The 44,755-nt window shown below is 36.5% G+C and carries 36 protein-coding genes and 1 pseudogene; 20 read left to right on the top strand and 17 right to left on the bottom strand.

What is annotated here, in order from left to right; translation table 11 throughout:
• Window positions 1-227 precede the first annotated feature (227 nt).
• Window positions 228-1,445, bottom strand: coding sequence for a tyrosine--tRNA ligase (gene tyrS / locus F6K18_RS08445; RefSeq protein ID WP_287520064.1), 1,218 nt, complete (start codon window positions 1,443-1,445; stop codon window positions 228-230).
• A gap of 1,539 nt (window positions 1,446-2,984) precedes the next feature.
• Here tyrS and F6K18_RS08440 point away from each other — a divergent pair.
• Window positions 2,985-4,799 carry a penicillin-binding protein 1A gene (locus F6K18_RS08440; RefSeq protein WP_353735036.1) on the top strand — a complete coding sequence of 605 codons (1,815 nt, stop codon included), beginning with the start codon at window positions 2,985-2,987 and terminating at the stop codon, window positions 4,797-4,799.
• 1,787 nt (window positions 4,800-6,586) lie between these two features.
• Here F6K18_RS08440 and F6K18_RS08435 read toward each other — a convergent pair.
• Complete coding sequence (locus F6K18_RS08435) at window positions 6,587-6,910, bottom strand: DUF1825 family protein (RefSeq protein WP_287520061.1); 324 nt, start codon at window positions 6,908-6,910, stop codon at window positions 6,587-6,589.
• A 796-nt stretch (window positions 6,911-7,706) separates the two neighbouring features.
• The gene (gene dtd / locus F6K18_RS08430; protein WP_287520060.1) at window positions 7,707-8,177 is read right to left on the bottom strand and encodes a D-aminoacyl-tRNA deacylase; all 471 of its coding nucleotides are present in this window, start codon (window positions 8,175-8,177) and stop codon (window positions 7,707-7,709) included.
• A 386-nt stretch (window positions 8,178-8,563) separates the two neighbouring features.
• On the opposite strand from dtd, the gene F6K18_RS08425 reads away from it, so the two are divergent.
• Entirely contained in the window at window positions 8,564-8,776 is a 213-nt protein-coding gene (locus F6K18_RS08425; protein ID WP_287520058.1) for a hypothetical protein, read from the top strand.
• A 710-nt stretch (window positions 8,777-9,486) separates the two neighbouring features.
• On the opposite strand, the gene F6K18_RS08420 is transcribed toward F6K18_RS08425, so the two are convergent.
• Together F6K18_RS08420 and F6K18_RS08415 are read right to left on the bottom strand one after the other, a co-directional pair.
• The gene (locus F6K18_RS08420; RefSeq protein WP_287520057.1) at window positions 9,487-10,617 is read right to left on the bottom strand and encodes a GTP-binding protein; all 1,131 of its coding nucleotides are present in this window, start codon (window positions 10,615-10,617) and stop codon (window positions 9,487-9,489) included.
• Window positions 10,618-12,121: 1,504 nt separating this feature from the next.
• Window positions 12,122-13,342 carry a glycosyltransferase family 4 protein gene (locus F6K18_RS08415; protein ID WP_287520056.1) on the bottom strand — a complete coding sequence of 407 codons (1,221 nt, stop codon included), beginning with the start codon at window positions 13,340-13,342 and terminating at the stop codon, window positions 12,122-12,124.
• Window positions 13,343-14,486: 1,144 nt separating this feature from the next.
• Here F6K18_RS08415 and F6K18_RS08410 point away from each other — a divergent pair.
• Together F6K18_RS08410 and F6K18_RS08405 are read left to right on the top strand one after the other, a co-directional pair.
• Window positions 14,487-14,711, top strand: coding sequence for a response regulator (locus F6K18_RS08410; protein WP_287520055.1), 225 nt, complete (start codon window positions 14,487-14,489; stop codon window positions 14,709-14,711).
• A gap of 306 nt (window positions 14,712-15,017) precedes the next feature.
• A complete protein-coding gene (locus tag F6K18_RS08405; RefSeq protein ID WP_287520054.1) occupies window positions 15,018-15,551 on the top strand; it encodes a sensor histidine kinase in 534 nt (177 codons plus the stop codon).
• A 203-nt stretch (window positions 15,552-15,754) separates the two neighbouring features.
• On the opposite strand, the gene F6K18_RS08400 is transcribed toward F6K18_RS08405, so the two are convergent.
• The gene (locus F6K18_RS08400) at window positions 15,755-15,904 is read right to left on the bottom strand and encodes a hypothetical protein (RefSeq protein ID WP_287520053.1); all 150 of its coding nucleotides are present in this window, start codon (window positions 15,902-15,904) and stop codon (window positions 15,755-15,757) included.
• A gap of 725 nt (window positions 15,905-16,629) precedes the next feature.
• Here F6K18_RS08400 and F6K18_RS08395 point away from each other — a divergent pair.
• From F6K18_RS08395 to F6K18_RS08380, 4 genes are all read left to right on the top strand, one after another.
• Window positions 16,630-17,397, top strand: coding sequence for an isochorismatase family cysteine hydrolase (locus tag F6K18_RS08395; RefSeq protein WP_287520052.1), 768 nt, complete (start codon window positions 16,630-16,632; stop codon window positions 17,395-17,397).
• Window positions 17,398-17,801: 404 nt separating this feature from the next.
• Window positions 17,802-18,245 (top strand): cupin domain-containing protein, encoded by a 444-nt coding sequence (locus tag F6K18_RS08390; RefSeq protein ID WP_287520051.1) that lies wholly within the window; start codon window positions 17,802-17,804, stop codon window positions 18,243-18,245.
• Window positions 18,246-19,186: 941 nt separating this feature from the next.
• The gene (locus F6K18_RS08385; RefSeq protein WP_287520050.1) at window positions 19,187-20,881 is read left to right on the top strand and encodes a CocE/NonD family hydrolase; all 1,695 of its coding nucleotides are present in this window, start codon (window positions 19,187-19,189) and stop codon (window positions 20,879-20,881) included.
• 326 nt (window positions 20,882-21,207) lie between these two features.
• Window positions 21,208-21,888: a hypothetical protein gene (locus F6K18_RS08380; RefSeq protein ID WP_287520049.1), complete on the top strand. Its 681-nt coding sequence runs from the start codon at window positions 21,208-21,210 to the stop codon at window positions 21,886-21,888.
• 158 nt (window positions 21,889-22,046) lie between these two features.
• Here the strand turns inward: F6K18_RS08380 and F6K18_RS08375 are convergent, their stop codons facing one another.
• Complete coding sequence (locus F6K18_RS08375) at window positions 22,047-22,967, bottom strand: Hpt domain-containing protein (protein ID WP_287520047.1); 921 nt, start codon at window positions 22,965-22,967, stop codon at window positions 22,047-22,049.
• Between the two features lie 306 nt (window positions 22,968-23,273).
• Here F6K18_RS08375 and F6K18_RS08370 point away from each other — a divergent pair, with 306 nt between their 5' ends.
• Complete coding sequence (locus tag F6K18_RS08370) at window positions 23,274-23,432, top strand: hypothetical protein (protein ID WP_287520046.1); 159 nt, start codon at window positions 23,274-23,276, stop codon at window positions 23,430-23,432.
• Window positions 23,433-23,536: 104 nt separating this feature from the next.
• On the opposite strand, the gene F6K18_RS08365 is transcribed toward F6K18_RS08370, so the two are convergent.
• Window positions 23,537-24,724 carry a M20 family metallopeptidase gene (locus F6K18_RS08365; protein ID WP_287520044.1) on the bottom strand — a complete coding sequence of 396 codons (1,188 nt, stop codon included), beginning with the start codon at window positions 24,722-24,724 and terminating at the stop codon, window positions 23,537-23,539.
• A gap of 310 nt (window positions 24,725-25,034) precedes the next feature.
• Between F6K18_RS08365 and F6K18_RS08360 the strand changes: the two genes are divergently transcribed.
• From F6K18_RS08360 to F6K18_RS08350, 3 genes are all read left to right on the top strand, one after another.
• Window positions 25,035-26,189 carry a mechanosensitive ion channel family protein gene (locus F6K18_RS08360; protein WP_287520043.1) on the top strand — a complete coding sequence of 385 codons (1,155 nt, stop codon included), beginning with the start codon at window positions 25,035-25,037 and terminating at the stop codon, window positions 26,187-26,189.
• A 414-nt stretch (window positions 26,190-26,603) separates the two neighbouring features.
• Window positions 26,604-27,071 carry a pentapeptide repeat-containing protein gene (locus F6K18_RS08355; RefSeq protein ID WP_124155212.1) on the top strand — a complete coding sequence of 156 codons (468 nt, stop codon included), beginning with the start codon at window positions 26,604-26,606 and terminating at the stop codon, window positions 27,069-27,071.
• Window positions 27,068-27,289 (top strand): hypothetical protein, encoded by a 222-nt coding sequence (locus F6K18_RS08350; RefSeq protein ID WP_124145791.1) that lies wholly within the window; start codon window positions 27,068-27,070, stop codon window positions 27,287-27,289. Before F6K18_RS08355 ends, F6K18_RS08350 begins: the two co-directional genes overlap by 4 nt.
• 100 nt (window positions 27,290-27,389) lie before the next feature.
• Here F6K18_RS08350 and F6K18_RS08345 read toward each other — a convergent pair whose 3' ends face one another.
• Window positions 27,390-27,521 carry a hypothetical protein gene (locus F6K18_RS08345; RefSeq protein WP_287276293.1) on the bottom strand — a complete coding sequence of 44 codons (132 nt, stop codon included), beginning with the start codon at window positions 27,519-27,521 and terminating at the stop codon, window positions 27,390-27,392.
• Between F6K18_RS08345 and F6K18_RS08340 the strand changes: the two genes are divergently transcribed.
• On the top strand, window positions 27,515-28,243 hold the full coding sequence (locus F6K18_RS08340; RefSeq protein WP_287520042.1) for a hypothetical protein: 729 nt from the start codon (window positions 27,515-27,517) through the stop codon (window positions 28,241-28,243). The genes F6K18_RS08345 and F6K18_RS08340 overlap by 7 nt on opposite strands.
• Before the next feature lie 13 nt (window positions 28,244-28,256).
• On the opposite strand, the gene coaBC is transcribed toward F6K18_RS08340, so the two are convergent.
• The 3 genes from coaBC to F6K18_RS08325 form a co-directional block, all read right to left on the bottom strand.
• On the bottom strand, window positions 28,257-29,483 hold the full coding sequence (gene coaBC / locus F6K18_RS08335; RefSeq protein WP_353735029.1) for a bifunctional phosphopantothenoylcysteine decarboxylase/phosphopantothenate--cysteine ligase CoaBC: 1,227 nt from the start codon (window positions 29,481-29,483) through the stop codon (window positions 28,257-28,259).
• A gap of 660 nt (window positions 29,484-30,143) precedes the next feature.
• Window positions 30,144-30,356, bottom strand: coding sequence for a DUF2555 domain-containing protein (locus F6K18_RS08330; RefSeq protein ID WP_124145794.1), 213 nt, complete (start codon window positions 30,354-30,356; stop codon window positions 30,144-30,146).
• Window positions 30,357-30,444: 88 nt separating this feature from the next.
• Window positions 30,445-31,062 carry an alpha/beta hydrolase gene (locus F6K18_RS08325; protein ID WP_287520040.1) on the bottom strand — a complete coding sequence of 206 codons (618 nt, stop codon included), beginning with the start codon at window positions 31,060-31,062 and terminating at the stop codon, window positions 30,445-30,447.
• A 167-nt stretch (window positions 31,063-31,229) separates the two neighbouring features.
• Between F6K18_RS08325 and F6K18_RS08320 the strand changes: the two genes are divergently transcribed.
• The 5 genes and pseudogenes from F6K18_RS08320 (at window position 31,230) to F6K18_RS08300 (ending at window position 35,633) form a co-directional block, all read left to right on the top strand.
• On the top strand, window positions 31,230-31,415 hold the full coding sequence (locus F6K18_RS08320) for a hypothetical protein (protein ID WP_287520039.1): 186 nt from the start codon (window positions 31,230-31,232) through the stop codon (window positions 31,413-31,415).
• A 224-nt stretch (window positions 31,416-31,639) separates the two neighbouring features.
• Window positions 31,640-31,777 (top strand): hypothetical protein, encoded by a 138-nt coding sequence (locus F6K18_RS08315; protein ID WP_161564600.1) that lies wholly within the window; start codon window positions 31,640-31,642, stop codon window positions 31,775-31,777.
• A gap of 516 nt (window positions 31,778-32,293) precedes the next feature.
• Window positions 32,294-32,917: pseudogene (gene cysE, locus F6K18_RS08310) on the top strand (serine O-acetyltransferase); the annotation flags it as partial.
• 239 nt (window positions 32,918-33,156) lie between these two features.
• Complete coding sequence (locus tag F6K18_RS08305) at window positions 33,157-33,726, top strand: PEP-CTERM sorting domain-containing protein (RefSeq protein WP_287520038.1); 570 nt, start codon at window positions 33,157-33,159, stop codon at window positions 33,724-33,726.
• Between the two features lie 305 nt (window positions 33,727-34,031).
• Window positions 34,032-35,633 carry an FAD-binding oxidoreductase gene (locus F6K18_RS08300; RefSeq protein WP_287520036.1) on the top strand — a complete coding sequence of 534 codons (1,602 nt, stop codon included), beginning with the start codon at window positions 34,032-34,034 and terminating at the stop codon, window positions 35,631-35,633.
• 50 nt (window positions 35,634-35,683) lie between these two features.
• Here the strand turns inward: F6K18_RS08300 and F6K18_RS08295 are convergent, their stop codons facing one another.
• From F6K18_RS08295 to F6K18_RS08285, 3 genes are read right to left on the bottom strand one after another with little or no spacing between them, the layout of a single operon-like run.
• Window positions 35,684-35,908 (bottom strand): hypothetical protein, encoded by a 225-nt coding sequence (locus F6K18_RS08295; RefSeq protein WP_287520034.1) that lies wholly within the window; start codon window positions 35,906-35,908, stop codon window positions 35,684-35,686.
• Entirely contained in the window at window positions 35,866-35,994 is a 129-nt protein-coding gene (locus F6K18_RS08290; protein WP_287520032.1) for a hypothetical protein, read from the bottom strand. The genes F6K18_RS08295 and F6K18_RS08290 overlap by 43 nt, the downstream gene beginning before the upstream one ends.
• A complete protein-coding gene (locus F6K18_RS08285) occupies window positions 35,994-36,164 on the bottom strand; it encodes a hypothetical protein (protein WP_287520031.1) in 171 nt (56 codons plus the stop codon). Before F6K18_RS08285 ends, F6K18_RS08290 begins: the two co-directional genes overlap by 1 nt.
• Window positions 36,165-36,355: 191 nt before the next feature.
• Here F6K18_RS08285 and F6K18_RS08280 point away from each other — a divergent pair, with 191 nt between their 5' ends.
• Window positions 36,356-38,380, top strand: a complete 2,025-nt coding sequence (locus tag F6K18_RS08280; protein ID WP_287520029.1) for a DUF6851 domain-containing protein — start codon at window positions 36,356-36,358, stop codon at window positions 38,378-38,380.
• A 16-nt stretch (window positions 38,381-38,396) separates the two neighbouring features.
• Here the strand turns inward: F6K18_RS08280 and F6K18_RS08275 are convergent, their stop codons facing one another.
• The gene (locus tag F6K18_RS08275; RefSeq protein ID WP_287520028.1) at window positions 38,397-39,089 is read right to left on the bottom strand and encodes a hypothetical protein; all 693 of its coding nucleotides are present in this window, start codon (window positions 39,087-39,089) and stop codon (window positions 38,397-38,399) included.
• Window positions 39,090-39,243: 154 nt separating this feature from the next.
• Window positions 39,244-40,980, bottom strand: coding sequence for an iron uptake porin (locus F6K18_RS08270; RefSeq protein WP_287520026.1), 1,737 nt, complete (start codon window positions 40,978-40,980; stop codon window positions 39,244-39,246).
• A 552-nt stretch (window positions 40,981-41,532) separates the two neighbouring features.
• Here F6K18_RS08270 and F6K18_RS08265 point away from each other — a divergent pair.
• A partial coding sequence (locus F6K18_RS08265; protein WP_287520024.1) for a DUF4347 domain-containing protein occupies window positions 41,533-44,755 on the top strand: 3,223 nt, incomplete at its 3' end.

The raw sequence follows: 44,755 nt of genomic DNA, 5'->3' as shown, positions 1-44,755 counted from the left end.
ATTTTCCTTCGGTCTGAGCCAGAATTTTTGCCTATTAAATTTTTCCGGCTGTGAGTCTCAGCAAAAGTATTGATTAATTTTCAGTAGTTTATATTCTGGGTATTCAAACAAAAAAACTAAGACGTTGTAGTTTTGAGTCATTTCTACCTTGAGATTTTCTCCTCTCTCTGAGTCAGAAATTTTATCTACTGAATTTTTCCGACTGGGAGTTTTAGCAAAAGTATTAATTAATCCTTCATCAAGCGGACAAAATTTTTCTTACCCACCCGTAGAACCTTACCATCAAGGTCTGCCGGGGAGTCAAAAGTCAAATTCTGGTCTGAAATACGGTCGTCATCCAAACGTACAGCTCCCCCGGCAATTTTTTTCCTAGCTTCAGAGCTACTCTTACACAAACCACTAGCACTAACAACATAAAACAACTTTGCTGGAAACTCCACAGTAGCCAAAGAAAACTCTGGCACTGCTTGAGCTTGACTCATATCTCCCTCAAGCACTATTTCCATAGCCGTTTTTTGAGCCAACAAAGCAGTTTCCCTACCGTGGTACTGAGATGCAATATCCAAGGCCAACAACTTTTGTCTTTCGCGGGGATTTTCCGGCAATTCATCCAGAGATAAATCAGTCAATAATTCAAAATACTGTTCTATCTGGTCATCAGGAATTTTTTCCAACTTAGAATACATACTAAGAGGGTCTTCCGACAAACCCACATAATTTCCCAGAGACTTAGACATTTTCTGTACCCCATCAGTCCCCAACAAAATCGGCATCAACAGACCAAACTGAGTTTTTTTACCAAAATGCCGTTGTAAATCTCGTCCCACAGCAATATTAAACTTTTGGTCAGTACCCCCTAACTCCACATCAGCATCTACAGCCACAGAATCATAACCTTGCATCAAAGGATAAAGAAACTCATGGATATAGATTGGGTTTTCCTGCTGATAACGAAGAGCAAAACCCTCCTTCGCCAACATCTGCCCCACCGTCATTGTTGCCAAAAGCTCCAGAATATTTGCCAAGTCTAATTTAGAAAGCCATTCTGAGTTGTAGCGAATTTCTAAGCGCCCTGGCGTGTCAAAATCTAATATAGGCCGGACCTGCTCTAAATAAGTTTTAGCATTTTCCCGCACCTGTTCGGAAGTTAACTGTTTTCGGACTTCAGATTTCCCTGTAGGGTCGCCAATTCTTGCCGTAAAATCTCCTATGATTAATACTGCTGTATGTCCAGCATCCTGAAATGCTCGGAGTTTACGAACCGGAATACTATGACCTAAATGGATATCTGCTCCTGTGGGGTCAATTCCTAATTTAACTCGCAAAGGTCGGTCTGAATTGGCCAATCTCTGAAGTAAATTTTCATCAGGGTTTGTAGAATCTGGTCTATCTGGAAAAATTTCGCTGATGCCACGACGCAGCCATGTAAATTTATCAGTCATCATTTAGTTTTAGTTATATTGATATAGCTTTAGTTTGGGGGGTTAAATTAAATCTAGAGTAACTATGGTTTAAGTTATCCAGCAATCCTATATTTAGGGCTTGCTGAATAAATATCAAAGCATTTACAAGTAAAGGTTTGAGACTTTTTAGGTCTTGAAAAAGTACCTGGTTTTCAGCATGAAGGGCTGAAAAAGTTAGTATTTTGGGCGAGAGTTGGGCTAAAAAAATCTCCCCTACTCCCCTACTCCCCTACTCCCCTACTCCCCTACTCCCCTACTCCCCTACTCCCCTACTCCCCTACTCCCCTACTCCCCTACTCCCCCGCTCCCCTACTCCTTAAAAAAGACTTTTTCAGCAAACCCTATTTAGTCTTTAGTCATCTAAGATGCATTGAGATTTCATATTCTATATTCCCTTTCACAAAAAAAATTGGACTATATAGTTTAAACGCTGAACAGTTTACAAAGTCAACTGCTTAATGGCATCTAAGTAAAATATTATAGAAAAGTTCAGTAGATGTAAAAATTATTGTGTTTAAGCCTTCTTAATAATTAAGAGTGCTAAAGTAACATAAATTATTTATGAATATAATTCAACCTTATTCTTTCATCTTTTTCCCTATGGGTTTAAGATCCCACCGTCACCCCTGGTATCTACAATTGGTTGGTTCGTAGGTGCAGAGTGACAACTTTTCAGTATCCCATCCATTTTTCCAGTCCTTCAGTCCTTACTTGTTCCTTCTTCAAATATTTAATATACTTTGTAAGCTGAATAAATTAAGAAACCCTCGACTATCGCTGCTAGCTGACCAAGTAATTCACTTAAGAGATTATCAGCTATGAGCAGTAGAATTACAGAATATAAATCAATTAACCTCTCAAAATATATCTAACACCTAAACAATTTCTAAGTAGAACATGGTAAATTTTGGGCGCTATGTATCTATCAAATTGTAAATTAGCTCAAAAGTTTATATTCATTGCTTTTAGGGGTTTTTTGATTGAAAAATGCAACGTCTTTTTTCTAGTTTGCTCTACTTAGCTCTGCTCTAAAAATTGAAATTTAGTTTTGTAAGCTGAATAAATATAAGAGACGACCGTCTCTCACTGCTAACTAAGCAAATAATTCCGTCGAGAGGTTACCAGCTATTAACAGTAAAATCCCTTAATATAATCGGTTAATCTCTCAAAATATATTATCTAATACTAAATACGGTTATGAAAAGGTACTTGTCTTATGCTCAAATCCTAATGTATAGCAAAGAGTTCAACTTTTTGGAACATCCTTTACTAAAGTGGATTTGGTACAACACCGAACAGCAAAATTCCCTAATATAATCAGTTAATCTCTCAAAATATATCTAACACCTAAACAATTACTAGCTGTAAAATTTGAAATTTCGTCAAGGAAGTTAAATCAAAGTGTCCACCAACGCCCTCCCACATAAGCAAACTACAAAATCTCAGTCTGAAATTTCACCAGTCTTCGGATTTGTTCAATCTGTCAGTAAGGTAACAGCAGGTACCGTACTAGGCATTACTATGCTGACTAGCTCATTAGTTGCTGGTGGACTGGTAGGTTTAGCAATTAGCTTCCGTAATCTACCGGATGTTCGAGTGCTAAAAAATTACACACCTTCAGAAACAACTCACATATATGATGTCAAAGGCAGACCATTGGCCAGTCTCCACGATGAGGCCAACCGAGAAGTCATATCCCTAAACCAAATTTCTCCAGACTTAAAACGAGCAGTTCTAGCGATCGAGGATAGTAACTTCTATAATCACTACGGGATCTATCCTATCGGAATTATGCGTGCTTTTGTCGCCAACTTAGAACGGGGTAGAACTGTGGAAGGTGGTTCTACCGTAACTATGCAGTTGGTGAAAAATTTGTTTCTCTCCCCAACAGCCAAACTCAGTAGGAAAGTGGCTGAAGCAGTTTTGGCAATTAGGATGGAACAAATTCTCGATAAAAACGAAATTTTAGAATTATACCTCAACCAAATTTACTGGGGTCATAATCTCTATGGAGTTGAGACTGCAGCGAAAAGCTATTTTAATAAATCCTCCAAGGATTTAACTTTGGCTGAAGCTGCCTTGATGGCAGGTATGATTCCTGCCCCAGAAGAATATAGTCCATTTATCAATTACCAAAAATCCAAGCAACGCCAGGCCACTGTTTTAGCAAGACTGCGTGAACTGAATTGGATTACTGCTGAAGAGGAAGCTGAGGCTCTCAAGCAGCCATTGTTAGTGGGTAAAGTTACCTCTTTTCGTCAGAGTGAACTTCCTTATATTACTAATGCAGTTGTTCAGGAGTTAACTGAGAGGTTTGGTAAAGATGCTGTTCTTAAGGGAGGAATGCGGATACAAACGACCATTGATATGAATTTCCAACGGATGGCTGAAAGAACTGTGACTGAATGGCATGAAATCTTATATTACCGTCGGGTTTATCGGAGTTGGGACAAAGGTCAAATGGCATTAGTGGCAGTTGATCCACGCACCCACTTTGTGCGAGCAATGGTTGGTGGGGCAGATTTTAAGAGTAGTCAATATAATCGTGCTGTTCAAGCTCGCAGGCAACCAGGTTCTGCTTTTAAGCCTTTTGTTTATTACACTGCTTTTGCTTCGGGTAGATATTCCCCATATTCGGTTGTGTCTGATACTCGAGTTAGTTATCCAGATGGTAATGGTTATTACACTCCTCGAAATTATGGCGGTGGATATTCTGGCTCTGTTAGTATTCGTAAGGCTTTGGAGTCTTCTTTGAATATACCAGCGGTGAAAATTGGTCAATATGTTGGACTTAATAAGGTAATTGAGGTTTGTCGCATTTTAGGGATTAAGAGTCCGATGGAACCTGTTATTTCTTTACCACTTGGTTCGGTTGATTTGACACCTCTGGAGATGGCTGGTGCTTATGCGACTTTTGCTAATAATGGTTGGCATTCTGATACTACTTTTATTGTACAGGTTACAGATACCAGTGGGAATGTCTTATTGGATAATACTCCCAAACCTAAGTTGGTTCTCAATCAGTGGGCTGTAGCGTCACTTAATAGTGTATTGGTGGGAGTAATTGAACGAGGTACTGCTACTAGAGCTAAGATTGGCCGTCAGGCCGCTGGAAAAACTGGTACGACTTCTTCTGAACGAGATGTTTGGTTTGTAGGTTATACACCTCAGTTGGCAACGGCTGTTTGGGTGGGCAATGATGATTATCGGCCTCTAAATTATGGTGCTACTGGTGGTACTACTGTTGCACCGATCTGGCGTAATTTTATGAACCAAGCCTTGAGAGGCCAGCGTCGCGAATATTTTCCCCCAGCATATAAATTTGAGAGGCCATAAATTAGTGTCTAATAAGATTAAGAAGGAAGAGCGAATTTGAAAGTTGGGAACCCCCTAAATTGATTTATTGGGCATTGCTGAATTAAGGTATGAAAGTAGGTTTATAGGGAATAGGGAATAGGGAACACCGGATCTGGGAATATAAAGTTAATATTAATAAGTAGTTCAAACCATCCAAAATAAAAAAATCCCAAATACAAAATTATCAAATCATACCCAGAATCAGCAACGCCATTTATTGTTTATGGGGATTCATCAATTGACATCCTTCCGACGTTGCCCTTGGGCGACAATGCATGATTCCTAACCATCACTGATTAGGGGTTTCTTTGACATCTCCAGGGGTTGAAACACCCTGGATTCTGTGGCAAATCCACCGCAAATGGGACGGGGCGTTTAAAGTGCGGAAGTAAATTCCGCACGCAGCCCCTCATAAATCCACATTTGCTTAAAGCCTGAAGGGCAGACTTCTAAACTCCTCGGCATAGATCATTGTCTAGCTGTGAGCTGACTTTTTTTGTCGCTTTCACGAGTGGTTTGACTCTAGATATTGGAGCTATAAATCGCTGCTCTAGCTGCGTTACTTGCTTTTCCTACGGAATGCGGAGCTAACAGCCGTCGTAGGAAGCATCGTCCCCGTCTCCTGTCCGCCGGAATTTCACCGCACTAGCGGTCTTGTCATGGCGACAAACCTTGTTCTTACTCACTACTTCTAGTATAGCATACTTTTACTCCGGGTTAAAACCCGCGCGTCGTTATTCAACCAGGGGATAAATCTCCCTGGCTAACTTTCTCCCGTCAGTTTTTATATTTCCTCTTGCCTCCGGAGGAGGAGCTGCGCTAACATAGCACCTGCCTCCGAGGTCAATCCTCTTTTTGGTGTTAAGGTAGCTCCACAGTACGTCGCCAACCCGACGGCTTCCCTAGACACTAATAGCCCAGAAGGCTTAACTTAACTATCATAGCACACAATCTGTGAAAACCTCAACATTGATTGGTTTTTCCATCCCTCTGCTCCTCTTCGGAAGAACGCAGGTTTTCAAGTAACGTTGAGATAAATAAACAAAAGAACACTATAAGTTTGTATCTCTAAGATAGGTTCTATTTTGAATTTTCCTGATTTGAGTCAAGGCTTAAATAGCATTTTTTTTGTTGCTATAGCAGAAGGAAGAAGCAAGAAAGAAAAATCTTGCGTTCTTTGAATTTTAAGCTTTTGATATGTAAAATACAGTAATGGAGAATGCTATAAATAAAAATAAATTAAAAACCAAGTAGTACAACAATAAATTCTAAATTATTCTTGTTTTCTAGTATAGTGCGAAGTTCTTGGAATAACTATTACTAGCTAAGGCTTTCAGCGGTCTAAAGGTTAAAAACTCTTTATTCAGAGTTGTAGGTACTGTAAGCCTTTTCCAGTAATACTTTCAGTCTGGAAAGTAAATCGTTTTTTTGCATAACTTTGTACTCTCCAGTTGTTTTGAGATTTTTGATAATTTGAAAAAAATGTATCTACATAAATAGCTAAAAATAACAAAATTCAAGATAATTGTTTTTATTAATTCCTAGAATCAACAGTTTGGGTTAAAGAAAATAACTTTGTTAATGGGTAATATTGGTAAGTATAATTATAGATTGAAAGTGAGTTAATGATGGGTTCAAATCATACCGTCATTTGGAAAAGCAAAAAACTGTTTATTTCTATAATTTCTATAACTTCAAAAATTTTCCCAAAAAACTGTTTGAAATAATGTGGTTAATATATTAAATCGTTATTGATCTTGATTCAATTAGGACTGTTTTTCTAATTCTGACTTCATTCTTTCTAAAGTTGTGTGCATTTGATCGAACATTTGTTGAGGACTAATGCCAAATTGATTTAACTGAGTTTTAAGTTGTTCCATAGTCATTTGAGCCATAAAATCTTCTGATAATTCAAAACGCTTCATAAAAATTTTGTAGCGCTCCATAATTGATTCCATCTTTTCAATATAAATTTTTTTACCTTCTCGGTCGAATTTACCATAATCACTTCCTACCTTAATTAAGGATTGATAATCCTCAAATAATTGTTTAGCTTCCTGTTGAACTACTTCTGAATCAAAAAATCCCATAGCTTTCCTTATTTAAAATCTAAAATTATATTAACTAAATTTTTAAGTTTAGAAATACCCTAATTTAACAATTGTGATATTAACATGATACCTGTTTGTTAGGTAACTCTATTACTTATATAGCGTTTTCAAATGAGATGTCAAACAAGATTTGGTTATTTACTAACAGTAAAAAGTCCGGTAAACCTTCTTATCTATTACCTGTTGCCAGATGAGCTGTTGCCTAAAAGCGACCAGGTTTTTTACGCAACTCAAATGAAATTACTATAGTAGTATAACATTAATTTGGTCTCGACCATTGAAAAAAAATGGTGTGGAAATACCCCTATCTTGGTTCGTCAACCCGAAATTTTATTTATCGCATTTATATAGAGTTTACCTTTAAGTTATGAAAATCCTTTTGAGAAAAAGTAAATAGGTAACAGATAATAGAGAATTACGTATAAAGATATTTTTTGTGGTGGAAAAAATAGCTTAATTCATAGATGTTTTATTAAATATTGTGATAATTAGGGTTTGCTTATGGAAGTTTTTTGGTATGAAGTAGGAGTCAACCCACCTCCAGACCATCCCAGGAGGGGAAGTCAGGAGGAATGGGAAATTTAGAGGAGTTAGTCGGATATTTTATCCCTTGATTTTTCTGCAATTATTCTACTTTTTATCCTAACTTTTTGGTCGCTCAAGCTTAAAAAGTTGCACTTTTTTTCGTTCTAAAAAGGCACTTACCTTTATCTGTAAATACTTTTAGATTTATTCAACAAACCCTAATTAATTATTAATTATTCATTATTCATTATTAATTATTCATTATTGAAGTAGCTTCTCTTTCTAACAATAGAGTTACCGGACCGTCATTATCAATTTCAACTTCCATCATTGCTCCAAATATACCAGTTTCTACCTTTAAGCAACTCAATTTTAATCGATCTACAAATAACTGGTAAAGTTGTTTAGCAACTTCAGGAGATGCCGCATTATCAAAAGATGGACGACGACCTTTGCGACAGTCTCCATAAAGAGTAAATTGACTAATGATTAACAATTCACCATTTATATCTTTTACTGATTTTTCCCAACGGTTATTATTACTATCTAGGTCAGGAAATAAACGAATCTCTAAACATTTACGCACCATCCAATCTATTTCTACTTCCGTATCAGTAGTTGCAATACCTACAAGTAAATTTAATCCTTTACCAATTTTACCAACAATTTTTCCATTTACTTTGACTTGAGAAAAATTCACTCTTTGGATAATAACTCGCATAACAAAAAAAGTTAAAGGTTAAAAATAATTTTTTCTTTTGACAAAGAAGAAACTAGAGAACAATAATAAATCGAAATTAGTATCATTCTCTAACTAGAGGACAATTACTATGGTGAATTCTTATTTCTATAAGCTTTCTACTTTCTGGATTTAAATCTAAACATGAATCTCATAACGTTATAAATCTATATTTGCTTTTTATCGCATATATTCCTTTGTCAAATATGTGCAATTAATTTGGCACTACCACTTATAACATTTATCCATAAATTTGCACTTAATATAAAGATGAGAATAGTTAGTGTAATCAGGTTTGAGCAACAATTATTAAGCGCATTTTTACAGATAAATTATATTAATTAGGGTTTGCTGAAAAAGTCTTATGGGTGAGGGTAGGAGTCAGGAGTCAGGAGTCAGGAGTCAGGAGTCAGGAGTTACGAGTTAGGGGAATTATAGAGGAGATAGTAGGAAGAATAGTCCCTTCATTTTTTTGCCCCTATCTTGACCAAAATCCGCTCCTAATTGAACCATTACTACCTAAAACCTCGCACTTTTTGATACTTAAAAAGGCACTTACCTTTATCTGCAAAGACTTTTAGATTTATTCAGCAAGCCCTAATTAATCTTCAATGGAAAGGAGTCAGGAGTAGATAATACTTACTTTTGTCTACCACTTCCCTTGTTTAATAGACTAAACCTTACTTGCATTGCCTCAATTGTGATGGGGGTGAATATTGAGTCATAATTTTTCCGATTCCTAATTCTTTTCTTTAAGCATAATCAATGTCTAGAACCAATTTGGAATCTTTTAGGTATCTCCAAATAAAGAGGGAGTGGGCGATAGGGAAGTTGCATGCAACGTCCGTAGGTCATAGAGGCAAAGAATTGATCAATAAGAGTGCAATAATTGATTTAATTTTTTATTATTATGAGATTTATATTAGACATCTCCAGAAAAGAGGGAATAGGGAATAGGTATGGAGGGGGAAATAATTGATAATTTTTGTACGATAATTGATTTAATTTCTTATTATTGGAGATGTCTATTTATGTACTTTATGTACTTAAATATAGGGAGATAGGTAGATGGTGAATATAGTGGCACATTTCCACCTTTTCCCCCTATTCTATTTCTCTAGCTCCTGATTCCTAATGTTTAAACATTGCTTTTAACCTCCATCTAATCATTTTTATACATAGAAAAAATCCAATGTACAGCACTTCCTAGAAAGAGAAGAAAAAAGAGATTTTGGTTTGTAGGAAATTTCAATAATTCCAACCTATTACCTTATTCCTTATTCCTAACTTTTCAAGAAATAACACAGTCCTCTAATTGCGATCGCAACTTATCATGTTCTAAATTTTGACCAATCAAAACTAGCTGATTTTTTGGAGTACCTTTCCACTCATCATCATTAATAGTAAACCGCTTACCACTCAAATGAAAAATATGTCGTAGAGGACTTTCTTCAAACCACAAAATTCCCTTTGCTCGGAAAATATTTGCAGGCATTTTATTATCCAAAAAATCTTGGAATTTTTTAAGAGAAAGAGGTTGATCACTTTGAAAAGAAATAGAAGTAAAACCATCATTTTCTAAGTGGTTGGAATGATGATGATGTTCATGGTCATGGTCATGGTCGTGATGATGATGTTCATGGTCGTGGTCATGGTCGTGATGATGATGTTCATGGTCATGGTCATGGTCGTGATGATGATGTTCATGGTCATGGTCATGGTCGTGGTCATGGCTATGAGCTTCTTCTTTTATTTCAAAATACTTCTCCGACTCAAACAAACCCACACTGAGAATCAACGGCAAAGCCACTTGTGATTGGCTAGTCCTCATAATTCTCGCATCTTCTTTAACATCTCTAATCTTCACTTCTAATAAGTCTAAATTTTTCTCCTCAACTAGGTCAGTTTTATTTAACAAAATAATATCGCTATAAGCTATTTGACTATGTGCTGCCTGACTGTCAAACAAATCAAGACTGTAGTTAGCAGCATCGACCAAAGTAATAATTGAATCTAGGCGAGTCATATCTCGTAACTCAGTACCTAAAAAAGTTAAAGCTACTGGCAACGGGTCCGCTAAACCAGTAGTTTCTACTACCATATAATCAATTTTGTCTGGTCTTTCTAAAATTTTATAAACAGCATTAACTAAATCTTCATTAATAGTGCAGCAAACACAACCATTACTAAGTTCTACCATTGTGTCATCTCCATCGGTAGAAACAATTAATTCATTATCAATACCAATTTCTCCAAATTCATTTACTAAAACGGCAGTTTTTACTCCCTGTTGATTTTGCAATATATGGTTAAGTAAAGTAGTTTTACCACTACCAAGAAAACCTGTAATTACTGTCACTGGTAAACCATATTTTGGCATATCCATATTTGAGGTATTTGATTGGGTTGTTGTTGATTGCATAATTGTCCTGTTAAGTTACTTTAATGTTTATTGTTGAGCAGAAGTACAATTATTATAGTATCAATTTTCATGTTCTAAAATTGAGGGTATCTTTAACGAAGTCAGAAGTCAGAAGTTAACCCACCCCTCGCCCCTCCCCCTCCCAACCCACCCCTAACCCCTCCCAGGAGGGGAGGGGTTAGGGGATTTGAGCAACTCTCCAAAAATATTTCGCCTTAAAAGGCGGGGTTTTAGACCCAATCCTGTTTGATAATAAAAAATTAAATATAAAGTTATCAGCTTAACAAGTGCAACTTGATTAGACATCTCCAATAATAAAAAATAAAATTAATTCTCGTACATAAATCATTAATTATTTCCGCCTACTCTCTACTCCCTACTCCCTATTTTCTAGAGATGTCTATTAATTATGAGTTTCTATGATTGAAGATTTATCTACTGGTAAAAATCATCATTCTGTGAAGCACCAAAAAAACCCTGGATGGAATCCTATTGCCTTCCCACAATCAAAAAAAATGTGGTAGTATTATGTTATTGGGGTGAGTTCGCCCCTACGCATGACTTTTTATTCAACGCAAAAAAGTTGTCTAGGGAAGAAGTATTGAAAAATAGGAGTTTGGTTTTAGACTGAGTTGCACAGTAAAGCTAGTGGATAAACTGAAGATTTATCTACTGGCAAAAATCATCATTCTGTGAAGCACCAAAAAAACCTGGATGGAATCCTATTGCCTTCCCACAATCAAAAAAAATGTGGTAGTATTATGTTATTGGGGTGAATTCGCCCCTACGCATGACTTTTTATTCAACGCAAAAAAGTTGTCTAGGGAAGAAGTATTGAGAAATAGGAGTTTGGTTTTAGACTTAGTTGGGGCAAAAGCTAGTGGTTCAATAATTGATAATTGATAATTGATAATTACCTGTCCCTAAAAGGAAGAGGATTGAATAAAAGGAAAATTAATTCATTGTTTCTCCTTTAAAGGAGAGGGTTTAAACCTTAATTATTCGGTAAACCGAAGATTTATCCGACTGATAGAAATTATCATCCTGTGAAGCACCCAGAAAAACCCCAGGATGGAAGCAAATAGGATTCTCACAGTCAAAAAAAATGTGGTAGTATTATGTTATTGGGGTGATCTCGCCCCTACACATGACTTTTTATTCAACTAAAAAAAGTTATGGACAGAGCAAATACTGAGAAATAGGAGCTTAGTTTTAGACTTAGTTAGGCCGAAAGCTAGTGGGTAATTAGTAGGTTTCCCAGAAATAAGGACAAACTCAAGAAAGGGGAGAGAGAAAACTTCCTGATTTCCCTATCTCCTGTCTCTCAAAAACTAACCCGCAACAGAAATGAAGTCACCAAAAATCTCTAACATTTCAAAACTAAATTAATATTGCCCACTAGAAATCTCCAATAATAAAAAATAAAATCAATTATCTGAGTAGATATATCAATTATTTCCCCCTACTCCCTACTCCCTACTCCCTACTTCCTACTCCCTCTTTTCTAAAGAATAATTGGCTCAAAAGTCGGTCTACCAAATTTTACAGACGGAATAAGCACATCTAATAATCGATCCACAACTTGCTTCCAAGTAAAATGCTGAAGAACCCATTTCGGTCCAGTTTGACGAGCATGGTCTAATAATAAAGATTTTTCAATAACTGTTTGCATTAATTCAATCAAATGCTCTTGTTCTGGTACTACACACCAGAGAGTATCTCCATCCCTTGTATAATTAGTCTGGAGTTTACTATCAATTTTTAAAGCAAAATCAGAGTTAGTAAAATCATCTGTCGGGCCACCTTTTGTACATATTACAGGCAAACCACAAGCTGTTGCTTCCAATACTGGCAAATTAAAACCTTCAGCTAAATAGGGAGAAACATAAGCATCAGCAACTTGATAAAGTTGAGCTAGTTGAGAAAATGAAAGAGTTTCGCCAACATAGATAATTCTAGACTTCACTTTTTCTATCTGTGTATTAGTGAGTGCAACTTTACTAGCTTTGAGAATAGAATCTTTAGAAGGAAAAATAGCATCCCTACCTTTAAGGATAAGTTTAGTATCTGGATAGCGCTCAACAATGATGGCAAATGCTTTGAGTAAACGTCCCACTCCTTGACTACTATTGCACATCACCCCAATATTGAGAAACACAAAATAGTTATTAATGCCCAACTTTTGGCGGAGAATAGTTCTCTGAGAAGTTGGTAAAGGATGATAAATATCAGGGTTGACACCAAGAGGGACAACAGCAACACGACTTTCTTGAGCACCACTACGAATAAACCCATCTTTTGACCAGTGGGAGGGGGTAATAATAATTGCATCTCCTTGAGCATGAGCTTCTGCAAAAGATTTTACACCCATTCCGTTAACAATAGATTTACTAACAATACCCCATTCGGTGCAGGCAAAAACTGCTGTTCGTTTGCTTGTGGAGAAACTGAGATTAAAGGGAGCATATATTCGTAATGTGGCATCAGCAGTTTTTTGAGGAGATGGTTTGGGGATGTTGCGTAATGCTATTTCTGCATCAGGAGGAAATAAACCTGTGACGGGTTGCCAATTTTTGCTAATGTAAGGCATATCCTGATGATAAATTTGTAGATGTTTTCGGTTTAGCATTTCTAGTAGTTGAAATTGATTGGCGATCGCATAAGAATGGGGTAGAAAACGCCAACCTTCGATAATAATAGGCAATGGGTTCATGCTGCTAGACATTTTAATTTTTATACCAATTTCATAAAATATTGCTACAGTCACGACACAGGGAACGAGGAATACTGGTTCTGGGAATAGGGAAAGAAAAACATATAGACATTTTAATTTTTATACCAATTTCATAAAATATTGCTACAGTCACGACACAGGGAACGAGGAACACTGGTTCTGGGAATAGGGAAAGAAAAGTATAATAAAGAAGAGGAAAAAAGGTTTATTTTTTTATAATTTATGTAGTTTATACTTTTTTTTATTGTAGGAATAAATCATCAATTTAAGATGTAACTACCTTTGGGGAAATTTGGTATGAGTAGTCATGGTTTATGTTTTTACAGCATTGTGTCTCTATGAATACAAAAAGTGATACAATCGTAATTATACTGTTATTATTTTTTTTTGACAAAGAGTTAGTATTACTTTAAGAAAAATGTTAACATAATTAATAATACAATAAAAAATTTATTTGAGTTATTAATCATTTTATACCATTTATAAAGTTACTTAGGTAAAGTTGTTTTTCTTCTTTTTTATTCCCTACTTCCTACTCCCTACTTCCTACTCCCTAAAGCAAAGGAATTTTGTACCTCACGCTTCTTGGGAATTGCTATATGAGTACTAAGTAGTAGACCGGAAAATTATATCGGTCGGGTGAAAGTAGTAATAAATTATCTGAGATTTACTTTGATTTTGTCATCAATAAATCTAATTATATTTTTCAACAATTAATAATTAATAATTACCGAATAATTAATAATTAAATAATTCACGCCTTTAAGCCTCCCCTTGATCGGGTAAACAAAAGAAATAATATTTCCTTATATTCAATCAAGAGGGGTTTTAACCAGAGGTAATTATCAATTATCAATTATCAATTAATGAACTCTCCTTGAAAACGGATAGGATTGACTAATCATGAAAATTTTTTCTTGTTTATACTTTAAAGGAGAGGCTTTAAACCTTAATTATTCGGTAAAAAAATATTTATACTATCAAAAATATTAGATAATTTTTGAGAATAATTGAGTACAGTTTAATTTCGGTCTATATTCTTGATTCCCTATGAGCAATACCCATAAAATTTTGTACTGAATTAAATCGGCAAATGCTGTAGTTTGAACTAAGAAAAAACATCAAAGGAGTTTCCATGAATCAAAAAAAGGAACACACAATTATGGTGGTAGATAATGAATATCGAAACGCCCATTTAATATTGAATGTATTAAAAAAGTCTGGTTTTAATGTCATTGCAGTAGAGGATAGAGAAACTGCAATTGAGAAGGTGAAAAATGTATTACCAGATTTGATTTTGCTAGATATAATCATGCCAGGAATAGATGGTTTTGAAGTTTGTAGTTACTTGCAAGTTTAAGAAAGCACTAAAAATATTCCTGTTATTTTTATGACTTCACTTTCTGAATCTACTGAAAAAATAAAAGGTTGAAATTTAGGAGCTGTAGACTATATTGTTAAACCGTTTAAAGCCGAATAACTTTTATCTAGAATCAATATACATATACGCTTACAAAAAGAGATAACAGAACGGAAGGCAGCAGAAATAGAATTGCAAAAATCTGCATCCGAACTGGAAGATAAAGTACAGGCAAGAACTGCGGAACTTTATCAATATTTAGAATAACTTAAAACAGCTCAATCGCAATTAATTCAAAGTGAAAAAATGTCTAACATTGGGGCATTAGTTGCTGGTATTGCTCATGAGTTAAATAATCCAGTTAGTATAGTTGTAGGTAATGTTAATTTCGCAGAAACATATCTGGCAGCAATTATTAATCACATTAAATTATATCAAAAACAATTTCCTGACCCTGGTCTAATAATTGAAAAAGACGCGGAAGAAATGGATATAGATTTTCTGATTGAAGAGCTACCAAAAATATTATTTTCCGTAAAAAAAACCAGCGATCGCATCAGCAAAATTAGCGTATCATTGCGAAGTTTTGCTAGGGAATATAGTACCTCGAAAGTGGCTTTTGATATTAACGAAGGCATAGATAATACTCTGACAATTTTACAACATAGACTCAAAGCTAATCATCAGCGTCCAGCCATTGAAATTGTCAAAAATTATGGAAATTTACCTCAGATTAATTGTTATCCAAATACCTTAAATCAAGTTTTTATGAGTTTGTTAGTAAATACAATTAATTATTTAGAAGAATATAACCACAAAAAATTTAAAACTTATCAATAAATTCTGCAAAATCCAAATCGAATTACTATTACGACTTCAATTATTGAATCCTATGGAGTATAAATTAGAATAGCTAACAATGGACTGGGAATACTGGAAAACCTAAAATATCAACTATATGAAGCTTTTGAAAAGACTAAGGCTAACAGTAAAATAAGCAACTTGGGATTATCTATGAGTCACTTAAATTGACCTTAATTTTATCATTTTCTTTGTGGGTTTAATACCCCACCGTCAACTGGAGTGTTCAAAATTACTTGGGGTGAGAATCCCCATGTAATTTTCCTCCTGTCTCCTGTCTCCTGTCTCCTGTCTCCTGTCTCCTGTCTCCTGTCTCCTGTCTCCTTCTTCAATAAGAAAGACCTGAATAAAATTATCATGTCTATGGAGATAGGTACAGAAAGAATTTATGAAATAATAATGATTTGTCAAAAATATCAGGATACATAAAAACTCTGAAACTTTTATTCCTATTCCATTTTTCCTAAATTCAAAGAGATTTTTACCTGCAACTGAAATAGGATGGCTATATATAGACTTTGAACTCAGAGTATCAAAAAAATTAACTTGAAAATTTAGTTTTCAAGTATTACCAAACATGAAAAGTCAAACAACCCCAAATAAAAAAAATCATAATCAAATAAATTTTATACCATAAAAAAAAGAATGTTACCAATAATAAGGGCGATTAAAAGACACGTGCAGGAGATGTCCCTTTGACTAAAAAAATAATTTCCGACCTAAAAAATGATATTGAAGCCATTTATTCTGACTCCTAAGAAATAGCCTAGATATTTATAGCAAATATTTATCAAATAAATTTGATAGGATAAAATTAAAATTTTTATATTTCCCCAATAATCATAAGTGACAAAAATATTATTGTTGCTTAAAAATTTTATTCTCTAAATCTACAATGCAAATATTTGAAAATAAAAATAAACCAAACAATAATAGAGAAATTAAAAAATTATTAAGTAATACAACTAATAATATTAGATCGACGAAAATAAGAAAGAGCATATAATAATCATCTATGCTCTTTGTAATTTTATAGATAAATTCACCAGATAATATTATGCAGAATTCCTCCCTTGAAACTCTGGGTATACCACCCAATGCGTGGGCAGTTGATGAGACAACTGCAGATATTACTCGTCCCCCTCTTCCAGCTAAACCCATTATCATTAAAACTGAAACCAAAACCATTAAACTAGATTTAGCCAAAACAACAATTTTAGTCATAGATATGCAAAATGACTTCTGTCATCCTGATGGTTGGTTAGCTCATATAGTAGATGTGACACCTGCACGGTCTCCCATTCAACCACTAATAAATTTCTTACCACAATTGCGATCGCAAAACATCCCGATAATTTGGGTAAACTGGGGAAACCGTTCCGACCTACTGAATATTAGCGCTGGGTTACGCCATGTTTATAACCCCACTGGTAAAGGTGTAGGTTTAGGCGACCCACTGCCAAAAAATAATGCCCCCGTACTGATAGAAGGAAGTTGGGCAGCAGCAGTTGTGGATGAATTAGAGCAACAACCAGAAGATATTCGCGTGAGTAAATATAGGATGAGTGGGTTTTGGGATACTCCTCTTGATAGCATCCTGCGAAATATGGGCAAAACAACTCTGTTGTTTGCGGGAGTGAATGCAGACCAATGTGTAATGGCAACATTACAAGATGCAAATTTCCTTGGTTATGACTGCATTTTAGTTTCAGACTGTACTGCCACCACTTCCCCTGAATATTGTTGGCAAGCTACTATTTATAATGTGAAACAATGTTTCGGGTTTGTCACAAATTCTAATGCTATTTTGGATGCTATTAAATAATAAATATTTTTTGGAAAAGTCTCATATTTGGTCAAATACTAATTACAAAAAATTGGCACTTTGTAGCTATGCTTAAAAAGAGACGAAACTCAAAAAAAGATATCAGTTAAGAAGGCAAAAAAATCAAGGTATAACAAAAAGCAAGATTCCCAAAAACCTTTTATTTCCTGCCTTATGAAAACCTTGAAGAAGGAAGAAGGAAGGAATAAAAAGGAAAAAGTGGATGCAGACTCAAATCCCAATCAATTGTAAATACCCTGTATAAGGCGGGGTATTAACCCCAAAATAAAAATATAAAATTTCATGCCAATATAAGTAGCTATGATGCCACTGGTGTCTAAACAAATCTACAGCTAAATAATCAATAATTTCCTGAATAAGTTAACACTATTACCCAGAATAAAATGATTACTCAATGCATGATTCCAGTCCTTAAATCTCCCCAAGATTATCAAGCATATCGTATTAGTCCCCTAGATAGTAATCGATTAGCAATTATTTTCGATCCTGTAATTGCCAATGCTTCTTTAACTGTATGTTTAGAAATTTTTGATGTGGGGGGAAAAACTCCTCCCAATCGACATAATTTAGCGGTAGAAATGTTCTTTATTATTAAAGGAGAAGGAAAGGCAATATGTGACGGAAAATCTGTTAATATTCGTGCTGGTGATAGTATTCTAGTACCACCAACAGGGATTCATGTCATAGAAAATACTGGTTTAACTCGTCTTTATGCTTTATGTATTATGGTGCCAAATGAAGATTTTGCCGAACTAATTCGTGGTGGAATACCAGTAGATTTAGATGAAGAAGATATGCAAGTTCTTTCTCGTTCAAGTTGTATTTAAGAAGGAAGAAGGAAGAAGGAAGAAGGAAACAGCGGATGGGGACTCAAACCCCAACAAGCTTTTCAACAATTAATTATTAATTAGTAAACACCCTGTAGACAGCGAGGTATTAAACCCAATATCAAAAGATGATTTTTGATATAGTAACTACCATGACTACTCTTGACTTATGGAATATCTAATATCATGTCCGGTTGAATACTTATAAATAAACGACGGAGGAGGACCGAGTCAGGAGGACCGAGTCAGGAGGGAAGAAAGAAGAAGAAACAGGAGGAAAAGGAAAAAGTTTTTGATCATGCTCTTATCCGGAAATGATGTAAAACAACGGTATATCAATAATCAACCCTTTCTCCTAGATAACTAAACGCCTTTTTCCTTCTGCTATAAAAAAGGAAGACGAAAGAAGAAAAATATTACCCAAAATTCCCGTTCCCCAATTCTCTTTTTTCTGTTTCCTTTTGCCAAAAATTAAAAATAAAAATTTATATTATATCTGCTTAATTAGCACTCAAAAATATTTTGATTTCTATCCTCAGTTATATCAATTGTGTGTGAAGCTACACAGAATTATGAAATTTATTACTTGTCTGTCTTTATCTACAGTCAACTTTACAGAATAAAAGATAAAAAATAATAAAAATATTTTTTTCAATTATCTTATTTTTCAATAGAAGCAATTATTATACCAAATTCGATTACTATAGACCACAATTTATTATTGAGAAAAGCTTGATATATATGAATTATAGTTAATTTATTTTTGGTAAGTGCTAAACCGGATTTGGTATTAATTGTTAATTACTAAGAAAATTAAAATCTAGATGGTGCGTTACATTTCATTAACGCACCCTACTAGACAATAAATTAAGCATCAATACTTGATGGAGCTACCTCCTGACTCCTGTAAAATCATACATTTATTCAGCCTCAATATTAAAATGAAAGTTTTACCCAAAGAAACAGCTTCAATATTTACCAGAGATGAAGTACGTTTAGACGCTGATATTTATCGCCCTGATGCAGAAGGTGAATTTCCAGTACTATTAATGCGACAACCTTATGGCAGAGCGATCACTTCTACAGTAGTCTACGCTCATCCAAAATGGTATGCTTCCCATGGTTATATTGTGATTATTCAAGATGTACGAGGTAGAGGTACATCTGAAGGAGAATTTCAACTATTTGCCCATGAAATTGAAGATGGAATTGATACTATTAATTGGGCAGCAAATTTACCAGGTAGCACTGGCAAAATAGGGATGTATGGATTCTCTTATCAAGGCATGACTCAACTATATGCTGCTAGTGCTAAACCTCCTGCTTTAAAAACAATTTGTCCTGCTATGATTGCTGAGAATTTATATTCAGAATGGGCTTACGAAGGAGGAGCATTTTGTTTACAAACTAACTTAGGTTGGGCAATTCAATTAGCAACAGAAACTGCTCGTTTACAAGAAGATGAACAAGCTTATCAAGAACTTTATCAAGCTGCTAAAAACTTTTCTTTTTCTACTCCAATTCCTGCTTTATCGCAAGTAATGAATAAGTATGCACCAGACTCTTTTTATCATCAATGGTTAGAAAATTTTAAACCTGCTGAATACTGGCAAAATCTGTCACCAAATCTAGAAAAGTTAGACCTACCAATCTTACATATTGGTGGTTGGTTTGATACCTATTTACGAGGCACAATTAATTTATATCAAAAAATATCTTGTCGTAGTAAATTCCTACAAAAATTAATCGTAGGTCCTTGGTCTCATATTCCTTGGGGAAGAAAACTAGGAGTTGTAAATTATGGTTTAGCAGCTTCTAACCCCATAGATGATATACAAATATTATGGTTCGACCAATTTCTCAAAGGAATCAACACAGGAATATTAGAGCGATCGCCTGTTTCTTTATTTGAGATGGGAAGTAACGAATGGCGTAATTTTAATTCCTGGCCGAGTAATAATTATCAGTTCTATTATTTAGCTAGTACAGGACTTGCGAATATGAGAGAAGATTCAGGGATGCTCAACGATAATTGTCCTGATATTTCTACTGATGATATATTCGTACATGACCCTTGGCGACCTGTTCCAGCATTAGGTGGTCATGCCACATTTCCAGCAGGTTCTTTTGAACGTTCAGAATTAGATTGTCGTACCGATATTTTGACTTATACTTCTGAATTTTTAACAGAAGATTTACATATAGTTGGAGATATTTATGTAGAAATTTATTGTACAGCAGATACCAGTAGTTTTGACCTTTCGGCTGTGTTATCTGAAGTTAAAGCAAACGGCAATGTTTATAATTTTACCCAAGGTTATATCAAGGTTGTTTCTAACAATCTACCAGTGAAAATATCTTTACAGCCAACTTGTATAAAAATTGAGAAAGGTAATGCTATTCGACTAAGTTTAAGTGCAGCTTGTTTTCCTGCATATTTAATTAATCCTGGCATAGATAAACCACCAAAAGAAGTACGATTAATTGATGCAAAAATTATTACTATAACTATTAGCTCAGGAAAAAATAACCCTTCACGAATTTCTTTATCTATAGCAGGGAACAGGGAACAGGGAACAGGGAACAGGAGGGAAAACATTCCTCTGTCTGAGGTTCATCATCAGCATAAGTCCTAGTTGAAAACCCTCAATAACTTAGCATAAAAGACAGAGGGAATAGAGATAATACCAAATTCAAAAAAGGTAGTTACATCTTAGTTGATGATTTCTTCCTACAATAAAAAAATATAAATTCCATAAATTCTAACAATTCAACCTTTTTTCCTCTTTAATATTTCTGTTTTTCTTTCCCTATTCCCTATTCCCTATTCCCTGTGCCATGACTGTAGCAATATTTTATTAAATTGGTATAATTATCCATTATCCATTATCCATTATCAATTAATGAATTCTTCCTTCTGCTATATAATAATTTTGAGAAGTCAATTAAAAAATATATAAATATGTTCTATCGTCGTAGTCTTTTAGAAATTGCTGAATATATTTTTATTACTGCTTCTGTTGTAGGATTTTTGGCAAATTATATATTTGATAAACCAATTATTTATGCAGTAGGGTGTGTTTTGATTTCTCTGTTAATTAATTTAGTTAATCGACATAAATTAGCAGCAAAAATTAAAGTAATTAAATTTGATACTGCTGGAAAACTAGAGCAATATCAAAAGTCAATTTACCAAATGATTTCTCAGTTACAAAGTAGTATAGCTTTTTTTGAATCTGCTGCTAAAAACTTAGAAAATAATCAGGAAGATATCAAGATTAAACCTTTGCTGGAAACTATGAAAAGTTTGTCTAATCGATTTGATATTCAGGAGCAAACTATTAAACTGTTACAAACAGAGCTAGAAATGATTTCTCAGCAGTTTAAACAACGACCAGAATTACAGCAAATTAATGATTTAACAAGTGTGATTATTGATTTACAGCAGTTTATTAATAAATTGCCAGAGTGGAGCGACCTACGACAACATCAGTTTCAAAAGTTAGAAGAAAAAGTTAATCATGCTTTGCATAAACTTGAGGAAAGTATTGCAGAAAGAAAAAGAGAAACTGTTGAAGAAGGAAGAAGCGGTGCGACCGCGTTGGGGGCAGACGCAAGGAAATTCGCAGCAAGAGAGGAATAATTGATAATTTATAAATAATAATTTATTTTATTTTTAATTCTTACCAGATGTCTAATATCTCTAAAATAAAATAAGTAATTGCCAATAATCTTACAGATATTAAGACAGATACATAAGATAGTAAAATTTAAGATACGCTTGAAAATTATCATGGTCAATCAATTATTTTTTGACGACTTAACGTGCTTAACTAATAATCGAGCGATCGCTTCAAGTTGCTTATGATTAAAACTTTTAATAATTAATTTCACTAACTCTTTAGGTTCTTTTGGCAAAGTTACTTTTTTCTGTTCAGAAGCTGTTGCTATTTCCTTAAGGTCTTGACTTTCCACTATTTCCTGTACTTTTCCTGCTTGGATAAACTCACCTGCTTGATTAAGTTCTTTAATAATTACAGGAGCTAGAATTTGATAAGACAATTTAGAACTAACGATCGCCTGTCGAGAATATGTAACTAAAGTCTTCCAAATTTCTGTATTTTTATCCAACTTCAACAAACCATTACAAACTTCTGTAAGCTGCTTTCTAGAGTCAGGAGAATCAGCCTGTTTAAACACCTCCAACATTTCTTTTAACTTACTTTTAACTTGTTGAGAAAAATTAGATTTAGATATTGTCTTCCCATTTCCACCAGCAGTAGATTGAGAAACAGTACCACCACTCACTAAAGTATTCAAATTAGTTTCTAATTCTGAAAAAATAGGCAAAGCATGATCAACAATTTTTTGTCCCTCTTCTTCCCTCAAACCATAAGGACCTTGGAGACGTTCTACTAAATCTTTGAGAGTATCATATCCTTTTAAAAATTGAGACTCTACTGTTTGGTCAATATCAACAGGATTTTCGCGGATTATTTTGAAACAATCTTCTAAACGGTGAGCTACCTTTTGTACACTGTGCATTCCTAACATAGCAGCCCCACCTTTGACAGAATGAGCTGCTCTAAACATATCATTAATAGTTTCAGAATCTGACATTGTAGACTTCAAATCTACCAACCCATTTTCTAGGGTAACTAAATGTTCTTCTGCTTCTAATATAAATAATTGTTTAATCCGATCATCTTGTTGTGTTGACACAATATTTCTCCTAAAAATTACAATTATTCATTACATTTACTGGAAGTTACTACCTCTATTCTAGCATTAATAACTGGAGTTATAAAAGCATCTTAATGTAATTAACTACATCTAGTTTAATCCTTTTTTGACTGAAAGTTAGCAGATCATTTAATGTTAACTAGCTGTCAGTTATAAGCTTTGGTTGAAATCCCTGGCTTGTACAAGTAGGATAATTTAAGAAGGGTTAAAATTCCCTTTTCAAGTGCATTTATCTCAGTTTCAGCTATTGATCACTCCCTGTTTGCCAAGCATTCCTTTGAGGAAATGCTGACTGTAGCAATTGCCGTTTGTGGAGCATTCCGGACCGAAACCCTTTTTAATTTTGCGCCTTACATTATCTCAAAAAGTTTGCTATATATCTTTAGTAATGAAGAGATAGGGAGATGGGGAGATGGGGAGATGGGGAATGTGGTCAGATGGTAATCAAACATAGCATTACTATTTAGAAATAGTATTAGTACAGATCAAAAGCTTAAAACTCAGACAACACAATATTTTTCCTTCTTCCCTCTTCCCCAACCAAGACCTTAATGGCCTAAATGGCGATTGTGCCAATATTTATAAGCAGCATAGGCCAAAGTAACCACACAAGTGACAATAGCAGATTCATCTGCCTCAAACTGAGGATGATGCAGAGGATAGTTAGGTTTGTCTTTGTGTCCCACTCCCAAACGAAACATCATACCTGGAACTTTCTTCAGATACATAGAAAAGTCTTCCGCACCGAGGGAAGGCTCAGGTAAAATACGAACCCGATCACTCCCCCAAGCTTCCAAAGAAACAGACTCAACCAACTGAGTCAATGCTGGGTCATTTTGCACAGACGGTACTCCCTGACGATAATTTAGTTCATACTTAGCGCCATAAGAATTACAAATATTAGCCACAATATTTTCAATCCATCCAGGTAAAACCTTATGAGTATCCGGATGAAGCGATCGCACAGTTCCCCACATCTTTACTTGGTCAGATATCACATTTGGCGCTCTTCCGCCACTAATCTTACCAATTGTTAACACTACAGGTCTTAAAGGATTATGAGTTCTGCTAATGGCCTGCTGTAAATTAGTAATTACCTGAGAAGCAATCCAAATCGCATCAATAGCTTCATGGGGACGGGCACCATGACCAGACTCCCCAATAATTGTCAGTTCCAAATCATCAGCAGCAGCAGTTAGAACCCCGTGACGAATACCCACCGAACCCGCTGGAATAGTTGGGTAAACATGGACTCCTAAAATTCCCTGTACATCCTCAAGTGCCCCATCTTCAATCATCCAATTTGCACCTTGGGCAATTTCCTCTGCTGGTTGAAACAGAAACCGAACGTTACCTGGTAAGGGTTCTCCCAATTCAGATAACACCATTGCCGCTCCTAGTCCTACAGTTGTATGGACATCGTGACCGCAAGCGTGCATAATGCCAGCATTACGGGAGGCAAAATCTAAATTAGTACATTCTTTAATCGGCAAAGCATCCATATCGGTACGAATAGCCAACCATTGATTATTACTATTAACTTTGAGTTCTCCCAGAACACCAGTTTTACCTATAGACTCTCGTACATGGAGACCACAGGAAGACAACACACCTGCAACATAAGCAGCCGTTTGGTACTCTTGGCCACTTAATTCTGGGTGAGAGTGAATATGACGACGAATTTCAATCATACGGGGGGCCAGGGTAGCTGTTAAATCTTTAATTTTGGTTAGCATAGATAATTTATATTTGTGTAGTATTGAGTCTATCTAAAGCACATTAAATGATGATAACAAAGGGGAATTATCCTGGGAAATTATTAAGCAATAAGTTTTGCTGGAAATGGCGATCGCCGACCGTTGTATTATATGGGGAGCGATCTCTGAGTGTCTTTTGAATCCTACTTAACTTTGAGATAATTTTTTTTTATTTAGATAGGAGCGATCGCCAACCGTTTGTCTAAAACTAAAAAATAGCTGAATGCTAAATACTTATCTATTAACTTAAAAACTACTAAATTATTCAAGGAATCTGACTTTATTAATCATGGAAAAAATTTGGCAAAGTCTCATAAATATTACAATTCTAGATATACCAGCAATAAAAATATTTTTTATTGCTCTGGCTTTAATAGGAATATTAGGATTAAAAGAACTATTCAGCATAATATTAATTAAGAAAGTTGAGGCTTTAACTCGTAATACAAAAACTACCCTTGACGATCAATTAATTGCATCTGTTAAACAGCCGATAGGGTGGTTTATCTATATACTTGGATTGTGGATTCTACAATTAATATTAACTGATTCTATTTCTCCCCAATTAAATCAAATAGTTACAGGAATTATTAACTTAGCAATAGTAGGTAATTTTTCACTAATTGTCTACCGTATATCTCCGATATTAGGAGAATTTTTTAGTAATTTATCAGCTAAAACTGAGACTGAATTAGATGATATTATTAGCCCTTATCTGCCGATATTATTTAGGTTTACTGCTATCCTAATTTTTGGCTTAAAAGCAGGAGAATTATTACTAGGAACTTCTGTTACTGCAATCTTTGGTTTAGTCGGTGGCGCTGGTTTAACGTTAGGTTTATTATTTAAGGATGTTATTAGTGATTGGTTCGCTACAGTTGTAATTTACAGTGACAGCTTGTATCGTGAAAATGATTTGATTTTACTACCAAGTGGTGTTTTGGGGCAGGTTACGAAAATTGGTATTAGAAGTACAACAATTTATTTAAAGTTTAAGGGAGCTATCCAGAAAGTTCCTAACTCTAAAATGATTGATGGCAACATCAAAAATTTCTGCCAACAGCCAATTGAAAATCGGAAAGCAGCTATTGATTTATTCATTAAAATTGACGGAATTTCAGCTCAGAAAATAGCCGATATTAATGATAAAATTCGACAAATTCCTAAATCAATTGACATTTTAGATAATTCTTGTCTGGTGAGATTTGATGGATTGGACAGAAATGCTCGCGTGATTAGAGTAATTGGATATACTAACAATTTAGATAAGTATTATAGCTCTTATGACCAATTGAATTTGGCAATTTTGGCTTTATTGGAGCAAGAGGGAATAGATTTATTTAATATTAATATTATTAGTGATACAGAAACTTATAAAAGTTGGCAGTCTAGTCAAAATTTAGGGATTGAACAAGGGAATAGAGAATATATAAATCCTATTTAAGTTGTAATATTTTCCTGGCAGCTAGGAGTCATATCAAGTTCGGTAGCATCGTTATTGTAAAGGTAAGGAAGAAGGAAGAAGGAAGAGGGAAGAAGTGAAGAGGGAAGAAGGCTTTAGTTATCTAGAATAGAAGACTTAAAAGTCCAAAAAACCTGAAATTTTTTGTAGATATTCACCCTTGGGTTTACACAAACGATAAAGTGCGGACATGATATCAGGAATCAGGAGTCAGGAGTCATAGTTTTCAATGTTTTCAACTCAGATTAACTATTAGAAAAAATATTACCGAATAATTAATCCAAACTTCAGTATGCTCAGGACTTACGCAGAGACTCTGCATATAGCGAGGGCGTTAGCGGCAGCTCTGCGGAGCGCAAATGCCATTTGCCCCTACAGATGGTGGTTTAAAGGTCAATTTGCGTAAGTCCTGATGCTGATTTTAGAGAGGCTAATTTGACTGATGCTAGCCTCCAAAATGCTGATTTAATGTTGGCAAATTTACAAGGTGCAAAACTGACACGAGCTAATCTAAAACACGCTAATCTTCAAGATGCAAAATTTCAGGCAGCTCAGATGGTTAATGGAAATTTCCAAGGTGCAAACTTAACTTATGCAAATTTGGAAGGTGCTAATTTAGCAAATGCTGAGTTAAGCAACAGTCGTTTGACAGGAGCAATACTCAGAGGAGCTAATTTACAGGGAGCAATTTTAGAAAAAGCTGACTTTGAGAACGCAAATTTAGCAGGTGTTAATTTTAAGGGAGCACATTTAGAGGGTGCAAATTTTCAAGGAGCAGTAACTCCAAAGGAGGCAATATTGATACTAGGGCGAATCAAATACAAGCTAGTTCCTCCATCTCCTTTGGAGGAAATTTCACCTTGACAGCAGAGGGTAATATTTTTACTGAAAAAATACTGGCCTCATCTAACGAAAGTGGAAATGGAGGAAATATTAATATTCAAGCAGGAGGAAACATTGATACTACTATTGATCGCCTTGACTCTAGTTCTAGAGACCGAGATGCAGGGGAAATTACTCTCACAAGTGGAGGTAATATTTTCACAAGTAGTATAAATTCGGGGTTGCCCATTATGGAATGATATTGCCAAAAATTGGTTTAGATTTTGACTAAAAAAAACCTAATATTAATTATTCTAGCAATTGATTAATCCACAATCCAATTCAATCAAAAATATCAAATCATTCGTCACTGTTCAACGCCATAAATTCAAATTCTGGTTCTTTTCTGGGTAGTGGGGGAGACATAACTCTAGATGCAGTTGATACTATTGATATTACTGGTGGGAGATTAAGTTCAGGTTCTGTTGGCACCAACTCTGGCAACTCAGATGATATTAATGTCGAAGCGGGAAGAAGATATCAATACTGAGGAAATTAATTCTAGTGGTGGAGAAAATACTGGGGACATAGAGGTTAGTAGCGATAATGGGGAGGTAAATACGGGAAATATTGAATCCCTTGGTGACTCAGAAGACTCAGGTAATATTGATGTTAATGCGGAAGGGGATATAAATACAGAAAATATTAGTTCTATTGGCAATAATAGTGGAGATATTTCTGTTAATAGTCAAGAAGGTTCTGTGAATACAAATAATATTGAAACAATTGCCGAAGCTGGAAATTCTGGGGATATAAATATTGTAGCAATAGACGATATAAGTACAGGTAATATTAGTTCTATTGGCAATAATAATAGTGGAGATATTTCTGTTAATAGTCAGGCAAGTTCTGTTAATACAAATAATATTACGACTCAAGCAGAAACAGGTACTGCTGGTGACATTGATATTAGTGCTAGAAATAATATAAATACAGGTAATATTACTTCCACTAATCCTCAAGGAAGTGGTAATATTAATCTGACCACTGAAGTAGGTAAAATTAATACAGGTGAAGTCTTTACAGATACAGGAAAAATTAATCTTAATCAACCAAACAATAATATTAGTTCAGTAGTAGAAAATAATCCGATTTCTATAACTCCCAGTTCCACACCTTCAACTACTGCTACCGGATTTGATATCAATATTTAATCTCCTCATCCCCCTATATCCCTAGCTCCCCATCTCCCCATCCCCCGCTCTCCAAGACAAAACTCCACAACCTATGAGCCATTTCTAATTTACTACAAGACGGAATATCTCGCCGACGACCTTCAGCATCCAGAAAAATTCCTTGATTTGTATCGCTACCAAAACCCGCTTCCTCTCGGTCAATAGGGTTAGCAACAATAGCATCTAAATTTTTAACCTGCAACTTCTCCAACGCAGGTGTAACAATATCTCCAGTCTGTGCTGCAAACCCAATCAAATATTGCCTGCGCTGCTTTAACCTTCCTAACTCCGCCACAATATCCGGTACAGGCGTCAAAGGTAATAAATCTGGTAGCGATCGCTTTGGCAATTTCTCACTACTATACTCAACAGGTTTAACATCTGCTACTGCCGCACTCATCACAATTATATCTGCTTCAGTAAAATGAGATAACATTGCTTGTCGCATCTGAGCAGCACTCACTACCTCCACAGTTTTTATCCCTGATAACAGCAACTCTCCCGAAATACTATGAACCAAAGTAACACTTGCACCGCGATGCAATGCCGCCTTAGCTAAAGCTATACCCATCTTACCCGTAGAAGGGTTGCCAATATACCTCACAGGGTCTAAATGTTCTCGGGTTCCACCCGCGCTAATTAATATTCTCTTACCTACTAAATCTCTTTTGCCTGCTGTATATAACAAAGATTCTATATTTGTGATTATCTCTGTTGGTTCCGCCATTCGGCCTTGACCAACGCGATCGCAAGCTAATATTCCCGTACTTGGATGTATACCATAATATCTTTTTTCTGTCAATATTTGTTGCCAATTTCGCTGTACTGTCTGTTGTTCCCACATATCAGTATTCATTGCCGGAGATAATAAAATTGGGCAACTAGAAGCCAGCACTGTATTAGTTAACAAATTATCTGCTAAACCGTATACTAATTTTGCCAAAGTATTTGCTGTGAGAGGAGCAATGACTATTATTTCTGCCCATTCACCCAACTGAATATGCAATGGACGTCCGTGAGTAGACTGCCAAAAATCTCGATCTGTATAAGCTGGATAACGACAGAGAGTGGATAAAGTTAGAGGTGTAATGAACTGTTGAGCAGAATCTGTCAAAATTGCTCGCACCTCGATACCAGATTTTACGAGAGTAGAAACTACTTCACAAATTTTATAAGCTGCTATACCACCACAAATACTGATTAAAACTCTTCTACCCATAATATTTTCTTGTCTTGAAAAGGAGAGGTAATTGTTAATTAATAATTGTTAATTGTTGAAATTCTAGATCGTTAAGTTGTGAAGAAGCAAATAATTAATTAATATAGTATTTTTGGCATTGGTGATTTGAGGTATGAAATAAGTAATTTAGGTAAATTAAGAGTCATTCTTTGAATAGCAAAATTAGATGTTGTCTTTACTTAATTGACCGAAAAACACTTTTCTTTCTCCTGACTCGGTCCTGCTGAGGACTGACTCTGAAGTAATTAAAATTAATATCATACACACTCTTGAGCAACGCCATATTTTTCATTAAGCAGTTGGGGTCGCACATTATGGAATGATATTGCCAAAAATTAGTTTAGACTTTGACTAAAAAAACCTAATATCAATCATTCTAGCAATTGATTAATCCAAAATCCTGTTCATCAAAAATCTAAAATCATTCGTCACTGTGCAACGCCAAGCAGTTGTCATATCAAATGAATGTTTCCTATTTGACTAAAATCATCAGTAAGTATTCAAACATAATTAAGATTAAGATAAATAGGAGTGTTGGGTAAAAAGTATCCAAGCTTAAAAATACCTTGTTTACTAAACCAACACTCTCAAATCTGACAAAATGATTAAATTACTGACTTGTGCGTTCCCATATTTTCCTCAAGCCTCATCACAAGGCTCTAAATCCAATAAATGGATATAAGGATCGATTAACTCTGGACGTTGAAAGGCGATCGCTCGTAGCAGGTGCCAATCACTCAACCCGTCAAAAGGATTTTGATAATCATCTTCCTCCAAACGTAAAGCCAACTTAGCTACATCCTGTGCAGTTAAATTAGCAACCTCGTGTAAAGAACGGGCTATAGTTTGCATCAAAACCGACCTCCCTGAAATGGCATCTGCTGAAAGCATTAATTAAAACGGAGTGTTATTCACACCTCCATTTAATATAATAGTCTTTCTAAGCTTTTGCCATAGTATCTATAACAAAACTTCGCATTAACTTCACAATTTCTGGAATAATCTCATGTCCCATATTAAATTCTTGGTATTGTATATTTGCCCCCAGATTTGTGAAAGTATCGCGCGTTCGTCTTCCTTGTTCAATAGGTAAAACTGGATCTTGTATACCATGTACAACCAACACAGGTGGTAATTTTTCTCCTGATGGTTGAAGTTGAGAATGTAGATATCCACTTAAAATAATTAAACCTTTTATTGGCAAAGTTACTCCTACATCCATAGCCATTGCCCCACCTTGAGAAAAGCCACATAGAATAGTTTTAGATAAAGGTATCCCTGTTTTACTTTCTAGAGAAATTAGCCAATCAATTAATATTTGGCGACTTTCAACCAGACCTTGGAATTCTAAATTTGATAAGTCATACCACATTTTTCCCTCAGGAACTTCAGGATGAGGCAATGGAGCATTTGGAAATTCAAACCAATAATCAGGCAAATTCAACTGTGTTGCTAAAGGTGTTAAATCATTACAATTAGCTCCCCAGCCATGTAAGAGAACAAATAAAGCAGTAGGTTCTAAATTAGGTGAGATAGTAATTGAACTTAATTGGGTCATTATAAAGACATCAAAAGTAATTCCATTATTGTAACTATTCTGCACCAAATATTAAATTAGTTTTGCACAGTTACTTATAGAACCAAGTTTACAGCGCTTTTTATATTGATGAACCACATAGTCACAATCACGCGCCCAGTAGGGACGTTCCATAGAACGTCCCTACTGTGGTCTACCGAAATGAAAACCGCTGTAAAGATGGGGAGATGGGAAGATGGGGATATCAAGAAAGATTTGGTAATGGCGCTGTGATGGAACTTTTTTTTAGACCGAACCCGAGCGGATTTGATCTGACTGCGCGGGGTGCAGCAGATGCAAGCGGTCATTGTGTGCTAGCTTTTAGCGGAAGTTAGGCGCAAGCGCAAAACGCCCACATGAAAAGCGCAGTATGAAAAACGGAAAAAGCCTCTTACAGAGGAACTGCGGAATTCAGTACCTCCGGTAATAGGGAGGCGATCGAACATACTAAATTTTCTTTCTCTTGGTCGATTGGATATGGCATTTTGCAAGCGTAAAGCTCCACTTTTTATCCCCTTAAAAGAGGAGACTTGAAACCTGATTTTGTGGTTATAGCGCTGTGCGCAGGCAACAGCTCCGGAAGGCAACAGCTCCGGAAGGGGGATTGAAGAAGGAGACAGGAGACAGGAGACAGGAGACAGGAGGAAAATTACATGGGGATTCGCTCCCCCAAGTAATGCGTGAACACCCCCGTTGACGGTGGGGTATTAAACCCACAAAGAAAATGATAAATTGCCGATAATATAAGACTTTTAGCTATTTTGCCCCTCCTGCAATTTGTAAATATACCAGCGCTCATTGCTATAAAAAATTTATAAATTTCAATCAGTAAATATACTCTATGCTAAAAAAAACTGTATTATATGGCGTTGCTGAGGGGCGGGATGAATCTTTGCACAAAAGGTAACATCTTTTACTTCCTCTTTTTTTCAAACTATAATTCCAATGGGCACTCTATGTAACGCCCTCCACACTCTTCACACTAATTCCAATGGGCACTCTATGTAACGCCTATTATATCATGTCCGGATAATAGCGCCATAAAAAACTTTTTTCTACTCTTCCTTCCCTCCCGACTCCTGACTAACTATACCGAAGAAAAGCTGGTTTAATATTACAACAGTAGATACTGACAAATTTTTGCATAACCTTTTCTATGTGAGAAATATAAACTCGCAGAACAGAAAAACAACAGTAAAAAGGAGACAGTAAAATGTCCTTAACTGGGGAACTAATCCCTGCTGAAACCAGGATTAACAAGCATTTGGTAGCTTCAGAATCTCATAGATATTTCTTCTTGGCAAGTCAGATAAAACTGCTTAATTTTCTGAGAACGATATCAGCTGACTTCCAGATTATTTTTCAACGTGATCCAGCAGCTAAAAACTGGTTTGAAGTTTTGTTGTGTTACCCAGGGTTTCATGCCTTGCTGTGTTATCGGATAGCTCACTATCTCCATGGTTTAAAAACTCCCTTAATTCCTCGCTTCATTTCGTACTTTGCTCGCTTCTTGACTGGAATTGAAATTCATCCTGCTGCTCAAATTGGTAAGGGTGCTTTCATTGACCACGGGATGGGTGTAGTAATTGGCGAAACAGCAAAAGTGGGAGAATATGTTCTGCTCTATCAAGGGGTGACTCTCGGTGGAACAGGTAAAGAGACTGGGAAACGCCACCCCACTCTGGGAAAAAATGTGATTGTCGGAGCTGGAGCTAAAGTTTTAGGTAATATCAAAATCGACAACAATGTTTCTATTGGTGCTAATGCAGTTATTCTACGGAATGTTTCTGTTAATTGCACAGTTGTCGGAGTTCCTGGTCGAATTGTTAAGCGTTCAGTATTAAGTTGAGATTTATACTGAAACCGAGAAAAATTCAATCTCAAGGGGATTTCAAGCAAAATTGATAGCTTTTATTCCAGAGCTACTAACTAGCTCTAGGAGAACGCAAGTTTAGGCAAAATTAGCGATCGCTCATCTAGTTACTCACAGCTATTTTTGCTCAAAAGACTCATTTTGTCTTTTTTTCAAACTCATCAGACAAATTAAATCAACAAATCATAGGAAAAAGTAAAACAATGACTAACAACATCTTCACAAAATTCACCGTCGCAATTGCTAGTGCAGCTTTGTTTACCGTAGTTTCAGAAATTCCCGCTCATGCTGCCTCTTTCAACTTCAATTTCCCTCTGATAGATGATGCTGAAGATATTCTCGGTTCTGGTTCTGTCAGTTTCGAGGCAGAACCAGATAAATTGAACGCTTTGGAGAAGTTTGCCCTAACTGAGTTTGACGTAGAACTTACTTTAAACACATTAGACACATTTTCTTTCTCCCACACAAATGCAGATAAGGCAAACGCTGTTTTTGCCAATGGAGAATTTTTAGGAATAGAGTACAACGGAAAATCTCAAGAAAGTAGTGATTATGTACTTCTGATTGATGGTGGAGATGAAGCAATCAAGCCTGGTGAACCTGGAGCTTGGTCAATATGGGGTCCAAACCTGGAAACTGGAGCTGTTGATACCAGGGTTACCGGAGGAGACAACGTTAGCTATGAATCAGTACCAGAACCTGCATCATTGGCAGGATTAGGAATTTTAGGTCTAAGTTTACTTGTGAGCAAGAAAAAAATCAATTCCCATTAAAAAAGCGGTCAGCATTCAGCAGTCAGCGGTCAGCAGTAAACATTTAGAAGGGGATTTAAACCCCTCCGCGCACCTTCCGGTTTATACCGGGGATTTAAACCCAGAGCTATAAAAGCTGATAGCTGTTTGCGGAGCATTCCGGTACGGAAATGCTAAAAGCTAATAGCTAGTGAAACATCAAGTTCTAGATTAACTTTAGGAATGATTGAGAGTAGCAAAACTCAGGTAAAAAATTCTCTCTCAATCATCTTTTGATTCAGCCAAAACTAATTTAATTTATCTATTCAGCAGTAAGGAGAACAACAATGGTATCGGTTTTACAATCTAACCCCAGTTTGAAATTAAAATGGCACTACCTAGAATTTTGTCAAAAAATACTTGGTCATCAATATGTAATTACCAATGAGAATGTAATTGCCTCAGTAGAGACAGCAACTTTTGAAACTTCACAACAAGTGCGTTTCGTGATTCAACCAGGTTCACCACAAGAGGTTCAAGCGTGCCTTAAAGCTGCTCAACTATTTGGAGTTCATATTCACCCAGTCAGTCAGGGATATAACTGGGGATATGGTTCTCAAGTTCCTGATGAAAACCTGAGTGTGGTTATGAATTTGAGTAGACTGAATCAGATTAAGGTAGATGGTAAAAATGCCACGGTCACTCTTGGTCCTGGAGTAACTCAGCAGCAGTTATTTGAATATTTGCGGTCAAATTATCCCCACTTGTTCTTTTCTCTCACAGGAAGTTCACCTTATTCCAGCGTTATTGGCAATGCTATAGATGCAGGTTATGCCAACGGTCTGAATGTCATTCGCTGGAATCATGTAATTTCCCTTGAGGCGATTTTACCCTCTGGTGAATTACTCAAAACTGGATTTGATGCTTTGCCCAACGCTTCAACAGCAGGAATATCTCGTTATGGTCTCGGACCAGACTTGAAGGGTTTATTTCGGCAATCAAATTTAGGAATTGTCACCGAAATGACGTTGGAATTATCATTACTGCCTGCATACCTACAAATTTTTTATTTTTCCATTGATGAGGAAAAGCAGTTAGGTGAGCTAACTGACCAATTGCACAATTTAAAGCAAACTGGATTAATTGAAAGTAACTGGATACTGTTGCATGGCTACCGAATTCTGGCAGAAGTCAGTCAGTTTCCTTGGCAAGAGACTGATGCACAAAGAACTCTAGATCGCAATCTGATGCTGAAACTCTTACGCCAACAACAAATTCCTGGCTGGTCAGGAGTTTATAACGGAGTGTTTGCTATCTATTCTCCTACTTTAAGGCGCGCTGAAGCAATGAAAGCAGATATTCACGAAGCCCTCAATAACAAAGTAAGTAGATTGAAAACGTTCACTGTAGACCAGTCTCAAATCAAAAAATTGCGTTGGAATAGGAATCTAGAAATTCCTGAATTGACTCATAAACTACTCAAAGGTCGTCTCTTGACTTTTGCTGGAATTCCTGTTCAGGGCAGTATTCCTATTAGTTATTGGCGTAAACGCTATTCAATTCCAGAAATTATGGATCTAGACCGAGACCAATGTGGTTTTATCTGGCTAGCTGTGACAGCACCTGCTTCTGGTACCGATGCACTTACTATTGTTCCTGTGATTGAACACTTTTTTAATGATTACGGGTTTGAGCCAATGATTGTTTTAGATGGTGTTAACAGTAGAGAAATGTATGTGATGACATCTTTAGTTTACGACCGCGAAGTTCCTGGTCGAGATGAACAGGCGAGAAAGTGTTTTGAGCGTCTAGCAGCAGAATTAAGGACAATGGGATACTATCAATACCGTTGGCCTAAAGCACTTTCTGTTGAGAATGCTTTACCAGAAAGAAATGATGACTATGCTTCAGTTTTCGCCAAGCTACAGTCAAGTATACTAGGAGATTAGGCAGTAGGGAGTAGTGCCGCTACCCGGAAGTTAAAAGTTAAAATTGAGTGCTAATTGGCGAGGTTTCCTACGGCGCTTTTAAAGTGCGGAACTATTTCCGCACACAGTCCCTCCAGGATGTATGTAGGGTCTAGAGCAATAACTATTGTCCAATAGAGCAATAGAACATTAATAATCGCCAAACAGAGCGATCGCTTTTGAACCAGAGCAATAACTATTGTCCAATAGAACATTAATAATCGCCAAACAGAGCGATCGCTTTTGAACCAGAGCAATAACTATTGTCCAATAGAGCAATAATAATCGCCAAACAGAGCGATCGCTTTTGAACCAGAGCAATAACTATTGTCCAATAGAACATTAATAATCGCCAAACAGAGCGATCGCTTTTGAACCAGAGCAATAACTATTGTCCAATAGAGCAATAATAATCGCCAAACAGAGCGATCGCTTTTGAACCAGAGCAATAACTATTGTCCAATAGAACATTAATAATCGCCAAACAGAGCGATCGCTTTTGAACCAGAGCAATAACTATTGTCCAATAGAGCAATAGAACATTAATAATCGCAAAACAGAAAGAATATTTCACCTTAAAAGGCGGGGTTTTAGACCCAATCCTGTTTGATAACTCGCCTCTCCGACTCTTGCTTATTCCCTCTTGCTTCTTCCTTCTTCCTTCTTCCTTCTACACTTTAGTTCTTTAACACTAACAAAAAAACATGAATAATTCCACCAGACAAAATCAGCAAATTTCTGACAACAACATCAATCTCACCGTCAACCCAGAAACTCAACTTGTCACAGTAGAAAATCCCACACCAAGCATTTCCGTACTATGGGATCAAGCAGTACAACAAGCAGTCATCAACACCTCCCCCGGTCCGACTGTTGCCTCCCGTGCTTATGGCATCCTACACACAGCCGCCTATGACGCTTGGAGCGCCTACGACCCACTAGCTATTGGAACTCAATTAGAGGATAATCTCCAACGTCCCCAGTCAGAAAACACTGATGCCAACAAAACTGAAGCTATAAGTTTTGCTGCTTATCGGGTATTATCCGAACTCTTCCCTAGCGAAGTAGAAATTTTCAATGAAGTCATGGCCGAATTAGGCTTTGACCCCAACAACACAACCACCGATACAACTACTCCTGCTGGCATTGGTAATGTCTCCGCTGAAGCACTATTAACATTCCGTCGTAATGATGGCTCCAACCAACTAGGAAATGACCCCAACGGTGACGGAACTCCTTACTCCGATATTACTAACTATCAACCCCTTAATTTTCCTGGAGAAACTATCGATATAGAGTCTTGGACTCCCGAACGAGTTCCCATTGATGCTCTACCCGGTGAAGAACAAAGAATACAAAGATTCCTAACACCTCAATGGGGTAATGTTACACCCTTTAGTCTCACATCCGTTGAAGAAATACGACCATCAGCACCAGAACCATTTTTACTTGTAGATGGTGAGGTAGACTTAGAAGCACGCACAATTACTCTAGCAGACCAGTCTGTGGTTGAAATTACTCCCGATATTGTGGGTACTATTATTAATCCTGAATTTATCGAACAGACACAAAGAATTGTCGATCTCAGTGCTAACCTGACAGATGAACAAAAATTAATCGCCGAATTTTGGGAAGACGGAGGCGGTACATCATTCCCTCCCGGAACTTGGCTGACTTTTGGAGAATTTGTTTCCGCTAGGGATAATCATACTTTAGACGAGGATGTGAAACTGTTCTTTAATTTGGGTAATGCAGTATTTGATGCTGGTATTGCTGCTTGGGATGCTAAAACTTTTTATGATTATGCTCGACCTGTACGCACAGTCCGGGAGTTAGGAGAACTGGGTTTAATAGGAGAATTTAATCCAGAACTTGGTGGTTTTGCTATAGATGCTTGGGCAGGTCCAGCAGAAGGAACCCAAACTATTTTGGCAACTGATTTTCTCACCTTTCAAACTCCTGGTAGTGACCCTTCACCTCCTTTTGCTGAATATGTATCTGGTCATAGTACTTTCAGTGCTGCGGGTGCTGAAATTTTGGAACGGTTTACTGGTAGTGATGATTTTGGTGCTTCAGTCAGTTTTGCTGCAGGAGAGTCTCGTTTTGAATCTGGTTTGACACCGGAGTCACCTCTAGTTTTGGAGTGGGATACTTTTAGTGAAGCTGCGGATGAAGCTGGTATTTCTCGTCTTTATGGTGGTATTCATTTTGATGATGGGGACTTGAATGGTCGCGAGTTAGGGCGAGAAGTTGGGGAAAGTGTTTGGGAGAGAACTCAGTCGGTTATTGCTCCTAATGTTATTATCAGTACAAATGATGATGATGATTTAATTGGAACTTCTGAAAATAGTTTCATTTATGGCAACAAAGGTGATCATACAGTCCAAGGTTTGGATGGTAACGACTTACTTTTTGGAGGTAAAGGTGACGATACAGTTGATGGAGGTAATGGTGTTGATATTATTGGTGGCCACAGGGGTGATGATATTCTCATCGGCGGACCTGGTGGCGATCGCTTTGACTTTGGATTAGGTCATGGCGACAATATTATTGTTGATTTTGAAGACGGAATAGATATTATTGGTTTACAGGGTGGTCTGAGTGTCGAGCAATTGACTATTTCTCAGATAGGTAATGATACTCGCATTAGTACTAACCAACTTTCTATTACGTTACAGGGTGTAGAGGAAAGCGTCATTAGTATTGATGATTTCACCGAACTTGCTTGATCGAAGAGTAGACCTTTTACCTCGGTGGTAACTGTTGAAAAATACCTCTACCTCCACCTCCAGTAATAGGAGTTATAGGTGTAGGTGATACGCGATCGCCAGAGCTACCAGCAGCAGGTTGAGAACCTCTCATCATTCCACCACGAGAGGGGTCTCCAACTCCACGAGAAGGGTCGGAAAATTCCGAGTCCGATACATCTGGAGACATGGTAAAATCAGAACCAGGTGCAGTGGTGCCACCCATTGGGTCGCCTGTACCACCCAGAGCATCATTTAAAAAAGTATTAGAAAAGCCACTGAAATCTAGTTTTCTCTCTTCTTCAAAAAACGGTACGCTTATTCTACGTTTTGCTGGTTCCCTAGAATTTTCTTCTTGAGCGTAAGCTACAGATATTAACCCAAGGGAAAAAGAAGAAGAAAGAAAGAAACATATCAATTTATTAATTGAATTTATCAGGAAAGGCAGAGGGGAGGAGGCAGAAGGCAGAAGGGAATTATGACTCCTGTCTTCGTTCATTCCCAAATATTTTGTTCTTTTTTGTTGCACCTTTACTCTTGTTTGTTCTCTGTTTCTTACTGCTATCAAAAAGCTATTATTTTTGATATTATCTTTTTCTTTTGGGTTTAATATCCCGCCATCTACAAGATGTTGAAAATTGGTTGAGATTTTAGTCCCCATCCACTTTTTTATTCTTCTTTCTTCAATCATAGATAAATATAGTTATTCTAAATTTTTTTTGTTAATTTTACTTATCTTTTTCTTTTGGGTTTAATACCCCACTGTCTTACAGAGTGTTGACAATTGGTTGAAGTTTGAGTCCCCATCCATTTTTTCTTCCTTCTTCCTTCTTCCTTCTTCAAGGTCAAAAGCGGAAAGTTGTCCGTAAAACTCCAATTACAATTGTTTCATTATCTTCATTATGTTCTGGATTAGTAACTACAAAAAATCCGGGAGTAATTGTGATATAATCGTTAACTTTATACCGATAAAAAGTTTCAATATGATAAGAAGTATCCTCATCTTCTTCAATGCCATTATCTCCATCAACTAATTTTAACGGTTTACCAAATAAAAGGGCAAATAAATCTCCTTGACGACCAAAAGGGTCAGACATACCAACAGAAAATAAATAAGTATTAGAAGTAGCATGAGCATCAGAATTAATATAATTTGTAAATACCCATCCTCCCCAAGCACCTAGAGTTATTTTCTCCCAAACTCGCCATTGCACTGTACCACCCACGGCATTAATATTAGCAGGTATACTTAACCCTCCAGAAGTATCAGCATTTAAGCTACCAGTAAAGGTATCTAAAAAACCGTCTTCTGAATAAGCATTAATATAAGTCACACCAGTCAATACATTATCAAATGGAACAGTTAAAAATTGAACTCCCACAGCACTATGACCTGCATCAGTAATACCACCTTGACCTGTTGGACCGTTACCAGGGTTTTCGCTATCCCGGGTACCGTAGGCAACTTGCAAACGTACTTTATCAGTAATTAACCAATCAAAACCTAAACCAGAATCTAATCTACCTATCTTAAATATGGGACTAGAGTCAGTAAAGCGGGAAATAGACCCACGACCTGCGTCAAAATAAGGGGAGTTAGCTGTGAGGACACTATTTAAGCTGAAGTTGACAGGACGGAAAGTGAAGACCACGCGATCGCCAAAAGCGGGAAAACGATATTCCAACTTAAATATCTGAAACTCATCATCTGTATTTGTTTGATAAGATAAAATTGCCATATCTGTATTAAACGACTGACTACCTGCAAAACTACGACTACTGAAATTTGCTGCACCCAATTCTATTCGTAGGCGGTCTTTACCTGTAAAGGTTGTAGCTGTTTGCAATCGTACTAAATAATTAAAAATTGTGTTTTTGTCTCCGTCTCCACGTCCACCAAAAGCATTGACTACATCCTCACCGCCAAAACCGTTGGTTAAGCCAAATATTACTTCTCCACCAAATATTGTTGTAGTGCCATTAAACCTGTTTGCTTCTAATTCTGCGGTGCGAGCTTCAAGTACATCTATTCGACCACGAAGGGTAGCTAACTCTGGAGCAAATTCTTCGACTAAACGTTGAACGGCAGCTATATCCTCGCGAGTCGCTAAGTCTACTGTAGACTGGCCAATTAATTCTGTCATTCTATCTAAGCAGGCATTTAACCCAGCAGCAAATTCGTATCGGGTCATAGCTCGGTTGCCTTTGTAAGTGCCGTCTGGATATCCTGAAATACAACCGTAACGTTCTACTAATGATTGTAATGCTTGAAATGCCCAGTCTGTAGGTTGGATATCTGAGAGTTGGGATACGGAGGTTACTTGGTCTAGTTCTGAAAGATCGTCATATTCATCTGATGCTTGTGCTAGTTGTAGGGTTTTTTTTCTAACTGTTGAAGGAACAGAATGGGAGTTATTTAAGCTCTGTAATATTGGTGGTGATAGTAAATGGAGAAAAGACTCATCTTGAGGTTTAACTTTTGTAGAATTTATTTGTGTTAATCCAGTTGCAGATTTTGCCCATGTTAAAGGAACTCCTAAAATAAATATTGAGATTAAAGATAATAAAAATTTACTTCCCATTTTATTTCGTCCTCATCTTATCGGTATATTTATTTAACTTGGTGTACTTTGATTTCAGTACATAATAATTTAAGACGTTTATATCATTAATATCTTCTTCGAGCAACCTAGCCAACAACTAATTTATTAAGATCAGTAAAATATTGTCTTCAAGTGCAGTGAAAGATCGAATAAGTTAATTTCTTAGACATAACTTCATAAGAAGATTACCAATCAAAACTTTACAAAACTTATTTATGGTCTTCCGGAAAATAAAATTTAATATTATCTTTATTGCCGTTATGTTAGTTATTTATATACGATTAAATTCACAAATCAAAAAAACTAAACAGTATAAAAACCGGAGTCAATAGGCTGTGGCCATAACAATTAGTAGCGAATTAGCTTCCTAAACTAGTCTTGAAGATCGCCAATTTAATTTATTTGATGAAGCCTTTAAACCCGGTATTTTACACACAAGTTATACATAATTTACTATCCAAATTCTAATTCCTGAATCTTTACTTGGTCAGGAAAAATCCTCAGAAAAAAACAGATTCACAAATATTTACCATGAACTTTTTAAACCAAAATCACAACCATGAAATTTTCTGTAAAAAGTTGGCAATTGAAGAAGGAGTCAGGAGTCAGAAGTCAGGAGTCAGGAGAACGGGGTCAATGGGGATTCTCATCCCACCAACCACATTTGCACCGTGCAGATGGTTGGGTATTAAATCCATAAGGGATAAAGATAATAGCCATTGTGTGAGTATTTGGCCTCCTGGTATGGGAATATTAGTAATTATTGACCCTACGGTAGAAAGTTATCAAATGTTAGCATCCGGGGTTTTGGCAGGGGCAAAAGTTGTAATTCTGAACTCGGAAGAAGATGAGGTCAGACAAATAACTAGAGCTATTTTGGATTATCCAGTTAATAGTCTCCATATTGTTTGTCATGGTTCTCCTGGTAGTTTGCAGTTGGGTAATACTAAGTTAAGTACCTCGACGTTGACCAAATACGAGGCGGAGTTGAAAAGGTGGGGTGAGACCATAGGGTCTGGTGGAATATTGTTGTATGGTTGCGAGGTAGGTGCGGGAGATATTGGGAAAGCTTTTGTGGGAAGGTTCCATGAGTTGAGTGGGGTAGGTGTTGCTGGTGCAGTAGGTCCTGTGGGTAATGCAGAATTAGGTGGTAGTTGGGAACTTGGGGTTAAGGTTGGGGAAGTTGGGGATGGTTTAGCGTTTGGGGAAGAGGTGTTGGTAAGTTATCCGGGAGTTTTGCCAGAAGATTTGCTCTTTGCTTCTCAAATTGAACCTGTCAACACCGCACCAACAGCTAATAATAGCAATATCCGCATAGACGAAGACACCACCTACAACTTTAGTATCACTGATTTTGATTATACAGACTCCGATGGCGACCCTCTAACCGAAATCGAAATCGTGAATTTACCCGAACGAGGGGAACTATTATTGGCAGGTTCACCATTAACCCCTGGTCAAACTATCAGCGCTACCCAAGTAGGAACTCTCAGCTATCGTCCAGAAATTCACGAAAATGGCGACAACTACACCACATTCCCAGTTATTTTTAACGATGGTGCAGAAAATAGCAACCAAGCGACAATAACTATCAACGTCAACCCAGTTAATGATCCTCCCGTAAGTGCAGATGATAATATTCGCTTTGAAGCAAATATCACTGGACAATTCCAATTTCAAGAAAGCAACTTTCCGATCATAGATGTAGATGGAGACAACCTAGCAAGTATTACGATCGCCCAAGAACCAAATTTAGGCAGTCTTACTCTCAACGATGAACCAGTCACTAACCCCATCCCCGTTAGTGACATCGACCAACTGGTATATAGTATAGAACCAACTCCTGTAGGCAATAACATCGATGAATTCACATTTACAGTTAATGACGGTCAAGCTGATAGTGTAGAATACACAATTAATATTAATGTCGGGGAAAGAAGTACAGATACACCCCCAACTGTAGCAGATGCTGAGATTACAATAGAAGAAGATACTACCTTTCAATTTAATACATCAATTTTCAACTTTCGAGATGCAGATGGTGACTTTTTCAGCAACTTCAACATAACCAGAACTCCAGAATTAGGACGACAGGAAACATTCACAGACGAGGGTGTTCTTGAAAACATTTTCTACATCCCCAACCATAACGAGTTCGGCAATAATTACACCAACTTAGAATTCCAGATCGGTGATAGTGGTGGACTCAACAGTCAAGAAACATACACCCTTAACATCAATGTCTCTCCAGTTAACGACAACCCAGTATTTACAAGTGGAGCGCCAACAACAGCTACAGTAGGTCAACTATACACTTACCAAATTACTGCCAATGATATAGACGAAGACCCGATAGATATTAACTCCAGTAACATACCTGGTTGGTTACAATTTACCGATAACGGAAACGGTACAGCTACATTAACAGGTACACCTACAGATCAAGACATAGGTAACAGCGATATTGAACTTACAGTTAGCGACCCCAGTGACACTACAGATACGCAAATTTTTAGCCTACAAGTCACTGGTCCCCAAGCACCTACAAACCTGCAAATTAGTGGTACAAAATTCAACGATATCAACAACAATGGTGTTTTAGACTTTATCGAACCAGGTTTGGCAGGAGTTACTATCTACGTCGATATTAATAATAATCAAGTTTTAGACAACGATGAACCTAGAGTAGTAACAAATAGTGAAGGGTCATACTTGTTTGAAAATATCAGCTTAGACCCTGGTACATATAGTATTAGAGATATTCCACCTGTTGGTTTAACTCAAACTGTTGCAGCTCCTACTATTACGGTTAACTCTGGATCTACAACTTTTACAAATATAGATATTGCTAATATTGCTACTATTGCCCAGAGTGGGAGTATTAGTGGTACAAAATTCAACGACCTTAATGGTGATGGTTTCTTCGACCCAGGTGAACCTCCATTAGAAGGATTTACTATTTATGTCGATTTTGACAACAGTAATACCTTAGATGCAGACGAACCAAACGCTATAACTAATACAGACGGCACTTACACCATTAACAATATCCCAGCAGGAAATTACACAGTTAGGGAAGTACAACAAACAGGTTTCACTCAAACTACACCAGACCCCATTGTTACAGTAGCAGCAGACCAAAATATCTCTAATATCAATTTGGGAAATTTTCAGTCATCAGAGTTAGGCAGTATCAGTGGGGTAAAATTCCAAGATGATAACCAAAGTGGGTTTCAAGACCCAGAAGAATTAGGTTTGCCAGGATTCAGAATTTACCTAGACCAGAATAATAATAATACCTTAGATGCAAATGAACCAAACGCCATAACAAATACAGACGGCACTTACACCATTAACAATATCCCAGCAGGAAATTACACAGTTAGGGAAGTACAACAAACAGGTTTCACTCAAACTACACCAGACCCCATTGTTACAGTAGCAGCAGACCAAAATATCTCTAATATCAATTTGGGAAATTTTCAGTCATCAGAGTTAGGCAGTATCAGTGGGGTAAAATTCCAAGATGATAACCAAAGTGGGTTTCAAGACCCAGAAGAATTAGGTTTGCCAGGATTCAGAATTTACCTAGACCAGAATAATAATAATACCTTAGATGCAAATGAACCAAACGCCATAACAAATACAGACGGCACTTACACCATTAACAATATCCCAGCAGGAAATTACACAGTTAGGGAAGTACAACAAACAGGTTTCACTCAAACTACACCAGACCCCATTGTTACAGTAG

The organism is Okeania sp. SIO2C2 (assembly GCF_010692625.1).
GTDB classification, from domain to species: domain Bacteria; phylum Cyanobacteriota; class Cyanobacteriia; order Cyanobacteriales; family Microcoleaceae; genus Okeania; species Okeania hirsuta.
This window is presented reverse-complemented; position numbering and strand designations above follow the sequence as displayed.

Bases quoted from the DNA above. Each gene is read 5' to 3' on its own strand.
- F6K18_RS08330 (WP_124145794.1), bottom strand. From the start codon at position 30,356: ATGCAAACTATAGCCCGTTCTTTACACGAGGTTGCTAATTTAACTGCA.
- F6K18_RS08435 (WP_287520061.1), bottom strand. From the start codon at position 6,910: ATGGGATTTTTTGATTCAGAAGTAGTTCAACAGGAAGCTAAACAATTA.
- F6K18_RS08415 (WP_287520056.1), bottom strand. From the start codon at position 13,342: ATGTCTAGCAGCATGAACCCATTGCCTATTATTATCGAAGGTTGGCGT.
- F6K18_RS08275 (WP_287520028.1), bottom strand. From the start codon at position 39,089: ATGATTGAAGAAAGAAGAATAAAAAAGTGGATGGGGACTAAAATCTCA.
- tyrS (WP_287520064.1), bottom strand. From the start codon at position 1,445: ATGATGACTGATAAATTTACATGGCTGCGTCGTGGCATCAGCGAAATT.
- dtd (WP_287520060.1), bottom strand. From the start codon at position 8,177: ATGCGAGTTATTATCCAAAGAGTGAATTTTTCTCAAGTCAAAGTAAAT.
- F6K18_RS08365 (WP_287520044.1), bottom strand. From the start codon at position 24,724: ATGCTAACCAAAATTAAAGATTTAACAGCTACCCTGGCCCCCCGTATG.
- F6K18_RS08390 (WP_287520051.1), top strand. From the start codon at position 17,802: ATGATTACTCAATGCATGATTCCAGTCCTTAAATCTCCCCAAGATTAT.
- F6K18_RS08290 (WP_287520032.1), bottom strand. From the start codon at position 35,994: ATGTTCTATTGGACAATAGTTATTGCTCTGGTTCAAAAGCGATCGCTC.
- F6K18_RS08325 (WP_287520040.1), bottom strand. From the start codon at position 31,062: ATGACCCAATTAAGTTCAATTACTATCTCACCTAATTTAGAACCTACT.
- F6K18_RS08410 (WP_287520055.1), top strand. From the start codon at position 14,487: ATGAATCAAAAAAAGGAACACACAATTATGGTGGTAGATAATGAATAT.
- F6K18_RS08405 (WP_287520054.1), top strand. From the start codon at position 15,018: ATGTCTAACATTGGGGCATTAGTTGCTGGTATTGCTCATGAGTTAAAT.
- F6K18_RS08305 (WP_287520038.1), top strand. From the start codon at position 33,157: ATGACTAACAACATCTTCACAAAATTCACCGTCGCAATTGCTAGTGCA.
- F6K18_RS08395 (WP_287520052.1), top strand. From the start codon at position 16,630: ATGCAGAATTCCTCCCTTGAAACTCTGGGTATACCACCCAATGCGTGG.
- F6K18_RS08300 (WP_287520036.1), top strand. From the start codon at position 34,032: ATGGTATCGGTTTTACAATCTAACCCCAGTTTGAAATTAAAATGGCAC.
- coaBC (WP_353735029.1), bottom strand. From the start codon at position 29,483: ATGGGTAGAAGAGTTTTAATCAGTATTTGTGGTGGTATAGCAGCTTAT.
- F6K18_RS08370 (WP_287520046.1), top strand. From the start codon at position 23,274: ATGCTGACTGTAGCAATTGCCGTTTGTGGAGCATTCCGGACCGAAACC.
- F6K18_RS08360 (WP_287520043.1), top strand. From the start codon at position 25,035: ATGGAAAAAATTTGGCAAAGTCTCATAAATATTACAATTCTAGATATA.
- F6K18_RS08280 (WP_287520029.1), top strand. From the start codon at position 36,356: ATGAATAATTCCACCAGACAAAATCAGCAAATTTCTGACAACAACATC.
- F6K18_RS08380 (WP_287520049.1), top strand. From the start codon at position 21,208: ATGTTCTATCGTCGTAGTCTTTTAGAAATTGCTGAATATATTTTTATT.
- F6K18_RS08440 (WP_353735036.1), top strand. From the start codon at position 2,985: ATGCTGACTAGCTCATTAGTTGCTGGTGGACTGGTAGGTTTAGCAATT.
- F6K18_RS08420 (WP_287520057.1), bottom strand. From the start codon at position 10,617: ATGCAATCAACAACAACCCAATCAAATACCTCAAATATGGATATGCCA.
- F6K18_RS08385 (WP_287520050.1), top strand. From the start codon at position 19,187: ATGAAAGTTTTACCCAAAGAAACAGCTTCAATATTTACCAGAGATGAA.
- F6K18_RS08270 (WP_287520026.1), bottom strand. From the start codon at position 40,980: ATGGGAAGTAAATTTTTATTATCTTTAATCTCAATATTTATTTTAGGA.